This window comes from Actinophytocola sp. (genome assembly GCF_035762905.1).
GTDB lineage: Bacteria > Actinomycetota > Actinomycetes > Mycobacteriales > Pseudonocardiaceae > DASYTH01.
This window is the reverse complement of sequence record NZ_DASUCC010000142.1, coordinates 1-46,234: the sequence shown is the minus strand read 5'-3', so window position 1 is coordinate 46,234 and position 46,234 is coordinate 1. Positions and strand designations below refer to the sequence as shown.

50 protein-coding genes and 2 pseudogenes are annotated in these 46,234 nt (G+C 70.4%); 23 read left to right on the top strand and 29 right to left on the bottom strand.

Annotated elements, in window-relative coordinates:
• The 3 genes and pseudogenes from VFV67_RS30290 to VFV67_RS30280 all read left to right on the top strand — a co-directional run.
• Positions 1 to 319 (top strand): annotated as a pseudogene (locus VFV67_RS30290) (hypothetical protein); the annotation flags it as partial.
• A gap of 250 nt (positions 320 to 569) precedes the next feature.
• Positions 570 to 707, top strand: coding sequence for a hypothetical protein (locus VFV67_RS30285; RefSeq protein ID WP_326474100.1), 138 nt, complete (start codon positions 570 to 572; stop codon positions 705 to 707).
• 160 nt (positions 708 to 867) lie between these two features.
• Positions 868 to 1,059 (top strand): hypothetical protein, encoded by a 192-nt coding sequence (locus tag VFV67_RS30280; RefSeq protein WP_326474099.1) that lies wholly within the window; start codon positions 868 to 870, stop codon positions 1,057 to 1,059.
• 186 nt (positions 1,060 to 1,245) lie between these two features.
• Here VFV67_RS30280 and VFV67_RS30275 read toward each other — a convergent pair whose 3' ends face one another.
• A complete protein-coding gene (locus VFV67_RS30275; RefSeq protein WP_326474098.1) occupies positions 1,246 to 1,446 on the bottom strand; it encodes a hypothetical protein in 201 nt (66 codons plus the stop codon).
• 263 nt (positions 1,447 to 1,709) lie between these two features.
• Between VFV67_RS30275 and VFV67_RS30270 the strand changes: the two genes are divergently transcribed.
• From VFV67_RS30270 to VFV67_RS30260, 3 genes are read left to right on the top strand one after another with little or no spacing between them, the layout of a single operon-like run.
• Positions 1,710 to 2,828, top strand: coding sequence for a 4Fe-4S dicluster domain-containing protein (locus tag VFV67_RS30270; protein ID WP_326474097.1), 1,119 nt, complete (start codon positions 1,710 to 1,712; stop codon positions 2,826 to 2,828).
• On the top strand, positions 2,797 to 3,654 hold the full coding sequence (locus VFV67_RS30265) for an FAD/NAD(P)-binding protein (RefSeq protein ID WP_326474096.1): 858 nt from the start codon (positions 2,797 to 2,799) through the stop codon (positions 3,652 to 3,654). Before VFV67_RS30270 ends, VFV67_RS30265 begins: the two co-directional genes overlap by 32 nt.
• The gene (locus tag VFV67_RS30260; RefSeq protein WP_326474095.1) at positions 3,654 to 4,412 is read left to right on the top strand and encodes an oxidoreductase; all 759 of its coding nucleotides are present in this window, start codon (positions 3,654 to 3,656) and stop codon (positions 4,410 to 4,412) included. Before VFV67_RS30265 ends, VFV67_RS30260 begins: the two co-directional genes overlap by 1 nt.
• On the opposite strand, the gene VFV67_RS30255 is transcribed toward VFV67_RS30260, so the two are convergent.
• Entirely contained in the window at positions 4,393 to 5,769 is a 1,377-nt protein-coding gene (locus VFV67_RS30255) for a DUF4389 domain-containing protein (protein ID WP_326474094.1), read from the bottom strand. The two genes, VFV67_RS30260 and VFV67_RS30255, sit on opposite strands and share 20 nt — an antisense overlap.
• 129 nt (positions 5,770 to 5,898) lie before the next feature.
• Between VFV67_RS30255 and VFV67_RS30250 the strand changes: the two genes are divergently transcribed.
• Both VFV67_RS30250 and VFV67_RS30245 read left to right on the top strand, forming a co-directional pair.
• A complete protein-coding gene (locus VFV67_RS30250; protein WP_326474093.1) occupies positions 5,899 to 6,396 on the top strand; it encodes a flavodoxin domain-containing protein in 498 nt (165 codons plus the stop codon).
• 17 nt (positions 6,397 to 6,413) lie between these two features.
• Positions 6,414 to 7,427 (top strand): Acg family FMN-binding oxidoreductase, encoded by a 1,014-nt coding sequence (locus tag VFV67_RS30245; RefSeq protein ID WP_326474092.1) that lies wholly within the window; start codon positions 6,414 to 6,416, stop codon positions 7,425 to 7,427.
• A 12-nt stretch (positions 7,428 to 7,439) separates the two neighbouring features.
• On the opposite strand, the gene VFV67_RS30240 is transcribed toward VFV67_RS30245, so the two are convergent.
• The 8 genes from VFV67_RS30240 to VFV67_RS30205 form a co-directional block, all read right to left on the bottom strand.
• On the bottom strand, positions 7,440 to 8,105 hold the full coding sequence (locus VFV67_RS30240; RefSeq protein ID WP_326474091.1) for a CBS domain-containing protein: 666 nt from the start codon (positions 8,103 to 8,105) through the stop codon (positions 7,440 to 7,442).
• 15 nt (positions 8,106 to 8,120) lie between these two features.
• The gene (locus tag VFV67_RS30235) at positions 8,121 to 10,787 is read right to left on the bottom strand and encodes a GNAT family N-acetyltransferase (protein ID WP_326474090.1); all 2,667 of its coding nucleotides are present in this window, start codon (positions 10,785 to 10,787) and stop codon (positions 8,121 to 8,123) included.
• 126 nt (positions 10,788 to 10,913) lie between these two features.
• Positions 10,914 to 12,293 carry an MBL fold metallo-hydrolase gene (locus tag VFV67_RS30230; RefSeq protein WP_326474089.1) on the bottom strand — a complete coding sequence of 460 codons (1,380 nt, stop codon included), beginning with the start codon at positions 12,291 to 12,293 and terminating at the stop codon, positions 10,914 to 10,916.
• A 187-nt stretch (positions 12,294 to 12,480) separates the two neighbouring features.
• On the bottom strand, positions 12,481 to 12,807 hold the full coding sequence (locus VFV67_RS30225; protein ID WP_326474088.1) for a phosphoribosyltransferase family protein: 327 nt from the start codon (positions 12,805 to 12,807) through the stop codon (positions 12,481 to 12,483).
• 78 nt (positions 12,808 to 12,885) lie between these two features.
• The gene (locus tag VFV67_RS30220; RefSeq protein WP_326474087.1) at positions 12,886 to 13,494 is read right to left on the bottom strand and encodes a GNAT family N-acetyltransferase; all 609 of its coding nucleotides are present in this window, start codon (positions 13,492 to 13,494) and stop codon (positions 12,886 to 12,888) included.
• Positions 13,495 to 13,621: 127 nt separating this feature from the next.
• Positions 13,622 to 13,765, bottom strand: a complete 144-nt coding sequence (locus VFV67_RS30215; protein WP_326474086.1) for a hypothetical protein — start codon at positions 13,763 to 13,765, stop codon at positions 13,622 to 13,624.
• A 38-nt stretch (positions 13,766 to 13,803) separates the two neighbouring features.
• Positions 13,804 to 14,529 (bottom strand): CBS domain-containing protein, encoded by a 726-nt coding sequence (locus VFV67_RS30210; RefSeq protein ID WP_326474085.1) that lies wholly within the window; start codon positions 14,527 to 14,529, stop codon positions 13,804 to 13,806.
• Positions 14,530 to 14,699: 170 nt separating this feature from the next.
• Positions 14,700 to 15,080, bottom strand: coding sequence for an SPW repeat domain-containing protein (locus VFV67_RS30205; protein WP_326474084.1), 381 nt, complete (start codon positions 15,078 to 15,080; stop codon positions 14,700 to 14,702).
• 206 nt (positions 15,081 to 15,286) lie between these two features.
• Between VFV67_RS30205 and VFV67_RS30200 the strand changes: the two genes are divergently transcribed.
• On the top strand, positions 15,287 to 16,180 hold the full coding sequence (locus VFV67_RS30200) for a fructose-bisphosphate aldolase (RefSeq protein WP_326474083.1): 894 nt from the start codon (positions 15,287 to 15,289) through the stop codon (positions 16,178 to 16,180).
• 213 nt (positions 16,181 to 16,393) lie between these two features.
• On the opposite strand, the gene VFV67_RS30195 is transcribed toward VFV67_RS30200, so the two are convergent.
• Positions 16,394 to 17,167 carry an ATP-binding cassette domain-containing protein gene (locus VFV67_RS30195; protein WP_326474082.1) on the bottom strand — a complete coding sequence of 258 codons (774 nt, stop codon included), beginning with the start codon at positions 17,165 to 17,167 and terminating at the stop codon, positions 16,394 to 16,396.
• Between the two features lie 442 nt (positions 17,168 to 17,609).
• On the opposite strand from VFV67_RS30195, the gene VFV67_RS30190 reads away from it, so the two are divergent.
• Positions 17,610 to 18,215, top strand: coding sequence for a hypothetical protein (locus tag VFV67_RS30190; protein WP_326474081.1), 606 nt, complete (start codon positions 17,610 to 17,612; stop codon positions 18,213 to 18,215).
• On the opposite strand, the gene VFV67_RS30185 is transcribed toward VFV67_RS30190, so the two are convergent.
• The 6 genes from VFV67_RS30185 to VFV67_RS30160 all read right to left on the bottom strand — a co-directional run bounded on the left by VFV67_RS30185 (position 18,157) and on the right by VFV67_RS30160 (position 22,884).
• On the bottom strand, positions 18,157 to 19,287 hold the full coding sequence (locus tag VFV67_RS30185; RefSeq protein WP_326474080.1) for a Gmad2 immunoglobulin-like domain-containing protein: 1,131 nt from the start codon (positions 19,285 to 19,287) through the stop codon (positions 18,157 to 18,159). The genes VFV67_RS30190 and VFV67_RS30185 overlap by 59 nt on opposite strands.
• A gap of 102 nt (positions 19,288 to 19,389) precedes the next feature.
• Complete coding sequence (locus VFV67_RS30180) at positions 19,390 to 19,842, bottom strand: hypothetical protein (RefSeq protein ID WP_326474079.1); 453 nt, start codon at positions 19,840 to 19,842, stop codon at positions 19,390 to 19,392.
• 47 nt (positions 19,843 to 19,889) lie between these two features.
• Complete coding sequence (locus VFV67_RS30175; RefSeq protein ID WP_326474078.1) at positions 19,890 to 20,705, bottom strand: ABC transporter permease; 816 nt, start codon at positions 20,703 to 20,705, stop codon at positions 19,890 to 19,892.
• Positions 20,695 to 21,672, bottom strand: a complete 978-nt coding sequence (locus tag VFV67_RS30170) for an ABC transporter ATP-binding protein (protein ID WP_326474077.1) — start codon at positions 21,670 to 21,672, stop codon at positions 20,695 to 20,697. The genes VFV67_RS30175 and VFV67_RS30170 overlap by 11 nt, the downstream gene beginning before the upstream one ends.
• 93 nt (positions 21,673 to 21,765) lie before the next feature.
• Entirely contained in the window at positions 21,766 to 21,927 is a 162-nt protein-coding gene (locus VFV67_RS30165; RefSeq protein ID WP_326474076.1) for a hypothetical protein, read from the bottom strand.
• A gap of 75 nt (positions 21,928 to 22,002) precedes the next feature.
• Entirely contained in the window at positions 22,003 to 22,884 is an 882-nt protein-coding gene (locus VFV67_RS30160; RefSeq protein ID WP_326474075.1) for an AMIN-like domain-containing (lipo)protein, read from the bottom strand.
• Positions 22,885 to 23,253: 369 nt separating this feature from the next.
• Between VFV67_RS30160 and VFV67_RS30155 the strand changes: the two genes are divergently transcribed.
• From VFV67_RS30155 to VFV67_RS30135, 5 genes are all read left to right on the top strand, one after another.
• Positions 23,254 to 23,523 carry a DUF1876 domain-containing protein gene (locus tag VFV67_RS30155; protein ID WP_326474074.1) on the top strand — a complete coding sequence of 90 codons (270 nt, stop codon included), beginning with the start codon at positions 23,254 to 23,256 and terminating at the stop codon, positions 23,521 to 23,523.
• A 2-nt stretch (positions 23,524 to 23,525) separates the two neighbouring features.
• Entirely contained in the window at positions 23,526 to 23,681 is a 156-nt protein-coding gene (locus VFV67_RS30150; RefSeq protein WP_326474073.1) for a hypothetical protein, read from the top strand.
• A 296-nt stretch (positions 23,682 to 23,977) separates the two neighbouring features.
• A complete protein-coding gene (locus VFV67_RS30145) occupies positions 23,978 to 25,189 on the top strand; it encodes a glutamate--cysteine ligase (protein WP_326474072.1) in 1,212 nt (403 codons plus the stop codon).
• Positions 25,190 to 25,555: 366 nt separating this feature from the next.
• Positions 25,556 to 26,938 carry an MBL fold metallo-hydrolase gene (locus VFV67_RS30140; RefSeq protein WP_326474071.1) on the top strand — a complete coding sequence of 461 codons (1,383 nt, stop codon included), beginning with the start codon at positions 25,556 to 25,558 and terminating at the stop codon, positions 26,936 to 26,938.
• Positions 26,939 to 26,942: 4 nt separating this feature from the next.
• Positions 26,943 to 27,734 (top strand): sulfite exporter TauE/SafE family protein, encoded by a 792-nt coding sequence (locus VFV67_RS30135; RefSeq protein WP_326474070.1) that lies wholly within the window; start codon positions 26,943 to 26,945, stop codon positions 27,732 to 27,734.
• A gap of 9 nt (positions 27,735 to 27,743) precedes the next feature.
• Here VFV67_RS30135 and VFV67_RS30130 read toward each other — a convergent pair whose 3' ends face one another.
• Together VFV67_RS30130 and VFV67_RS30125 are read right to left on the bottom strand one after the other, a co-directional pair.
• The gene (locus VFV67_RS30130) at positions 27,744 to 29,093 is read right to left on the bottom strand and encodes a HAMP domain-containing sensor histidine kinase (protein WP_326474069.1); all 1,350 of its coding nucleotides are present in this window, start codon (positions 29,091 to 29,093) and stop codon (positions 27,744 to 27,746) included.
• Positions 29,083 to 29,772, bottom strand: coding sequence for a response regulator transcription factor (locus VFV67_RS30125; protein ID WP_326474068.1), 690 nt, complete (start codon positions 29,770 to 29,772; stop codon positions 29,083 to 29,085). Before VFV67_RS30125 ends, VFV67_RS30130 begins: the two co-directional genes overlap by 11 nt.
• A 156-nt stretch (positions 29,773 to 29,928) precedes the next feature.
• Here VFV67_RS30125 and VFV67_RS30120 point away from each other — a divergent pair, with 156 nt between their 5' ends.
• Positions 29,929 to 30,561, top strand: a complete 633-nt coding sequence (locus VFV67_RS30120) for a DUF2202 domain-containing protein (RefSeq protein ID WP_326474067.1) — start codon at positions 29,929 to 29,931, stop codon at positions 30,559 to 30,561.
• 143 nt (positions 30,562 to 30,704) lie between these two features.
• Here the strand turns inward: VFV67_RS30120 and VFV67_RS30115 are convergent, their stop codons facing one another.
• The 3 genes from VFV67_RS30115 to VFV67_RS30105 all read right to left on the bottom strand — a co-directional run bounded on the left by VFV67_RS30115 (position 30,705) and on the right by VFV67_RS30105 (position 32,958).
• Entirely contained in the window at positions 30,705 to 31,661 is a 957-nt protein-coding gene (locus tag VFV67_RS30115) for a hypothetical protein (RefSeq protein WP_326474066.1), read from the bottom strand.
• 42 nt (positions 31,662 to 31,703) lie between these two features.
• Positions 31,704 to 32,540 (bottom strand): universal stress protein, encoded by an 837-nt coding sequence (locus tag VFV67_RS30110; protein WP_326474065.1) that lies wholly within the window; start codon positions 32,538 to 32,540, stop codon positions 31,704 to 31,706.
• 124 nt (positions 32,541 to 32,664) lie between these two features.
• Positions 32,665 to 32,958: a DUF4342 domain-containing protein gene (locus VFV67_RS30105; protein ID WP_326474064.1), complete on the bottom strand. Its 294-nt coding sequence runs from the start codon at positions 32,956 to 32,958 to the stop codon at positions 32,665 to 32,667.
• Positions 32,959 to 33,315: 357 nt separating this feature from the next.
• Between VFV67_RS30105 and VFV67_RS30100 the strand changes: the two genes are divergently transcribed.
• Both VFV67_RS30100 and VFV67_RS30095 read left to right on the top strand, forming a co-directional pair.
• On the top strand, positions 33,316 to 33,843 hold the full coding sequence (locus tag VFV67_RS30100; protein WP_326474063.1) for a PIG-L deacetylase family protein: 528 nt from the start codon (positions 33,316 to 33,318) through the stop codon (positions 33,841 to 33,843).
• A 48-nt stretch (positions 33,844 to 33,891) separates the two neighbouring features.
• Positions 33,892 to 35,619 carry an aminotransferase class V-fold PLP-dependent enzyme gene (locus VFV67_RS30095; protein ID WP_326474062.1) on the top strand — a complete coding sequence of 576 codons (1,728 nt, stop codon included), beginning with the start codon at positions 33,892 to 33,894 and terminating at the stop codon, positions 35,617 to 35,619.
• Here the strand turns inward: VFV67_RS30095 and VFV67_RS30090 are convergent.
• Positions 35,606 to 35,869, bottom strand: a complete 264-nt coding sequence (locus tag VFV67_RS30090; protein ID WP_414636376.1) for a metal-sensitive transcriptional regulator — start codon at positions 35,867 to 35,869, stop codon at positions 35,606 to 35,608. The genes VFV67_RS30095 and VFV67_RS30090 overlap by 14 nt on opposite strands.
• 40 nt (positions 35,870 to 35,909) lie before the next feature.
• Entirely contained in the window at positions 35,910 to 36,293 is a 384-nt protein-coding gene (gene trxA / locus VFV67_RS30085; RefSeq protein WP_326474061.1) for a thioredoxin, read from the bottom strand.
• A gap of 109 nt (positions 36,294 to 36,402) precedes the next feature.
• On the opposite strand from trxA, the gene VFV67_RS30080 reads away from it, so the two are divergent.
• On the top strand, positions 36,403 to 36,813 hold the full coding sequence (locus VFV67_RS30080; RefSeq protein ID WP_326474060.1) for a DUF302 domain-containing protein: 411 nt from the start codon (positions 36,403 to 36,405) through the stop codon (positions 36,811 to 36,813).
• Positions 36,814 to 36,815: 2 nt separating this feature from the next.
• Here VFV67_RS30080 and VFV67_RS36925 read toward each other — a convergent pair whose 3' ends face one another.
• The gene (locus tag VFV67_RS36925; RefSeq protein WP_414636377.1) at positions 36,816 to 36,983 is read right to left on the bottom strand and encodes a hypothetical protein; all 168 of its coding nucleotides are present in this window, start codon (positions 36,981 to 36,983) and stop codon (positions 36,816 to 36,818) included.
• A gap of 134 nt (positions 36,984 to 37,117) precedes the next feature.
• Between VFV67_RS36925 and VFV67_RS30075 the strand changes: the two genes are divergently transcribed.
• Positions 37,118 to 38,395, top strand: a complete 1,278-nt coding sequence (locus VFV67_RS30075; protein ID WP_326474059.1) for a glycosyltransferase — start codon at positions 37,118 to 37,120, stop codon at positions 38,393 to 38,395.
• Positions 38,396 to 39,247: 852 nt separating this feature from the next.
• Here VFV67_RS30075 and VFV67_RS30070 read toward each other — a convergent pair.
• The gene (locus VFV67_RS30070; protein ID WP_326474058.1) at positions 39,248 to 39,646 is read right to left on the bottom strand and encodes a MerR family transcriptional regulator; all 399 of its coding nucleotides are present in this window, start codon (positions 39,644 to 39,646) and stop codon (positions 39,248 to 39,250) included.
• 176 nt (positions 39,647 to 39,822) lie between these two features.
• Between VFV67_RS30070 and VFV67_RS30065 the strand changes: the two genes are divergently transcribed.
• On the top strand, positions 39,823 to 41,175 hold the full coding sequence (locus VFV67_RS30065) for a hemolysin family protein (protein WP_326474057.1): 1,353 nt from the start codon (positions 39,823 to 39,825) through the stop codon (positions 41,173 to 41,175).
• Positions 41,172 to 42,212 carry a hemolysin family protein gene (locus tag VFV67_RS30060; RefSeq protein WP_326474056.1) on the top strand — a complete coding sequence of 347 codons (1,041 nt, stop codon included), beginning with the start codon at positions 41,172 to 41,174 and terminating at the stop codon, positions 42,210 to 42,212. Before VFV67_RS30065 ends, VFV67_RS30060 begins: the two co-directional genes overlap by 4 nt.
• 18 nt (positions 42,213 to 42,230) lie before the next feature.
• On the opposite strand, the gene nhaA is transcribed toward VFV67_RS30060, so the two are convergent.
• From nhaA to VFV67_RS30045, 3 genes and pseudogenes are all read right to left on the bottom strand, one after another.
• Positions 42,231 to 43,481, bottom strand: a complete 1,251-nt coding sequence (nhaA, locus tag VFV67_RS30055) for a Na+/H+ antiporter NhaA (RefSeq protein WP_326474055.1) — start codon at positions 43,479 to 43,481, stop codon at positions 42,231 to 42,233.
• The gene (locus tag VFV67_RS30050) at positions 43,450 to 44,034 is read right to left on the bottom strand and encodes a hypothetical protein (RefSeq protein WP_326474101.1); all 585 of its coding nucleotides are present in this window, start codon (positions 44,032 to 44,034) and stop codon (positions 43,450 to 43,452) included. The genes nhaA and VFV67_RS30050 overlap by 32 nt, the downstream gene beginning before the upstream one ends.
• Before the next feature lie 347 nt (positions 44,035 to 44,381).
• A pseudogene (locus VFV67_RS30045) lies at positions 44,382 to 44,738 on the bottom strand (CNNM domain-containing protein); the annotation flags it as partial.
• A gap of 1,181 nt (positions 44,739 to 45,919) precedes the next feature.
• Here VFV67_RS30045 and VFV67_RS30040 point away from each other — a divergent pair.
• A partial coding sequence (locus VFV67_RS30040) for an SLC13 family permease (RefSeq protein ID WP_326474054.1) occupies positions 45,920 to 46,234 on the top strand: 315 nt, incomplete at its 3' end.

The following is a 46,234-nucleotide window of genomic DNA, read 5'->3' as shown; positions in this document are numbered from 1 at the left end:
CGGCGACCCCTGGGCCAACTGGCTGTTCATGCTCGGCCTGGCCGGCATCGGCATCGCCCTACTGACCGGCGTCGCAATGCGCATCGCCGCGGTCAGCGGCTCGCTGATGCTGCTGCTGATGTGGGCCGCCGAATGGCCACTTGCCCAACACACCGCCACCGGCGAACTGACCCGCTCGACCAACCCGATCCTCGACGACCACATCATCTACGCCCTGGTCCTGCTCACCCTCGCCGCCCTCTACGCCGGCCGCTACTACGGCCTGGGCCGCCGCTGGGAACGGCTCGACATCGTGCGCCGCAACCGCTGGCTGATCTGACCCACCCCCGACACGCCCGGCCGGGGCCCCGCCCGGCCGGGCCTTCCCATCAGGACGACAGGAGGTTCGTGATGAAGCACCGAAAGATCCGCAACGTCATGACCACCGACGTGGCCACCGTCGCGGAATCGGCCCCGTTCAAGGACATCGTCTTCGAACGCAACCTCGACACCGTGGTCGACCCGGCCACCGTCACCATCCAGGTGCACGACGGCATGGTTTCCCTGCACGCCAACTCCAACGCCGCAGCATGGTTCCCATCGCCGAAGCCCTCACCCGCCGCGTCGACGGCGTCATCGACGTCCACTCCGAACTCACCTACGCCTACGACGACACCCACCTGCACATCCCCGACGCCATAGCCGTCGACATCACCCACGAAAACTGAACGCGACCAAAGACCCCACCGGTGTGGGACCTCAGACCGGCGCGGCACCGCCAGCCCTCCTGTTGTGCTGAACCTGTCGCGAGCTTGCGAGCGAACCGTGAACACCGCCCTGCCGCCGAGCCTGCGAGGCGGCAGGATTCAGCGGACGGAGGTGAGGACGATGAGCGAGTGGGAGAACTTCGCCGCCAGCGAGGAGGCCCGGAGGGACGTGCTGTCCCGGGCCGGCCACACACCGACATCCGGCGACCCGGTCCGGCGGCTGGTCGACGCCGCCATCTACCGGGAGACCCACCACAGCACGCCGCCGCCCGGCCGGGACGGCGGGACGGCGCCGGACGAGACCCAGGTCTGATCGGCTGGCCTCAACGGGGGCGCCCGTCGAACGCGGCGACCAGCCGGTCGCTGATGCTGAGCACGCGGGAACGGCGGCTACCCAGGTGAAGGCGGAGTCGATGTCGGCCCGCCAGGGCAGCCAGCCGGTCAGCGCGACGACCCCCGTGGTCGACGCTCACCCGCACTGTGATCGCCGGCGAGCTCATCAGCTCCCCGGCGGTGAGCCGTCCCACATCCCGGCCGTGCCGCCGCCGGGACTTCCGGCCGCTGCGCAACAGGTCCGCTCGGACACCACGCCGAGCACCCGACCGGTCGCGGTGACTACCTCGACCGCGCCGATCCCCCGTCGGGTGAGCAACTCCAGCACGGCCTTGTACGGCGTGCACGGCGACCGCACCTGGATCACGGGTCATCACCGTGGCCACGGTCGTCGCGGTGACCTGAGTGATCATCGTGTGTCCTCTCGTCGAGGCGCCCGACGACCCACTCTGATCGACCCGCGCCGCCGTGGACACCGACCGCGGACCTCCATCGGCGGACCTTCGACCTCGATCGCCGCGCCCGGCCGCCGGTGGGGCCCTTGGTCCCGCCGCGGGTAAGCCGTCGGTCTCTGGGGCCCGAACCGGCGACGCGGGACGATCGAGCCAGCGACAACCGATGGAGGCGACGATGGCCTGGCTGACCCGGGACGGTCTCGACCGGTTGGTCGAGGTGCTGCGGGAGCGTGGCTACCGGGTGGTCGGTCCGACCGTGCGGGACGGGGCGATCGTGCTGGACGAGCTGTCCTCGGCGCGGGAGTTGCCGGCCGGGTGGGGTGTCGAGGTCGGACCCGGGCACTACCGCCTGCGGCGCCGTGCGGATGACGCGGTGTTCGCGCACAGTGCTGGATCTCAGTCGTGGAAACGGTTTCTGCATCCGTCCCGGGCGAAGTTGTGGTCGGCCGAACGGGATGAGGCCGGGTTCCGGGTGAGCACCGAGGAGCCCGAGCCGGTTCGGTATGCCTTCCTGGGGGTGCGGGGCTGTGATCTGGCCGCGATCGGGGTGCTGGACCGGGTGCTGGATCACGGCGGCCGCTACCACGACCGGCGCGCGGGGATCTTCATCGTCGCGGTGAACTGCACCGAGCCGGGTGGGGTGTGTTTCTGCGCGTCCATGGGCTGCGGGCCCGGTGTGGGCGCGGGGCATGATCTGGCGCTGACCGAACGTGCGGACGGGTTCGTGGTCGAGATCGGCAGCGAGCGGGGCGCCGAGGTGCTCGCGGCGGTGCCGACGCGGCCGGCCGCACCGGACCAGGTCGAGGCGGCGCGTGCCGCGGTCGACGCGGCCGCGGACCGGATGGGCCGGGCCATGCCGGCCGCCGACCTGCCGGACGTGCTGACCGCCAGCCGGGAGTCCGACCACTGGACCGACGTGGCGAGCCGGTGCCTGATGTGCGCCAACTGCACCATGGTCTGCCCGACCTGCTTCTGCACCACCACCGAGGATGTCACCGATCTGACCGGTGACCACGCACAGCGGTGGGAGCGCTGGGCGTCCTGCTTCGAGCTGGACTACTCCTACATCCACGGCGGCGAGGTGCGCACCTCGGGAGCCAGCCGCTACCGGCAGTGGCTGACCCACAAGCTGGGCACCTGGCACGACCAGTTCGGCACCTCCGGATGTGTCGGATGCGGACGGTGCATCGCCTGGTGCCCGGCCGGTATCGACCTGACCGCCGAGATGGCCGCCCTCGTCGAGCAACGGAAGGGAGCAGGCGATGACCACCGCGACGACACCGCGCCGGGCTGAGGCCGACCCCTGGCTGCCGCTTCCCTACTATGTCGCCGCCAACCACACCGAGACGCCGGACACCGCGACCCTGGTCCTGCGCCCGGAAAGCGAGCCAATTCGGCCGTTTCTGCCGGGCCAGTTCACCATGCTCTACGTCTTCGGCGTCGGTGAGATACCGATCTCGGTCAGCGGCGACCCGGAGGCGGATGACGGTGCGCTGGTGCACACCATTCGCGGGGTCGGCGCGGTCAGCCGGGCACTGCGGCACGCGGAGCCGGGCACGGCGGTCGGGGTGCGCGGCCCGTTCGGTACCGCGTGGGATCTCGACGGGCCGGCCGGCTCGGACCTGGTGCTGGTCGCCGGAGGCATCGGACTGGCGCCGCTGCGGCCGGCCCTGCTGCACGCCCTGCGGCATCGTCGCCGCTACGGCCGGATCGTGCTGATTGCCGGCGCGAGAGCGCCGGCCGAACTGCTGTTCACCGACGAGCTCGCGGCGCTGTCCGCCCGCGACGACATCGAGCTGGCGGTGACGGTCGATCGCCCTGGCGCCGGTTGGATCGGCGGTGTTGGCCTGGTCACCGAACCGCTGGCCGCGCTGCGGCTGACTCCCGAGCGCACCACCGCCCTGCTGTGCGGACCGGAACCGATGATGCGGTTCTGCGCCAGCACCCTGCTGGACAAGCGGGTCCCGCCGGCACGGATCCAGGTGTCCCTGGAGCGCAACATGAAATGCGGGATCGGGCTGTGCGGCCACTGCCAACTCGGCCCACTGCTGACCTGCCGGGACGGCCCGGTGGTGCCCTACCCCGTCGCCGCACCGCTACTCGAGGTCCGGGAGCTGTGATGAACCAACCAACACTGGCCGTGTGGAAGTTCACCTCGTGCGACGGCTGCCAACTCACCCTGCTGGACTGCGAAGACGAACTGCTCACCCTCGCCGGCACCATCCACATCAGCCACTTCCTCGAAGCCACCAGCGTCTCCGAACCCGGCCCGTACGACGTGTCCATCGTGGAAGGCTCGGTCAGCACCCCGGAGGAAGCCGAACGCATCCGCTGGATCCGGGACCAGTCCCGCGTGCTGATCGTCATCGGCGCCTGCGCCACCGCGGGCGGCATCCAGGCCCTACGCAACTTCGCCGACGTCAACGAGTTCACCACACTCGTCTACGCAGCACCCCAACACATCCACACCCTCGCCACCAGCACCCCGATCTCCGCACACGTCCCGGTGGACTACGAACTGCGCGGCTGCCCCATCGACAAACGCCAACTCCTCGAAGTGCTCACCGCCTACCTCGCCGGCCGCAAGCCCGACCTGCCCGACACCAGCGTGTGCACCGAATGCAAACGCGCGGGCATCACCTGCGTCATGGTCGCCCACCACACACCCTGCCTCGGCCCGGTCACCCACGCCGGCTGCGGCGCCATCTGCCCCGCCTACCGACGCGGCTGCTACGGCTGCTTCGGACCCATGCGCGACCCCAAGGTGCCCGCACTCCTGCCCCTGTTGCGCCGGTGCGGCATGAGCGAGGACGACCTGCGCCGGGTGTTCCACACCTTCAACACCGCCGCCCCCGCCTTCACCGACCAACCGCAGTAACCTCCCGGCGCGGCCGGACGGTCACCGCGACCAGCACCGAACCACCGACCAGGAAAGCAACACCGACACCCAGCAGCGACCACGCGACCGGACCCAGGAACGGCGCGGTCGCGCCGATGTCGAGATCCGCGCGCACGCCGGAACCCGCGTCGGCGTTCATCACCACCAGCGACCAGTTTCCCGGTTGCGGATTCCAGGTCAGCGACAGCGGAGTCGCACCGGAGGTCGACGCCACCCAGAAATCCTGCCGGGTCGGCGCGGCCGGTGGACGGATGCCGGCCATCGTCCGGAAGGCCTGCATCATCCCCGGATGCCGCTCGTCAAACCGGCCGTGCGGCACCGCGGCCAGGTACCGGTTCACGTCCTCGGTCCTGCCGATGCCCACGAACAGCGGACCGGTACCGGACCCCGTGGCCTGGACCCGAACCTGGCCAAGCCAGGTGACCTCGGCCGGGGCGCCGGTCCCCCGTTGGACCACGTCGGCGGCGTCGAACCGCAGCGCGTATCCCGGATCAGTGAACCGCTCGATGCCCGTGGTGACGTAGCCGGCCGCATCGCGCTGGGTGCTGTCGAACCACAGCAGCGTGCCACCGCCCGCGGCCGCGCCCAGACCGGTGACCAGCAGCAGCGCTCCGACCACCACGCCGGTGACCCGGCCGGCGGTCCACCCGGCCGGCGTCGATGCCGGCTCGTGTCGCGGCTGCTCGTCGCGCGGGCCGGCCGGGTCGGTGCCGCCGGTGTCCAACCGGAACGGTGGGTACTCGTCGGTCATCAGCGCGGTGTAGGCGCCGACCCGGAACACCCAGCGGTCCATACCCAGCACGAGGTCGTAGACCTCGCGCGGGTAACGGCCGGTGAACAGCAGCACCACCCCGGCGATGACCGCCAGCAGGGTGATCAGTCCACCGCCGAAGCGCCACAGCACGAACCCGCTGCCGATAAAGAAGGCCAGCACCAGATAGTGCGGCAAAGCCAGCAGCCACCACTTGACCAGAACCAGACCGCGGGAAAGCCGCTCCGGATAGGCCACGTCCAGCGTGGCCGGATAGTCCGGCTCGGCGCCGAGCGAGAACGGCGGATACCGGTCGGTGGCCAGCGCACCGTAGCCGTAGTACCACACCCGCCAGGTCCACCGCAGCACCCCGACGTTGAACTCGAAGATCGACCTCGGGTAGCGCCCGGAGAACAGGATGGCGAAGAACACGACCACCGTGAGCACCGTGAAGGCCAACCACAAGAAGGAAAGCACGATGAAGTGCGGGATCAGCAGCAGCCACTTGACCAGCCACAGACCACGACTGGGCTGCTCGTCCAGCCGCGCGTCCAAGCGGATCGCGGAAGAAGTCGTCGTTGTCATACCCCCACGCTCATCCCGCCGCACCGGGCGCCCCAGAGAACGACGGTCCGTCCGGTACGGACGGAGGTCCCGGGCCACATGGGGCCTGCGGCACTGCCGCCAGCCCGGCCGGCGGCGCACGGTGACGGTATGACACGAGTACTAGTGGCCTTCGCCAGCAAGATGGGATCGACCAAGGACATCGCCGAGGCGATCGGCGCGGAACTCCAGAAGCACGGCCTGCGGGCCGAGGTGCGCAACGTCCGCGAGGCCGACTCCCCCGACTACTACGACGCGGTGGTGCTGGGCAGTGCGGTCTACGCCGGCCGGTGGCGGTCCGAAGCCACCCACTGGGTCAACCGGCACAGCGCGGAGCTGGCCCGGCATCCGGTGTGGCTGTTCGAAAGCGGCTGGATCGACAACCGACCCGAGAAGCTCACCGCCTCGCCCGGCGGCCGCAAACGCGCCGCCCGCATCGGCGCCGAAGCACCGACCGTCTTCGGCGGCCGACTCGACCCCGGCCTCGCCACCGGGTTCTTCGACCGCCAACTCGCCAAGCGGATGCCCGGCGACTCCCGCGACTTCACCGAGATCCGTACCTGGGCCGGCCAGATCGCCGACACGCTGGCCACCGCGGCGAAGGGATAACCGACAAGGAGCCCGTCATGTCCGCCACCCGACCCGATCACCTGGCCGTCCGCGGTGCCATCGCCCTGGCCACCCGGGCGCCATCGGTGCACAACACCCAGCCCTGGCGGTGGCTGGTCGGCGACGCCAGCGTGCACCTGATGGCCGACTGGAGCCGCCACCTGCCGGCCACCGACCCGGACGGCCGCGACCTGCTGATCAGCTGCGGCGCCGCGTTGCACCACCTGACCGTCGCACTGGCGTCCTACGGCTGGGCCGGCGCTGTCCAACGCCTCCCCAACCCGGCCGACCGCGCCTACCTGGCCGCCCTGGAGCCCGGGCCATACCTCCCGTCCGAACAGGACATCGCGCTCGCGGCGGCGATCCCGAAGCGCCGGACCGACCGGCGGCGATTCTCCTCGTGGCCGGTACCCACCGGACACCTGAACCTGTTGCTGCGCCGGGCCAGCCGGGCCGGGGCCCTGCTGGTTCCGGTTACCGAACCGCCCATCCGCCGCCACCTCGTCCGCGCGCTCGCCGAAGCCGCCGGTCGCCAGGCCAACAGCCCCGGCTACGACGCCGAGCTGGCGCACTGGACCGGCCGCCGCACCCGCACCCAGGACGGCGTCCTGGCCGCCAGCACACCAGCCGGGCCGAGGTGGCATGGCGACACACCGATGCGGCAGTTCACCAGCGGAACACTCAATGAGTCCACAGTGGAGGATGACGACGCCGGCGCGCTGCTCGTGCTCGCCACACCCGACGACGATCCCCGATCCCGGCTGCGCGCCGGCGAGGCCGCCAGCATCGTGCTGCTCACCGCGACCGACCTGATGCTGGCCAGTTGCCCACTCTCCCAGGCACTGGAAGTCGCCGGCACCCGGGCCGCGATCCAGGAACACGTACTCGACGGCGCGGCCGTGCCCCAACTGATCCTGCGGATCGGCTGGGCCCCGACCGCCGCCGAACCACTCCCGGAAAGCCCGCGCCGACCGGTGCACCACGTGATCGGCTACCTGCCTGGTATGGCACCGAGAAGACGGCAACAATGACCCGACAGCGCCTTACAAGGCGTCGAGTTCGGAGACGGTCTCCGCGCGGTAGGTCAGGTCGTCCACGACGCCGACCACGCCCGGGACGGCCCAGGACAATCCCCGCGCCACCAATGCTTCGCTGTGCAGGTCCAGGCTTCCGTCCAGGATGACCACGCCATCGCGGACCCGCACGGTCACCCGGCCGGCGACGTGACCCAGACCGGCCCGCAGGGCGGAATCGACATCGGCCCGGATGTCGTGGTCCGGGCGCAGGAAGGTGCGCAGCACGTCGCGCCGGGACACCACGCCCACCAGGTCGCCGTCGGCGTCGAGGACGAACAGCCGCCGCACGCGCCGTTCCGCCATCCGGCGGGCGGCGACCGCGACCGGCTCGCCCGGCCCGATGGTGAACACCGGCGCGGACATCACCTCGGCCGCGCACAGCCCCCGCGCCCGCGACCAGCGCGCCCGGCGGGCCGGGCCCAGCGGCCGGGCGTCGGTACCCGCGTGGAACTCCTGCTTGGCCAGCACGTCCGCCTCGGACACCACGCCGACCAACTCGCCCTGCGCACCCACGACGGGCACGGCGGCGATGCCGTTCCCGGACAGCACCGCGACCACCTCTTTGAACGGCGTCCGCGGTGTCACAGTGATCACCTCGGTGGTCATCACCGAGGACACGGTCGATTCCCGCATCGCGAGCCTCCTCTCTCAGCCGCGCAGGCGGCGCAGGAACGGGTCAGTGGGGTGGCGGGGTTCGATCCGGATCCGGGCATCGACCGCCACACACCCGGTTTCGGTGACCACCAACGGGTTAAGGTCAAGTTCGGCGATCTCGGGGAGGAGTTCGGCCATCCGGCCGACCCGCAGCAGCACGTCGCTGATGTCATCGGTGGGCAGCGGATTCTTCGCGTTCGGGCCGAACAGGGCCGGCGAGCTGCGCAGGCCGTGCACCATGCGTTCGACGTCGGTGTCGGTCAATGGGGCCAGGCGGGCGGTGCGGTCGGCGATCAGGTCGGTGTCGGTGCCGCCGAGACCGAACACGACCAACGGCCCGAACAGCTCATCGGAGCTGACCCCGACGATCAGCTCACGGCCGGCCGGCACCATCGGCTGGACCTGCATCCCACGCAGCGCGGCGCCGAACCGTTGCGCCAGGGTATCCACGGCGGCGCGGACCTCGGTCTCGTCGGCGAGGTCGAGCAGCACCCCGCCGGCCGCGCTCTTGTGCAGTGCCGTGTCGGCGATCGCCTTGATCGCCACCGGGGCGCCGAACCGGCGCCACGCGGCCACGGCCTGCTCGGCGTCCTCGGCGATGATCGGCCGCAGTACCGGGATCCCGAAGGACTCCAGCAGCGCGGTGACCTCCAACGGCTCCAGCCAACCGCCAGACGGTAGGGCGGAGAGGTGGGTACGGACCAGGCCGGTGGCGCCCGGCACGGCCAGTCCGGTCAGATCCGGGACGTGGCCGGCGGGGTGGCGCCGCCAGGCGGCGTAGCGGGCGATCCGGCCCAGAGCCGCGGCGGCCGGGGCCGGGTCGGCATAGCAGGCGATCGTGGACGAGGTCGCGGCCAGGCCGGTGACCGACGCCAGCTGTCCTGGTCGCACCGCCAACACCGGCTTGTCCAGACTCCCGGCCAGGGTGACCACCGCGGTGATTGGATCACCCAGCGCGGTCGGCACACCGGCCGCCATGACCGCGTCGACCTCGTCCGCGGCCAACAGCACGTCCAGGCAGGCGGCGAAGGTGGGCGCATCGACGGTGGCGGTGGTGTCCACCGGGTTGGTGACGCTGGCCTGGGCGGGCAGCAAGGCGCGCAGCGCCTCCGTGGTGGCCGGCGCCAGCTCAGTGACAATGAGTCCGTTGTGGACGCAAGCGTCCGCGGCCAGCACACCGGAGCCGCCGGCGTTGCTCAACACGACCACCCGGTTGCCGGCCGGCAGCGGCTGCCAGGACAGCGCGGCGATCGTATCGACGAGTTCGCCGACTGTGTCCACGGCGATCACCCCAGCCTGCTCGAACAACGCGTCCCGGGTGACCGCGGGTGTGGCCGTGGCGGCGGTGTGCGATGCGGCGGCGCGCTGCGCGACAGTGCTGCCCGCCGGCCGCACCGCCAGCACCGGCTTGGTCCTGGCCAGCGCCCGGGCCACGCGGCTGAACTTGCGCGGGTTGCCGAACGACTCCAGGTACAGCACCGCGATGTCGGTGCGCGTGTCCTGCCGCCACCACAGCAAGAGGTCGTTGCTGCTCACGTCGTACTTGTCCCCCGTGGACACCAAAGTGGACACACCGAGTCCCAACTGGCGCAACGACTCCATCAGCGCGATACCCACCCCGCCGGACTGGGTGACCACGCCGACCCGGCCGGCCGGCGCCGCCCCGCGCGCGAACGTGGCGTCCAGGCGCACTGCCGGATCGGTGTTGACCACCCCGACACAGTTCGGGCCGACCAGCCGCATGCCGTGCCGGCGCACCGCGTCCAGCACCGCCGGGCCTAGCCGGGATCCGCTCAACCCGGCCGAGATCACCACCGCTGCCCGGATCCCCCGGCGCCCGCACTGCTCCACCGCGTCCGGCACGGCGGCCGCCGGGACACACACCACGGCCAAGTCCGGTACCTCGGGTAGGTCGGCCACCGACGGCCAGCAGCGCACCCCGGCGACCTCGTTGGCGTGTGGGTTCACCGCGGACAGCGTTCCCGTGAACCCGGCGGCCCGCAGGTTGCGCAGCACCGCGTTGCCCACCGACCCGGACCGCCGCCCGGCACCTACCACGGCAACGGAACCCGGCCGCAGTACGGCGACGAGGCTGGCGACATCGGCCACCCGCTCCCGCTCCCCGACCGCCTCCAGATACGTCTCGTCCGGCTCGAGCGAGATCACCACCTGCCGCTCCGGGCCACCACCGGTCCACCGGTAGGCCAGACCGGCGTCCACGAACACCTTGATCATGCGGTAGTTCTCGGCCAGCACGTCGGCCACGAACCGCCGCAGCCCCCGCGCCCGGCCCAACGACGCCAGATGCTCCAGCAGCAGCGTGCCCACCCCATGGGCCTGCGCCGCACCGTCCACCACCAAAGCGATCTCCGCCGAACCCGGATCGGCACCAAGCACCTCGTAGTGCGCCACCCCAACCAACCCGCCGTCCAGATAAGCACCCAGCGCACCATGCCCGTCATCCCGCGCCCGCGCGATCCGCCGCGCCACCGACCCCAACGGAGCCAACGGTCCGAAGAACCGCAGATACTGGTCCCGATCGGACAACCGCGCGTGCAGATCCAGCACCTCCGCCTCATCGGCCGGCCCCAGCTCCCGAACGGCCACCACCCGGCCGTCGGCCAGCAGTGCCCGCACCCCAGGCTCATCCGTCACGGTCATGACTTCTCCCGTCATCGCTTACCCCGACCATGCCGCCGGCACAGAGCTCGCAGTAGAGCCCAACGTACGAGTACCGGCGAGCCCTAGGTCCCTGACCCGGGCTACCGCGCGGTGCTGCCAAGCGGTTCAGATCAGCACGCGTTCGCCGTCGCGGGGCACCACGGCGTTCCAGTCGTGCTCGGTGCGCAGGCGGTTGGCCAGGGTGGCGGATCCCTCGGGTTCCCCGTGTACCAGGTAGGCGGTGTCCGGAGCCGGTCCGGCCGTCGCCCAGGCGATCAGCTCGTCGGCGTCGGCATGTGCGCTGAACGCGTCGAGCACGACGATCTCGGCCCGCACCGGCACGTACCGGCCGTGGATTTTGAGTTCGCGTGCGCCGGTGGCCAGTTGGCGGGCCCGGGTCCCGGCGGCCGCGAAACCGACGACGGCCACGGTGTTGCGCCGATCCGGTAGCAGGTGCTCCAGGTGGTAGAGCACCCGGCCGCCGGTGGCCATGCCCGACGCCGAGATGACGATCGAGGGCATCCGGGGCCGGTTGGCGGTCATCGACTCCGCCACCGTGCGAAGCTCGGCCAGGTGCCCGGGGTTGAACGGATCGCCCGCGTCGGTGAGTTCGGGGCGCACCTCGGTCCAGCGTTCGGCCAGGGCCCGCCGGTAGACCCGCAGCGAGGCCAGCGCCATCGGCGAGTCCACCAGAATCGGCAGGTCGGGAATGGCTTCGGCACGCACGAGCTTGGCCAGTTCGATCAGGATCACCTCGGTGCGGTCCACGGCGAAGGCCGGGATCAGCACGCTGCCGCCGCGGGCGGCGGTGCGCCGGATCGTGTCGGCCAACCGGTCCGCCGCATCCTCGTCGTGCCGGTCGCGGTTGCCGTAGGTCGACTCGAGCAGCAACGCGTCACACGACGGCCGGGGTTGCGGCGGGCACAACACCTGGTGGCCCGGGCGGCCCAGGTCACCGCTGACCACGACGGTCCGGTCCCCCTCGAACCGCAGCCGGGCCCGCGCCGAACCGAGGATGTGCCCGGCCCGGCCGAACTCCAACTCGACGCCACCGGCGACGCTCGCGGCGCACCCGAAGTCCAGCGTGGATATCTGGCGCACGGCGCGGTCGGCGTCTCGCTCGTCGTAGAGCGGCAACGCCGGATGGTGCTTGGACCACCCGTACCTGTTGGCGTGCTCGGCCTCCTCCACCATCAGATGAGCGCTGTCGGCCAGCACGATGGACACCAGCTCAGCGGTCCCCGGTGTGGTGTAGACCGGCCCCCGCCAGCCGGCGCGCACCAGCACCGGAAGATAACCACAGTGATCGAGGTGGGCGTGCGTGAGCACCACCGCGTCCAATTCGTTCAGCTCCAGCGGCGGTGGCCGCCAGTTCCGCCGTCGCAAGGGCGCCAGTCCCTGGAACAGTCCGCAGTCGACGAGCAGCCTCGATCGTCCACTCTGGACCAGGAACTTGCTGCCGGTCACCGTGCCGACCCCACCGAGAAACGTGATCGACGTTGACATGGCGTCACACCATTGAATTGGAGAGGCTGTCGCACCGGTAGGTCACCAGGAACAGGCAGGCCATATGATGCTCGGACAGGGTGATCATGGCTGGGCTCCTCTCGATCCGAGACGTAACAGCCCTGTGCCATCAAGACTGTCCGCGATCACCGGTCGCGCCCATGGCATTTCGAACCCGGCCAACCGGTCACTTGGCCCCGGCCGGCCGTGCCGTTGGTCGGCGCTCGACCATTGCGAGCTCCGCCGCCTCGACCGCGGTCGCGCACAGCACCGCGCTGTTGAGGATCCGCACGCCGTCCTCGCCGATCGCGCCCATCGCCAGCTCCGGCTGGAACGGCACACCCAGCTTGCGCACCACGATCATGTCCAGGGGCGCCCGCAACGCCCGGGCCACCGGGGTAGCCACCGGCACGCCGCCACGCGGCAACCCGAGCACCACCACGTCCCGACCGCGCAACCGATCCAGCAAGCCGGCCAGCCGCCGGCCCGCATCCACCCGGTCCACGAACGACATCACACTTCACCTCCACCCCCAGTGCAGCGCGCGGATGCCCGGCGGCACAGGAGGCGAAAGTCCGCGCCCGACCGGGCATTACGGCGGCGGTCGATCGCGGGTGGTGCGGCTGGCCAGATCACGATGGAGGGCGGCGAGGTGTTCGCGGTCGAGGGTGACGGCGAGCTCGGCGGTGCCGTGCTGGATCAGCTGTTTGGCGCCGGGGCCGGCGTGCGCGAGCAGCGCCGTGATTGGACGGTTCCCGGCCAGGTAGGAGGCGCCGAAGGAGTGGATGCCGCGTTCCAGCGCCGCCTCGGCGAGCAGCTCCACCAACGCGGTGGCCAGTCCGATCCGGCGCCACGCCGGGTCGACCGCGACGGCGAACTCGACGACGCCCTCCTCGAGCGGCTCGTAGCGGGCGACCGCGACGCCCCGTTCGGTGGCGGGGTCGAGCGCGACCAGGGCGAAGCGCCGCACATAGTCCATGGTGGTCAGCCGGGCCAGCAGGGTCGGGGTGAGCCGGGGCGGCGCGCCGAGGAACCGGCGGTGCAACGTGTCCGGATCGGCCGTGCGGATCGCCTCGGCCAGTTCCGCAGCGTCGGACGGCAGAATCGGCCGCACCCGCACGGTGCGCCCGTCGCGCAGCCGAAGCGACCGCTCGTAGGCCACCGGGTAACCCGGCGGCAGCTCGTCCCGTTCGGCCGTCACACCCCGATGATCCCGCATGTCACAGCGTCTCGTTGCGGGCAAAAGTCCCTGTCTGATGCCGGCTTTAGCCCCGCGACCCTGCGCGCGGGCGCGCACATCACCGATGATCTGCTGGCGCGAGTGGCGATCACCCCGACCGGGCGGCGTTCGCCCGCCCGGCCGGCGACGGGTGGGCGACCGTGACCCGGGCGCGGTTCACCGGCCAGGTCATCGCGCTGGCCGAGAAGCTGATCGACGACGGGATCCGCACTGGCGACCGCGTCGTGATCATGTCCGACCGTTCCGGACCGCGTGTCTGTCGGGGCTGGGCTATCGGATACCGCGGCGCACGGCGAGAAGCGCCTCGGTGGTGTCCGGCACGCCGGGTCGGCCGTGTCGGTCATCGGTCACCCAGGTCAGGTCCTCGGTGACGTCGATGACGCCGTCCACCCGGTGCGTCAGTGCTACTGCGGCCGGGATCTGACTGCGGTACTCCAACTGGCCGGTCAGGTGCACCACGCCGTCGCGCACCCGCACGGACACGGTCGCGGGCGTTACCGTCATGCCCAGCTCGTGTTCGAAGATCTCGTGCACGACCTCGTCGCGGATGTCCTCGTCCGGACGCAGGAACACCGGTAACAGGTCGCCCCGGCCGAGAATGCCGACCAGCCGGCCGGCACCGTCCACCACCGGCAACCGGGTGATCTGGTGCTGCTCCAACAACTTGGCCGCGTGCACCACCGACTCGTCCTCGCCGACGGTGATCGCCGGAGTGGTCATCAGTTCGCCGGCCACCGTCGCCTGCGCCTTGGCCCGCGCCCGCCGCCGGCTCGGTAACGCCAGCCGCGCGAGCAGGCCGGACGGCTCGTGCTGGCTCTGTTTCGGCAACAGGTCCATGGTGGACACCACGCCCACTACCCGGTGGTCGTCGTCGGCCACCGGCACCCCGTTCACCCGACGATCCTTCAGCAGCTCGGCGACTGCCTTGAACGGCGTGTCCGGCCGGACCCACGCCACCTCGCGCACCATCAGGTCTGTGATCTTGCTGTGCTTCATCGGATCTCCCAACCATCTAATCCCCCAACTTTGACGCTAAGCGGGTGATCCGAACGGCAGCAGAGTCGAACGAACGCCCAACCCGAGGACTTCCGGCCTCGGGATGCTGCCAGAAGTGGCGGTGCGCCGGCCCGGAAATGATGGGGGTCGGCGCACCGAGTTGACCATGATCACGCGGGGGATCCAGCGGCATGCTGGGCGCGGTAGTCCGCCAGGCTGGCGGGGATCGCGGCCAGCGCGAACAACGTGACCACGACCCCGACGACCCACGAGGTCCATGCCGCACCACTCTGGTCGGCGTAGGAGAACAGCCACGGCGCGACGAAAGCGACCACGCCGCCCGCGGCAGTCGCCCACTCGTCGATGACCGCACCGGGCATCGCCAGCGCGACGAGTGCCAGCCCGACGATCGCCACGCCGATGACCACCATCGCCCACGCGCCACCGGTACTGACGTCCACCCAGATCGCCGACAGCGCCAGGAACGCGCCCGCGATCAGGGTGACCCAGTCCTGGACACGGGTCCAGGGCTTCGACGGTGTGTCTGCCATTTGTTTCACCTCCTCGGCTTTTCGACCGGTTGGTTCCAGTCCCTACGTTGCGTCCGTCCCGGTGGCCTCTCAAGGGACTTTGGTCAGCACTCGGCGTTGTCGAGTCGAAGGTCCCGGCCGGAAGGAGCCGTCGTGACCTTGGGAACGGTGTTCCGCCGGTAGAAGCCTGGGCTGGACAGGCCGTCCAACCGGAAGGGTGGTGCGCGATGACGACTCGACTGGATATCCGTCAGCTCGGGCTCGACACGGGAAAGAAGGCGCGGCTGTACCGGCTGCTCCATCAGCACGGACTGCGCAACGGAACCGCCCTGTTCCTGCCCTACGACCAAGGATTCGAACACGGCCCACGGGACTTCTTCGCCAATCCGGCCGCGAGTGACCCGCGCTACATCGTGCGGCTGGCGATCGAGGGCGGATTCAACGGCGTCGTCCTGCAGATCGGGCTGGCCGAGAAGTTCTACTGGGACTATGCCGGCGAGGTTCCCCTGGTCCTCAAGCTCAACGGCAAGACCGACATCCCGCCCGCCGACGAAGCACTCTCGCCGGTGCAGGCGACCGTCGCCGACGCCGTGCGGTTGGGCGCCGACGCCGTCGGCTACACCCTGTACGTCGGGACACCCGTGCAGGAACGGGACTTCGCGCAGTACCGGCAGGTGCGCACCGACGCCGAGCGCTTCGGCATGCCGCTGATCGTCTGGGCCTACCCGCGCGGATCCGCGGTCGCCGGCAAGGGCGGCGCGGACTCGTTCTACGCCGTGGACTACGCCGCGCGGGTGGCCAGTGAGCTGGGCGCCGACGTGGTGAAGGTGAACTTCCCGCACCCGGAGAAGAAGGCCGGCACGCCCGCGCAGTACACGGCCGAGTTCTCCCCGCAGCAGGCCATCGAGCAGGTGGTGTGCTCGGCCAACCGCACCCTGGTCCTGGTCTCCGGCGGCGAGAAGGCCGGCGACGAAGCCATGCTCGAGAAGGCCCGGCAGTCCCTGGAAGCCGGCGCCACCGGACTGATCTTCGGCCGCAACGTCTGGCAGCGTGAGCACGACGAGTCGCTGCGCTTCGTCGCACGCCTCCAGGAGATCCTGGCCAAGTACCCCAGCGCCTGACCATGCTCACCGGGTTCACCCGACGCCTCCCGATCTCGCCGAGACCGGGAGGCGTCGCATCGGCGGTTGACGAGGTTGGGCGAGGACCTCGCAGGCATCGGGCATGTCTTCGAGGGCGAACCGGTGGGTGATGAACCGGGCGGTGTCCAACCGGCCGGCGGCCCAGAGTCACCCGCCGCAACCATCCGTAGCGGGTTCCGGCCATCGCGGCAGTCATGCCGCGGGCGTTGTCGACCGGCTGTCGTACCTGCCAGTGGTCATCAGCTCGACCACCGATCCGCGGTCAATGTCCACAATCGGGCAGGTGGCGACGACCCGGCCGAGATAGAGCACCACAATGCGGTCGGCGACCGCGAAGACGTCGTTCATGTTGTGCGAGATGAGGATCACGGCAAGCCCGCGCTCGGCCAACCGGCGGACCAGGCCGAGAACGACCTTGGTCTGCGCGACCCCCAACGCCGCAGTGGGTTCGTCCATGATCACCAGCTGGGAGTTCCACAGCACGGCCTTCGCGATGGCCACCGACTGCCGCTGTCCACCCGACAGCGACCGCACCTGCTGGTGAACGGAGCGAATGCTGGTCACCGAGAGGCGGCGCAGGGTGTCGACGGCAGCGGCTTCCATATTCCCCTCGTCGAGCACATGGTGCCAAAGCTTTTCCCGGCCCAGGAACATGTTCTGCACGACGTCGAGGTTGTCGCACAGAGCGAGGTCCTGGTATACGGTCTCGATCCCGAGCGCCGCCGCGTCCCGGGGTCCGCGCAGGCGCACCGGTTCACCGCGCCAGAACAATTGCCCGCTGTCTGGGGTGTAGATGCCGGCGATGCACTTGATCAGCACGGACTTGCCGGCGCCGTTGTCGCCGGCCAGCGCGGTCACCTGACCCGCCGGCACATCGAGGTCGACATCGACCAGGGCCCGCACAGGCCCGAAGTTCTTGCAGACTCCCCGCAACCGCAGCAACGGGTCATTCGGCCGGTCAGACATGACCCCTCCCTACTGTCGGCAGTCCGATGACGTGGCACCCACGTTCACAACTCAATCCTGGGCCAACGAGACAGAACTCGGCAGAGACCTTCGCCGCGACCACGTCGGACCAAAGTCCAACCGATCACGGTATGTACCCCACCGTGGTCGAGGAGCGAGTCGCGGTAGCACCGGGCGCCCGGTCGCCTGCACCAGAAGCTCCCTCGCCCCTGCCCAGACTGACCCGGCCCACGTCGGCCAGGCGAGGGACGAACAAATACGACCCATCCTGTCGAATGTCCCCGCGCAAGCCGCGGTCCATCCGGCGTGGGCACCGCGAACCATCGGTTGCACAGCACGGGACCTTGGGCCCTGTCCGAGCGCGGCCGGCCTTCCGACGATCGGAGGAGCAGGAGCACCTGTCGGTTCTCTCCTTTCGTCCTGCTGGCAAGGAGTGCTCACGATGATCACGATCGAGTCCACACTCCACCTGGAACGGGTGACCGGCCTGTCCATCACCGAGTTTCTGCTCAACTGCACCGATGAGCGCTACCAACAGTGGTGGCCGGGCACGCACCGCAGATTCCACGTGCGCACTCAGGGCCGCGAGCACCTCGGCGACACCGTCTTCATGGAAGAGTACATCGGGAACCGGCATGTCCGGATGGCCGGCACGGTCGTAGACGTCGTCCCCGGACGCAGGATCGTGTGGCAACTCAAGCGAGTGGTCCGCCTGCCGGTCTGGCTCACCCTCGAGTTGACCGATCGGGACGGCGCGGTCGCGATCCGCCACACCATCCGCGCCGGATACACCGGTGTCGGCCGGCTTCTCGACCCGCTGCTGCGGCTCTACTTCACCGCGGAGTTCACCCGCGCGATGGATGACCACGTCCACACCGAGTTCCCGTTGCTGCGGGACCGGATCCTTGATCCCGGCCCGGCCACCGCGGCGGCGCCGTCCGGCGGCCGAGGTGAGCGCGTGTTGCCCGATCCGGCGGAGCTGTTCCCGGCTAGGCGGGCGGCAGCGGTGCGGGTGGGAAGGCGATCCGGATCGAGGTTGCCCGGATGACCTCGCCGTTGGCGGCGGACTCCTCGGTGAAGATCAGCCATCCGTTGCCGCCGGCTGGTCGGGTGAAGGTGATCTCGCCGTTGAACGGACGCGGCTGGTCACCACCGCCGGTGACAAATCCCTGCCCGATCAGGACGGTGCCGCCGTCCCGGGCGGCCAGCACGCGCACGGTCACCAGTCCTTCGAAGGCGTGTGCCCGCCCGCTGACCCGCACCGGAGACGTGATCTTGTTCCCTGCGGTCGGTGAGACGACCAGGATGGTCGCCGTCCTCGTGGCGGTCACCGTCCACCCGGCCTCCCTGCGCAACGACACCACGGTGACCAGTCCCGGCACCGGTTTGCCGTCCGGCCCGCGCGCCAGGAATGTGACCTGTGCGGTGGCATCACCCGTCAGCCGCAGCGGTCCGGCCTGCGGATCGTTCATGCCGACCACCGAGGTGAGGAACTGCCGGGCGGCCGCGATCCCCGCCGCCTGCTCGTCGGGCGTGCCGATCGGCGGGGACAGCTGCAGCCACTCATAGAAGGCGTCGATGTCGCCGTCGAACGAGTACACAGTGGACCTCATACTGTCGAACTGCTTGACCGTGGTGTCCAGCTCAGCCAGCAACGCCGCGCTGCCGAAACTGGAGCTCGCGCTCGGGATGATCCGGCTGAAATCGTGGAAATCCACGTACGCCACACCGCCGTCCACTCGCACCCCGCGCAGCAGCCCCGCGGTCGCGGCGCTGAACTGCGACCGGTAACCTGCCGCACGCTCACTGGCGGTCGGGCCGCCGAGCAGTTCCCGCACCGCCGCGGTCGCCACCATCTCCGTCCTGGGCACGGTCCGCACGACCGGCACCACCCGAGTGGGGTCGTCCGCCGCACCCTTGTGGAAGTACACCGTGACCGCCATCGTCGCCGGGGACGGTGCGGTGGTCGTGGTGATCGTCGTCGTGGTGGGCGGTGCCGCGCCGGGGGTGCCCGGCTGGTCCCGGGAGACCAGGAACAGGATCCCGGCCACGATGATGACGACACCGGCGAGTGCTCCGCTGGTCGCCCATGTTCGTCGACGGTTACTGAAGATACTCATGGGAACCTCCTCTCCCCATATCCCGACGCAAGCACGTCGTGTGGGTCGGGACCACGGCCAGAAGGCGCCCGCCGACCGCCGAAGGACCCCGAGGAACTGAGGTCATTGGCCCCGTCGCTGACCGCCGGTGATCAGGCTGTCGGCGTCCGCAGCGGCTTCAGTCCTTCCGTGGCTGGCTTTGCAGGGCGTTGAACAGGTTCCCTCCGTGTCGGTGCACACCCATGCCCCGAGCGAGCCGTCCGCGGGTGGGCCGGTGCGGGCGGCGAGCGCGCCGTTGCTGCCGGGCTCACCCTCGGCTCCGGTGATCAGCAGTCGGTACTCCGGGTTGCCGAACGACTGGGCCTTCCAGGCGAACACGGTGGTGTAGAAGCGTTCGGCCCGACACCCGGCCAACCAGATCAGTGCCACGCCGAAGGTCGGCCCGTAGGCCCAGATGGGTCTAGAGGTGCGTCCGAACGCTCCCAGACGGACGGTCGGACACAGGGAAGAAGCACCAGTAGGCGAGAATCCGCCCTCCGGCCGCGCCGGTCCGACGCGGGCCTGCCGGATCTCCACCGCACCGGGCTTGTGACGTCTGCCCAAGTTTGGTCGGCGCCGCGTGCTCATCGACGTCGGGATCGGATCGGGCCGGGTTCCCATCGAAACGTCAGGCTGATGATCATGATGGCGGCCACGCTCCAGGCGCCGACGGTCAGCATGGCCGTGGTGGTCATCGGCCAGGACTGGGTCGTTGGCAGGAATGCCGACTCCATGGCTCGGGTGACCGGTGCCACCGGCAGTGCCGAGGCGAGGTCGTGCAGCCAGCGCGGGGCGTGGGCGGAGGAGAAGAACACGTCGGAGACGAACGCCAGCGGCAGCATCGTGCCGTAGGCGACCGGCAGCGCGGTCTCGCTCTTGGGCACCAGGGTGGTCACGGCCAGGCCGAGCAGGAAGAAGCTGACCGCGGCGAGGCCGCCGGCGCCGGCCAGGTAGCCGATCGTGCGCCAGGAGACGGTGACGTCGAAGGCGATGACCGCGAGGGTCACGATCAGGGTGACGGCGACCACGGAGGTCACCAGCGCGCTGCCCAGCCGTCCGACCAGGTAGGTCCAGGCCGGCAGCGGCGTGCCCCGCAGGCGTTTGAGCACGCCCTCCTCGCGGGCCAGCACCACTGTGGTGATGGTGTTGACGTAACAGGTGTTGAGCAGGCTGAACGCGGCAACCGCGGGAGCGAGGAACTGGGCGTAGTGCAGACCGGGCGGCATCGCGCTCGCCGCGTCCGGGGTGAGCAGGTCCAGGCAGACCAGCAACAGCAGCGGCATGACGATGGCGAAGAAGAAGCCCAGCGGGCTGCGGACCAGGAGCAGCAGTTGGTACCGGATCTGGCCGAGCGCCAGCAGTAGCGCCGGCTTCGGTTTGGTGTGCTGGTCAGTGCGCATCGCCGGCTCCGGATCGTACGGTCGCATCGTCGGTGAGTTGCAGGTAGACGTCCTCAAGGGACGGTCGGGTGACGGTGAGCGAGCGCAGGTCCCGCCGCTGCCGCAGCGCCCACGAGGTGAGGGCGAACAACGCTTCGGTGGGCTGGACGGTGTGCAGCACCAGCCGGTCGCCGTGCCGTTGCGGCGGGCCCCACGGCCCGTCCGGCAAGGACACCGGCACGGACACCGTGTCCCACGGTTGAAAGCTGATCACCGTTTCGGCGACGTCGCGCCGGCCCAGCGCGCTGGGCGTGGACTCGGCGATCAGCTGCCCGCCGGACAGCACGCCCACCCGATCGGCGAGCCGCTGGACCTCGTCGAGGTAGTGCGAGGTCAGCAGGACCGTGGTGCCGTTCGTGCTCAGCTCGTCGATCATCTCCCACGCGCTGCGCCGGGCCGTGGGGTCGAATCCGGTCGTCGGTTCGTCGAGGAAAACCAATTCCGGATCGCCCACCAGGGCCAGCGCCAGGTCCAGCCGGCGCAGCTGACCACCGGACAGCGTCCGGGCCCGGGCCCGGCACTTGTCGGCCAGCCCGACCCGGTCGATGGTCTGCGCCACATCCCTGGGGTGGGCGTAGAAACCGCCGTACAGCCTGACCAGTTCGCCAACGGTGAGTTCGGCGTCCAATCCACCGGACTGCAGAACGATCCCCACGCGTTGCCGCCACCGGCGACCGCCACGCGCCGGATCGACACCCAGCACCCGCACCCCTCCCGCGGTGCGCCGCCGATGGCCTTCCAGAATTTCCACGGTGGTCGTCTTGCCGGCCCCGTTCGGGCCCAGCAGCGCATAGATCTCCCCGCGCCGTACCTGAAAGCTCAAATCGTTCACGGCACGATGAGAGCCGTAGTCCATGCGCAGATGCTCCACGCTGATCGCAAGATCTGAGTTCACACTGTTAACTGTGGCCTCGGGCGACGCGACCACCCAGAGACCTTCGTCTCCCCCGGCGGGGACGATGGCCCTGGGCCACGTCCCGGTCGATGGTCGACGCGGCGGCGGCTCTGGGTGTCCCGGTAGTCAGCGCCGAAGGGAGTGGCGGCGGACGAAACCGATCGCAGCGGTGCCGGCGAACAGCACGATTCCGATGAGCGCCAACCACATCAGGCCTTCGAACGCGAACCCGATAATCGTGGCGATCAGCCAGGCCAGCAGTAGAACAATGATCAGAACCGTGGTCACTCCGTCGTGGACCACATGCTCACCGAGCCCAGATCGAGCCCTCCGTCCCCGGGCGGGAGCGCGGATCCGAGCGGATCACGGTTCGAGTTGCTCGGGAATCGAGTCGACCGGCCCGTCGGGTTGCCCGGTCTTGCCGTCCTCGTCGTAGATCTTGACCCAGTCCACGGTGGGGAACTGCTTGAGCGTCGGGATGATCTCGGTGGCGATGGTGATCACCGACGAACCGTCGCTACTGATCGGTCCGAGCAGCCGGACGTGCGCGACCTTCCACTGGCTGACCCGCAGGTCGGCGAACCCGGTCGCGTGACTGTCCACGAACACCAGCCCGCGCTCGCGCTCGGCCTCGTTCGGGCCCTTGAACAACTCCTGCAGGGCGGCACCGGCCACGGCAGGCTTGATCAGGCGGCGCTCGACCGCGGTCACCGGCGGATCGATGTTGTTGACGATCTTCTGCTGGTCGCCGAAGAAGACCTCCCCGCAGTACCACGGGCTCTGACCGACGTGCGCCACGTCGATCACCAGTCGGCTGCCCGACAGCGCGTAGGCCCGGAACGGCGCCGGATCGCCGGCCGGGTCGACCGCGATCCCGAAGGTCAGAACCCCCTCGAAGTCTCCCGCCCGCTTCACCTGCTTGATCCGCGCAAGCCCCGGCCGCAGGTCGAGGTCGCCGGGCGGCACGGTGGTGTTGCCGTTCTCGTGTGCCGCGGCCCACCGCATCGAGACGAGCAGCTTCGCGCCAGGCAGCATCGGTAGCGGGTTGCCGCTCGGGTCCTCGATGATCTGGTCCACGTAGCTGACCGAGAATCCCGGCGTCGAGGTGTTGTCGCGGAAGTCGAAGACGACCCGATCGTAGCCCTCGTCCGGGTGGTTGCCCGTCCGGACATCGACGAGGATCGCCGTGGGACTGTTCTGCGGTGGCAGCCCTTCGATAATCGGCGACGTGCATTTCTGTGTCATGATTTCTCCACTCCTTCGTCGTGCCACGAGCCTGTCGCACGACAGCGGGTCACTCACCCCCGCGGATTGGCGTGCACTGATTCCGTGTCTCGCCGAGGGCGTGCAGCGATACCCGCATGGCCGATCCTGTGTCGGACGGGCGGGCTGGAGCAGAGTCGAAAGTCCCCAATCTCGCCAACCCGTCGGACAATTTGGCGACCCTTATGCCGGTCGTCGTATGCCGGCTGGGTGGTGACGCTCCTTGACGATGGGCAGGTCCTTGGTCCTGGCGTGGAAGGGCATCCGCCCGTGTCGCACTGGTGCGCGCGGACGGATCGTGGTCTGGACAGGCCGGAATCAGAAACCCTTCCGACACCGAGGAGGCGCTTCGTGACCGCGGCCAAACAATGGAATGTCGAGATCCTCATCGACGAGCACGACGAGCGGACCCGCGCCAGGGCGCGATTGCACACCCGGGACGACACCGCTGTGGTCGGCGTCGGTCTGGCCCGGTGCAATCCGGCCGATGTGAACGTGCCGGAAATCGGCGACGAACTCGCCGCCGCCCGGGCCCTGTCCGACCTGGCCCACCGGTTGCTCGAGACCACCGCCCAGGACATCGAGGCGTTGACCCACCGCCCACCAGGATTGAGTCCGTAGCCATGACCGCCCGTCGTTCCAACCCGCGGCAGCGGCTCGCCGAGATCGCCGGCTACCTCGGCGGCGGCCTGATGCTCGACGGTGCCACGCTGCTGGTAGCCACCTCGTGGGCGGGCGATGGCGGTGCGGACCCGCCCGGATACCCGGCAGCTGACTGAGATTCCCGTCCCCAACTGCTACATCCGCACGGTGTCCGACCGCGCCGAAACACCGGCAATCGCGACGTCCTAGACACCGCTGGTCGGGATCCATATCCTCGGTTGTCAGCGTTGTGCCCTGGTGCGTGGATGCCGAACGTCTCTTGTGGACTCACATGCCGTGGTCGTTGTGGCGGTGGGGTTCGAGCGCAGCCGGCCGGACCCGACCGTGCCGTGCCGGGGAGTGACCTCCGGTCCCCCGACACGGGCCGAAGGTCTGCATTCCGCACCCGAAGATGCCACCGACACTGGAGAGCATGGGACTCTCCGACCATGAACAACCCGGCGGCGGCTCGCCGCACGGCAGGGAAGCCGAGATGACGAACTCGCCGGACGTGCGGGTGGCTCACCAGCCGCATCGCCACGCCCATACCTCGCAGCGCATGACCACGGCTCCGACGCTCGGCGTGGAGGAGGAGTACCTCCTCGTCGACGAGACCACGAAGCTTCCCGTACCGGTGGGGTCCACGACCGTCGCCGAACTGTCCGATGTGGATTTCCACCGCGAGTTCTCCCAGGCGCAGACCGAGTTTGCCACTCCCGTCTGCACCGGCCTCGACGACCTGCGACAGCAGTTGCTGCGTGGGCGCCGCACACTGGCGAAGGCCGCGCGACACCACGGTGCGATGCTGGTCGCGACCGGCGCCCCGCCCCTCGGCAGGCCAGGACCACCGCCGGTCACCGGCAAGCCGCGGTACCAACGGATGGTCGAGCTCTACGGCGCGCTCACCGACGACCAGGGGATGTGTGGTTGCCACGTGCACATCGGCGTGCCGGACCTCGAGCATGCCGTGCGGGCGAGCAACCACCTGCGGCCGTGGCTGCCCGCGCTGCTTGTCCTCGGTGCGAACTCCCCGTTCTTCGACGGCAGGGACACTGGACACGCCAGCTGGCGCACGAACGTCTGGGCCCGGTGGCCAGTGGCGGCTGTTCCGCCGCACTTCCGCTGCGCGGATGAGTACGACGCACTCGTGTCGCGGCTGGTAGCGGCCGAGGTGATTCTCGACGACAGCATGGTCTATTGGTATATCCGGCCGTCCCGCCACGCACCGACCGTCGAGGTGCGCGTGGCCGACGTGTCGGCGACGGTCGAGGAAGCGGTCCTGCAGGCGGCACTGACCCGAGCCCTCGTCACCACCGCGCTGGAGGAGGAACGGCCGTCGCCGGGCGTCCCGGACGTGGTGCTGCGCGCGGCGTGCTGGCGGGCCGCGCTGGTGGGTCTGGAGGGGCGCTGCCTCGATCCGTTCACCGCCAGCGCCGCGCCGGGCTGGGATCTGGTGGACACGTTGCTGGCCCACGTGCGCCCGGTGCTGAGCGCAAGCGGCGACCTGGACATGGTGATGAGCTGCCTGTCCTGGTTGCGCGCACATGGCGGCGGCGCGACTCGGCAGCGCGCGGCGTTGCGCACGCATGGCGACCTCCGTGCGGTGGTCGACATCCTCGCCGTAGCGCGGGACGGCAGGCCCTGATAGCCGCACGGCAACGCCGAGTATCGGCCGTCGGTTTCCGGCGATGTCGGTGACGGTGAAAGGCATTGCCCCGGCAACCGTGCCAGCCGTGCTCGGCTGCCTGGCTGGCGAACGGACACCCGCGCCGCGGCCTGCCGTCGTGATGACGAATGTCTTAGCCGGTGATTGAGGACATCGCCAGCAGCCTGACCGTTCCCTGCCCTGCTTTCGCACCTCTGTACCGAGGGCAGCTTCCGATCCGGGCCCACGCCCAGCATACCCCCCGGGGTAGTACCGAAGACGAGCTACCATGGAGGCATTGGTACCCCCTGGGGTATGTGGTCGCGCAGTCCGCGCCGGGCGTGCGCTGATCCGAGGAGCAGTCTGATGATCGACATCATTGCCATCGACACGCCGACCCTTGGCGACCGCAGTTATCTGGTCACCGATGGTGACCAGGCTTTCGTGGTCGACCCGCAACGCGATATCGACCGGATGCTCGAGATGGCCGGGCGGAGGGGTGTGCGGATCACCGACGTGTTCGAGACCCATATCCACAACGACTACGTCACCGGCGGCCTGGCCCTGGCGCGGGCCACCGGCGCGGCCTACCACGTCAACGCCGCCGACCCGGTCTCCTTCGAGCGCACCCCGATCTCCGACGGTGAGTTCGTCCACATCGGAGAGTCGATGCGGGTGCGGGCGCTAGCCACTCCCGGGCATACCTTCACCCACCTGTCCTACCTCCTCGAGGCCCCGGACCGGGTGCCGGCGGTGTTCACCGGGGGGTCGCTGCTGTTCGGCTCCACCGGCCGCCCGGACCTGCTCGGCCCGGCCCACACCACCGACCTGGCGCACGCCCAGTACGTCTCGGCGCACCGCCTGGCCGCGATCCTGCCGGAGGAGACCGAGGTGTACCCCACCCACGGGTTCGGCAGCTTCTGCTCGGCCACCCAGTCCCAAGCGAACAGCTCCACCCTCGGCCGGGAGAAGCGGGCCAATCCGGTCCTGACCCGCGACGAGCAGGACTACGTGGCGGAGTTGCTGGCCGGGTTGGACGCCTACCCGGCCTACTACGCCCACATGGGACCGGCCAACAGCGCCGGGCCGGACGCACCCGACCTCACCCCACCGGCCACGGCCGAGCCCGGTGAGCTGCGCGGCCGGATCGAGGCCGGGGAATGGGTGGTGGACCTGCGCTCCCGCACCGCGTTCGCCGCCGGGCACCTGGTGGGCAGCGTGAACTTCGGGCTGGACGGCAGCTTCGCCACCTACCTGGGCTGGCTGATCCCGTGGGGCACTCCGCTGACGCTGCTCGGCGAGACCCGCGAGCAGGTCGCGCAGGCGCAGCGCGAGCTGGTCCGGATCGGCATCGACCGGATCGCCGCGTCGGCCACCGGCACACCCCAGACCTGGTCCGGCGGCGCCCCACTCGGCTCGTATCCCACCGCCACCCTCGCCGACCTGGCCGCGGTGCGACACCACCGGCCGGTGGTGATCCTCGACGTGCGGCGGGATCTCGAATGGGCGCAGGCCCACATCGAGGGTGCCGTGCACATCCCCCTGCACGACCTGTTCCACCGGCTCGACGACGTGCCCGCGGGTGAGGTGTGGGTGCACTGCCGGTCCGGCTACCGCTCGTCCATCGCTGCCTCGCTGCTGGCCGCCGCCGGCCGCCGGGTGGTGTCGGTGGACGACGAGTTCGACCACGCCGCGCGAGCCGGATTGCCGGTGACCGCCACGGGCACGCGCACGGAGCGGGTGGGGTGAGGCTGTGTTGCTGGTCGCGCTGCCCGCCGGTCTGCTGATCGGCCTGACCCTGGGCGTGCTCGGGGCCGGTGGCTCGATCCTGACCATCCCGGTACTGGTCTACCTGCTCGGCCAGGATCCGCACCAGGCCACAACCGCATCACTGATCATCGTCGGTCTCGCGGCGGCCGCCGGCGCCGTGGTGCACGGCAGGGCCGGGCGGGTCCGGTTCGGCACCGGGCTGGTGTTCGGCCTGCTCGGTGCGGCCGGCTCCTATCTGGGCAGCCGGGCCAGCGCCGCGGTCGACCCGGCCGTGTTGCTGCTCGGCTTCGCCGTCCTGCTGCTCGTCGCGGCCATGGCCATGCTGCCGCGGCTGCGGCGGGGCCGGCGGCAGCCGCCGGCCCCGGCCGGCATGTCGGGCACCACGATCACCGTGGTCGACCGGCGGCTTGTGGTCCGCACGGTGGCCGCGGCCACCGTTGTCGGGCTGCTGACCGGGTTCTTCGGCGTCGGCGGCGGCTTCATCGTGGTGCCCGCGCTCGCCCTGGCCCTCGGTCTGGACACCGCGACCGCGGTCGGCACCTCGCTCGTGGTAATCACGGTCAACAGCGCCACCGCGCTGGCGAGCCGGGTCGCCACGCAGCCCCTGACGCTGGACTGGCCACTGCTGGCCGTCTTCGTCGTGGCTGCCGTCGCCGGAGTGCTGGCCGGCAACCGGGTCGCTGGCCGATTGAACAGCCGCCAGCTCACCATCGCCTTCGTCGTCCTGCTGGTGCTGGTCGCCGGCTACACCGCCGCGACCAGCCTCCCGCTGTAGCCGCCCAGGTCAGCGGGTCGGGAGGCGGACGGTGAACGTGGCGCCCCCGCTGGGGCCGGATTCGGCGGTGACGGTGCCGCCGTGGGCGGTGATCAGCTCGCGGACCACGGCCAGCCCGATCCCGGAACCGGAGGTGCCGGTCGTGGCCCGCCCGCGCCACCACCGGTCGAAGATGTGCGGCAGCTCGTCGGCGGGGATGCCGGGGCCGGTGTCGGCGACCTCGATGCCCGCCCAGCCGGCTCCGGCCGGGTGCACGCGCACGGTGACCTGGTCGCCGGGCCGGGCGTAGCGGGCGGTGTTGCCCAGCAGGTTGCCCAGGGCCTGGTGGAGGCGGTCGGGGTCGGCGGGCACGATCACCCTGTCGCCGAGCTCGGCGCGCACGTGCAGGCCGGCCGCGCGCAGCTCGGCCGCATGCGCCCGCAGCACGTCGCCGGCGAGACGGCCCAGGTCGACCTCGGCGGGTCGCAGGGACAGGGCGGCGGACTCGGCGGCGGCCAACTCGGCCAGGTCGTCGACCACCCGGCCCAGCCGCAGGGTCTGGTCGTGCAAGCTGGTCAGCCGGTGCGGATCGGCCGGGACCAGCCCGTCGCGCAGCTCCTCCAGGCCGGCCTGCAACGCGGCCAGCGGGGTGCGCAGCTCGTGGGCGACGTCGGCAGTGAGCGCCCGCCGGTTCTGCTCGGCCCGGGTGACCTCCTCGGCCATGGTGTCGAACGCCGTGGCCAACTCACCCAGCTCGCCGGGTGCCCGGACGTGGGCTCGGGCGCTGCGGTCACCGGCGGAGATCGCCGTCGCGGCGGCGGCCAGGCGACGCAGCGGGCCGGCGATGCGCCGGCTGACGAAGACGCTCGCCGACAACGCCACCGCGAGCGCCACCGCGGCGGCCAGCCCGATCCACGCCCAGGCGATGTCACGGGCCGCCGAGCCCGCGGCGGTCGGAAACACGAGCTGAACCGTGCCGACCGTCGTGCCGCCCACGACGACCGGGGCATCCACCCGGACGCCGGTGGCCATCCCACTCATCCCGTTCATCGGCCCGCGCCCATGACCCGGGCCGGCAACCACCGAGCCGTCCCGGTCCCGGACGATCAGCCGGGCCTGCGCGCCGCTGGCGATCGCGGCGGCATCGTCGAGGTCAACCGCGGACCACCCACCGGTCTGCGAGTACGCCGCCCCGACCGCCTCGGACACCTGCGCGGCGACCTGGTGCCGGTCGGCGCTCTGGCTGGCGGCCAAACCCCGCTCGGTGCCCCACAGCGCCGCGCCGGTCAGCACCACCACCGCGGACAGCGCGACCAGGACGAACGCCGCGAGCAGCCGCCACGCCAGCGGTCCCCAACCTCGGGGGTGGTCACCGGTCACGGGACAGTCCCAACCGGTAGCCCACACCCTGCACGGTCCGCACCACCCGCGGTCCGTCGGCACCCAGCTTGTGGCGCAGGTTCTTCACATGCGAGTCGATGGTGCGCTCGTAGCCGGCGAACTCGTAGCCGCGCACCCGATTGATCAACTCATAGCGCGAGTACACCCGACCCGGCACCGCCGCCAACGCAGCGAGCACGCCCCACTCGGTGGGCGTCAGGTCCAGCAGCGCGCCGTCCCAGCGCGCCTCGTGCCGGGCCTCGTCGATCCGCAGCCGACCATCCCCATAGGACAGGTCGGCCGGCTCGGCCCGGCCGCCGGTGCGCTGCAGCACGGCCTGCACCCGCAGCACCAGCTCGGTCGGGCTGAACGGTTTGGTCACGTAGTCGTCCGCGCCGAGCTCCAACCCCCGGATCCGGTCCTCCACCGCACCGCGGGCGGTCAACACCACCACCGGCACCTGACCGTCCGACCGGGCCGCCCGCAACACCTCCAGACCGTCCACATCGGGCAACCCCAGATCCAGCACCACCAGCGCAGCCACGTGCCGGCCGAGCAGGTCCAGCGCCTGCGCACCCGACGCGGTGCTCACCACCGCGAACCCGGCGCGCTCCAGATAACGGCGCAACAACTCGCGGATCTCCGTGTCGTCCTCCACGACCAGCACGCTGTGACCCACGACTCCGGTCTACGGCCTCCCGCGGGCACCGGCGAGGGTCGAAAGACCCGCACCGACCGGTCTCCATGTCATCTCCACACCGGCCACACCCGCACTCCGCACCCCGCGCAGAAGCTGACAGTGCCAAGAAAATCGTTAAGCGGAGGAGAAAAGGTCATGAAGACCCGCACACTGTTCGCCGCGATCGGGGTGGCCGGCGCGGTGGCCATCGGCGCCGCCGTCGCCATTCCCGCGCTGGCCGCCCCGCCACCCGGCGGGAACGGGCCCGGGTTCGGGCCGGGTCCGGGCACCGGCATGATGACCGGGCCGATGGGCGAGCGCGGCGGCTGCCTGCTCAACAGCCCCAGCGGCACCCTCACCGACACGCAGCGCAGCACCCTGGCGGCCAACGCCGAGGAGGAAAAGCTCGCCCACGACCTCTACACCGAGTTCGCCAACCGCTACGACGCCGTGATCTTCGACCGGATCGCCGCGGCCGAGACCCACCACCTCGACGCCGTCCGCACCCTGCTGACCCGCTACCAGATCACCGACCCCACCGCCGGCCTGGCCCCCGGCCGGTTCGCCACCCCGGCCGTCCAGGCCAGCTACGACCAACTGCTCGCCCGCGGCGCCACCAGCGAGCGCGCCGCGCTCGAGGTCGGCCAAACCGTCGAGACCAACGACATCGCCGCCCTGCAGGCCGCCCTCGACGGCCTCACCGCGCCCGACGTCCAACGCATCTACACCCACCTGATCACCGCATCCCAACACCACCTCACCGCGTTCACCACCTGGCTGTCCCGGTGAACAGCACACCAACCGTCGGCCGCACCACCACGGTGCGGCCGACCCAACACGCGCACCCCGACCTGCGGCCGACAACACACCTCGAGGTGGCCGGCATCGCCGAACCGAGCCGCCGTGGTCGTCGCCGGTGGGACGCAGGTCCGCTACCGAGGCCCGTTGGACCACCAGCCGAGGACCCGCAGCGCGCGCAGGGTGTTCCAGCGGCTGGGCTGTCCGGGCTGCTCCAGGTCGAACCAGACCGCGCCAGGATGCGGCGCGGGCACCGGCCATCGGCCGTCGCGGCCGCGCCTGGACAGGATGACACCGATCGCGTCCTCCAGCCGGGCATCCCGGGATGCGTTGGCGGCACGGAAGTAGTCCAGGCCCCGGAGCACGTCGTAGCGCCAGCGGGGCGGGAAGGTCAGGCGCAGCATCCTGGGATCAACGACGGCACCGGTGCGGTGAGACCGGTAGAGCCGGTGGGCCAGCAGGAACTCCCGGCCGCGCGCCTCCGCCTCGAGGGTCTCCCCGCGGCGCGACCCGTTCGCGTCGGCGTAGTCGCACAACCCGTCCAGCACGTTGGCGGTGGTGTGGAACGAGCCGTGTGCCGCACCGTGATCGCGCTGGCAGTTCCAGCCCCCGTCCGGCATCTGCGCACGGAGCAGGTAGTCGACCAGGCGTTCGCGGCGCGGATCCGTTACCCCGAACCAGGACAGCAGCCCGAGGGCAATCCCGGTCACGCAGGTTTCGCTACGCCGCTGGGTCACGGTGACGTTGATGCCGCCGTCGCGCCACAGTCCCTCGTCGAGGAACAGCCGGCACGACTCCCGGGCCCGCGGGTCGTCGGGAGGCAGGCCGAGTTGGCGCAGCAGCAACAGAGTGTAGGTCGTGGAGATCCACTTCTGGCCGTGCAGCCGGGGTGTCCACCGGCCCGTGCTGTCGCGGTGAGCGAGCAGCCGTGCGCCCCAGCCCTCGGTCGCGACCCGCCGCTGCTCGCGCCGCCACTCTGCCGTCGGGGCTCCTTGCAGGTCACGAAGGGTCTGCCAGCGGATCGCCGGGTCACCCGCAAGCAACCACTCCACAATCTCCACATCCACCGTCAGACCTGAAGCCTCGACCATCACCGCGCACCTCCCCTCGCCCGCGCACCGTTTTCGCTCTCGCTAGCTGGCGATACCGGCGGCGTGCCGGTCGGGCCGGACGACCACGGTCGGGCAGTGGCTGTTCCGAATGAGGGTTCGGCTCACCGAGCCGAAAGCCAGCGAGGCCAACCGGCCCCGTCCGCGGGAGCCGAGCACGAGCAGGCCGGCGCGCCGGGACCGGCGGCCGAGATCTTCGATCGGGTCACTGTCGACGATGAATTCGGTGACCGCCACATCGGGGTATCGCTCAGCGAATCCGGCAAGGGCGATGGCCAGGGCACGCTGCTGCTCGACCCGCTCGGCGCGGCGGTCGACCCTGTCCCGCGCCGCGATCCAGCAGAGCACCGCGTGCAGGTCCCGCCCGGAACGGTCGGCCGCGACGAAGGCGTAGTCGAGCGCGGACCGTGAGGTCTCGGCGGTGTCCACACCCACCAGGACGGGTGCGATGTCCGGTGCCGGCACGGATCCTTTGGGTACCACGACGATCGGACAGGGTGCCGTGCTGAGCAGGGCCGCCGGAATCGAGCCGTTGATCGCCTCGACGAACGGGCTGTGGTCGTCGGCCCCGATCACGAGCAGGTCCGCCCCGGTCGCCTCGACGCGCAGCACGTGCTCTGGCGGGCCTGGCACGGCGCGGGTGACCATGGGCAGGCCGGGTCGCCGGTCGGCGGCCAGCGCCGCCGCCCAGCCCAGCACGGCCTGGGCGAGAGCTTCGTCCTCGGCGCTCGCTCGGGGTGGGTATGCGGCCACCAGCCGCAGGGTGGCGTGGCGAGTGTGGGCTTCCGCCGCCGCCCAGATCACCAGTTCGGGTCTGGGCTCGACCGGAGACACCCCGGCGACGACGTGGTTGGCGTTCATGTTCGGCTCTTCTCCGGGCGCGAAAGTCGAGAAAACCCACGTCGACGGGCCTCTTGTGATTGTGGGCGCGATCGCCGACGAGGAACACCGCGGCGACGTGGGTCTCCCGGACCGAACGGCCGCATTACCCGGCCTCGCCGTCCTGATCGACGGTCTCGACCGGCGGCTCGTGGTGCTCCACCTCGATCGACCACTCGCTGGCCAACGCGGCGATCGCTCCGACAGCGGTCACCACGGGAGCGACCACCGCGGCCACCACGGCCGCGGTGACCGGGATCTCCATGACCGTGTGGCCCTGCTCGGTCTTGATCACCAGCCGGCGCACGTTGCCCTCGTGCAGGAGTTCCTTCACCTTGTCCACAAAAGCCTGACCGCGCAAGCGAATCGTCTTGCGGGCCGCGTCCTGCTCGACAGTCACTTGATTACTCCCTTCGTAGCGCACCTGCAGTATCGGCGCGATCCACGCGGCGCTGGCAGAGCAGAACGTCCCCCGCACATCAGGCCCAACGTCCACCCGCGGACCGGGGTCCTGCCCTGTCAACGCGAGCCAAACAACGCGCCCAACCGCTTGACCAGCCCACCCCGCACCGGCGTGCACGAGCACCGCTTGTCAACGGGCACGTGACCCAGAACCTGCTCCACGTGGTTGCCACAACCGACATAGGTCGGCTTGCCGCAACGACGGCAGACGGTTGGCTGGCACATCGGCACACCTCCGGTGATGGTCGAACTCGATAGCACGACCATACCCCTGGGGGTATCATGGAGATGGAGGGTGCTAGAGGCCGAGTTGGCGACCGCGGCGGTGGTCCTCGGGGTTCGGCACACCAGCCTGCTGTCCTATCCGGACGGAGCGCTCGCCGAGGTGGCACTGGACGAGCTGGTCGCCCACGTCCGCACGGCCGTGACCGACGACAGCCCCTCGCACCTGGTGGTCTTCGACGAGGGAGGGGTGACCGGTCATCCCGATCACGCGCGGGCCACCGAGGCGGCGGTGCAGGCGGCCGGCGAGCTGGCCCTGCCGGTGCTGGCCTGGACGGTCCCGGACGCGGTGGCGACCGCGCTGAACACGGAGTTCGGCACGGCGTTTCGCGGGCGGCCGGCAGCACAGATCGACTGGACGGTCGCGGTGGACCGGACCCGGCAGTGGCGGGCGATCGCCGCACATGCCAGCCAGTCCGCGGACAATCCGGTGCTGCGTCGCCGGCTGGCGTTGCTGGGCGACACCGAGCACGTCGTGCTGTTGTGGCCGGGTGGGGCACAAGGTCCCACCGAGGTGGGCCCATCGGCGGTGTCGGCGTGACCGCTGCCGCCGGATCCTGGGCCGGTGGAGGCGAAGGGAGCGGTTGTGGTGAGCACCACGATCGGCAGTACAGCGACCCAACCCATGTTGGACCGGATCCGGCGGGGTCTGATCGGGGACGGTGAGGTGTTCGACGGGCCGTACGGGCCGCGGCGGATCAGCTACGCCGACTACACCGCCTCGGGACGCTCGCTGGACTTCGTGGAGGACCTGATCCGCCGGTGGGTCCTGCCTCGTTATGCCAACACCCACACCGAAAGTTCCGGCACCGGGTTGTGGACCACCCGGCTGCGTGAGCAGGCCCGCCGGTTGATCCGGGACAGCGTCGGCGGCACGGACACCGATCTGGTGATCTTCACCGGTTCCGGTGCGACCGCCGCGGTGAACAAGCTGGTCGGCATCCTGGAGCTGCGGCTGCCCGCCGGCCTGGCCGCCCGTTACGGCCTCACCGACCGGATCCCGCCCGCCGAGCGGCCGGTGGTGTTCGTCGGCCCCTACGAGCACCACTCCAACGAACTGCCCTGGCGCGAGTCGATCGCCGACGTCGTCGTGATCGACGAAGACGCCGACGGGCACATCGACCTGCAACACCTTGGCCGTGAGCTGCGGCGGTTCGCCGACCGGCCGCTGCGGATCGGCAGCTTCTCGGCCGCCTCCAACGTCACCGGCGTGCTCACCGACACCGACCGGATCGCCGCCCTGCTGCATGAGCACGGCGCACTGTCCTTCTGGGACTACGCGGCCGCAGCGCCGTACGTGCCGATCAGGATGCGGCCGAGCGCCCCCGGCCGGCGCGACCACAAGGACGCGATCTTCCTCTCGCCGCACAAGTTCGTCGGCGGGCCGCAGACCCCGGGTGTGCTCGTGGTGCGCCGGGAACTGGTACGCAACCCGGTGCCCACCGCGCCGGGCGGCGGCACCGTCGCCTTCGTCGACCCGCTCGGCCATCGCTACCTCGACGACCCGGTCGCCCGCGAAGAAGGCGGCACGCCCGCCATCGTCGAGTCCATCCGCGCCGGCCTGGTGTTCGCGGTCAAGGACGCCGTCGGCACCGACCTCATCCAGGCCCGCGAACGGCGCCTGTGGCGCGCGGCGATGACCCGCTGGGCCCGCCACCCCAACATCGAGGTGCTCGGCAACCCCCACGCCGAGCGGCTGTCCATCGTCTCGTTTCGTGTGCACGCCGGCCAGAAGTACCTGCACCACAACTTCGTCGTCGCCGTGCTCAACGACCTGTTCGGAGTCCAAGCTCGCGGCGGCTGCTCCTGCGCCGGCCCCTACGGCCACCGCCTGCTCGCCATCGACACCGCCCACTCCCACGCCTACCAACACGAGATCCAACGCGGCTGCGAAGGCATCAAACCCGGCTGGACCCGGATCAACTTCAACTACTTCATCACCGACACCGTCCGCGACTACCTCATCGCCGCCGTCGAACTCATCGCCGACCAGGGCCACCGACTGCTGCCCGACTACCGGTTCGACCCGCACACCGGACTCTGGCAGCACCGCGCCACGGCGACGATTCCGGCCGGGCTGCCGGACCTACGGCAGGCCGTCACCACCGCCCCGACGCCCACCGAGACCGGCGCACCGGCCACCGAAGACGTACTCCCGGGCCAACTCGACACCGCCCGGCGCATCCTCGCCGACCGCCGCGACCACGTACCCGACGGACCAACCGGACTCGACGAACGGTTCGAAGCCCTGCGCTGGTTCCTCCTGCCACCCGCCTGCCTCACCCCCGACGGCCAGCAACCCCTCACGCGAGACTGAGGAACAACTTCTCCAACTGCTCACGGTCGGCCCTGCCCTGCGCCGAGCCGTCGGACACGCACTGCTCCAGGCCACTGGCGATCAGCTTGAACCCGGCCCGGTCCAGCGCCCGGGACACCGCCGCCAGCTGGGTGAGCACGTCGCGGCAGTCCCGCCCGGACTCGATCATCTGGATCAGCCCACCCACCTGGCCCTGCGCCCGGCGCAGCCGCTTCACCACGTCCGTCAGGACGTCCTCGCTCAGCTCCACGATGCCTCCCTCAATTACCCCCCAGGGTATCGTGTCGCTATCACACCGGCTTCGACGGTGCAGCCGATGCCGACGCGGACAGCGCGGCCCGCACCTCGTCCATGTCCACGGCCGCCGCCTTCTCGATCAACTCCTCCAGCGCCGCCGCGGCCAGCGCGCCCGGCTGGGCGTAGATCACCACGCCGTCGCGGACCACCATCAGCGTGGGAATCGACGAGATCCCGAACCTGCGCGCCAACGCGGTCTGCGCCTCGGTGTCGACCTTGCCGAACACGACATCCGGGTGCCGCTGCGCGGACCGCTCGTACACCGGCGCGAACATCCGGCACGGCCCGCACCACGACGCCCAGAAGTCGACCAGCACCATGCCCGGCCCACCCACGACGTCGTCGAAGTTCTCCTCGGTCAGCTCAACGGTCGCCATCACACAGCCTCCTCGTACCCATACCCCCTCCCGTATTCACAACACGCATCCGTCCGGCAGTGTTCCCGGCATTCGGATACCATGGGGGGTATATCGAGGAGGTATTGGGATGGACATCGGATTGACCGCACGGCTGCGGCTACCGTTCACCGAGGCGGTGACCCGAACCAAGGAAGCCCTGCGGGAACAGGGGTTCGGCGTGCTCACCGAGATCGACGTGCGGCAAACGCTACGCGAGAAGCTCGACGAGAACATGGAGGACTACCTCATCCTCGGCGCCTGCAACCCGCGGCTGGCCCACCGCGCGTTGGGCGTCGACCGGCAGGTCGGCCTGCTCCTGCCGTGCAACGTGGTCGTCCGGGCCGACGTCACCGCCGAGGGTGCGCAGACCGTGGTCGAGGCGATCGATCCGGCCACGATGATCACGGCGACCGACGAACCGGCCCTCACCCCGGTCGCGGACGAGGCCGGCCGGCTGCTCCGCGCCGCACTGGACACCCTCATCCGCTCCGAGCTGTGATCTCACGCGTGCGTAGTAGCGTGCCTGTGCCCTGATTGGTCGGTGTCGTTCGGCTGCGCGGCGATGTCGCTCTCGAACAGCCGGTGGCGATGTTGGTCGCCAGAGGATGCGTCGATGGGTGCGGTGCCGTTCCAGGAGGCGAATCGCCCTTGTCGGCAAAGCTGGCTGATGTCACCGACATCAGCCAGCCGTCGGACGGCGGTTGGACGGTCCGATTCCGTGCAGCTGCAGCAGGGTGCTGCCGGTTGCGGTGATCAGCTCACGGAGCTCCCTCGCGATCTGACCTCACGAAGGAGGCACGCCGATGAAGGTCTTGATCATGACGCTGGGGACGCGGGGTGATGTCCAGCCGTTCGTCGCGCTGGGGCGGGGACTGCTGGTCGCGGGCCATGAGGTGGTGCTGACCGCACCGCATCGGTTCGCCGGGTTCGTCGCGGGTCACGGCGTGCCGTTCGCTGGGGTGGACGACGGCCCACTGCGGCTGATGGATGACGTGGCCAACGCGGATGTGCTCGAGGGCGGGATGCGCGCCCGGCTCCGGCAGGCGCGCAGCATGCCGGCGATGTTCACCACCGTGCTGGAGGACTGCTGGGCCATCGCCTCGCAGGGCGCGGGTGCCGGTGCGGACGTGGTGGTGCACAACGGTCAGATCCTCGCCGGGCAGCATGTCGCCGAGGCCCTGGATGTTCCGACTGTTCTGGCGTCGTTGATCCCGATGTACGTGCCGACCAAGCAATTCCCGTGGCCGGGGGTGGATTTTCCGGGCTGGCTGCCCGCGATGGCCCATCGCGCCACCTTCCTCGGGATGAAAGCCCCCGCTGCGATGTTCGGCCGGGTCGTCGATCGATGGCGCGAACACACGCTCGGCCTACCGCGTCGTCGCGGACGGCACGATCCCGTGCGCCGCCCCGACAATGGCCCCACGCCTGTCCTGCACGCGTTCAGTCCCGCCGTGCTGCCCCCGCCGCCGGACTGGCCGGACTCGGTGATCACCACCGGATACTGGGTCCTGCCGCCGGGCGACGCGCTGCCAGAACGGGTCGAGGATTTCCTGAATGCCGGTGACCCGCCGGTGTTCATCGGGTTCGGCTCGATGGTGGGCCGTGACCCGCAACGCAGCACCGCTGCGGCCCTGCAGGCCGCCCGGACAGCGAAGACACGTCTGGTCATCGGTACCGGATGGGGTGGGCTGGCCGACGATCCGCCAGGTGAGGACGTTCTGGTCGTGGACGAGGTCGACTACCAGGGGTTGTTCCCCCGCGTTGCCGCCGTGGTCCACCACGGGGGGGCCGGTACCTCCGGCGCCGCGTTCGCCGCAGGGCGTCCGCAAGTGGTGTGCCCGTTCGTCGCTGACCAGCCATTCTGGGCCCGGCTGGCCCAGCAGCATGGCGTCGCGCCCGCACCAGTGCCGCAATCCCACCTCACCGCGTCCCGGCTCGCCACCGCCATCACAACCGCGACCGCGGATCCGGACATGGCGCGAAGGGCGGCGCAACTCGGCCACCGTGTTCAGGCCGAAAACGGAGTAGCCGTCGCGGTAACCGCACTGGAACGCATCAAGTTGGCGCATCACCAGAACTGACTAACTGACCACCAACCTGACGACCGAGCACAGCCAGTGGCTGCACAACTCCCCAGCACAGCGGCGGCCCGCCTCGCGCCCGCCCGGGGTGTCAGGGTATCCGCGCTACGCTCGGCCCGCGATGCCGAGGTGCGGGTGTCATGCTCACCAACGCGGCTCGACCACCTCCATCCCAAGCTGTGCAACGCCCTGCGCGAGGTGCTGGGCAGCGCGCCGGTTGCCCCGGCTCCGCTCTACAGTGGACATCGACCGAGTTGCTGAACCGCTGGCGCTGCTGGCCTACGGGGTCAACCGCGATCCCGGGCCGGCACGTCCACCGCGGAGCTCGGACCGACGGTCATCACATCCGCACCGCACTCGAGGGCGGCGTGCCGTCACCGGTCCGTAAGGTCTGGTTTGTCCCGGACAGGGCAGGATCCGGTCGTCGACGCGGCGGCCCGGGTCCAGGGCGTGTTGTCGGACTGGCTGCAGGCCATCGGCCCGATCCCGATCCTTGACCGGTGCAGCGGTGTTGCACCGTCGTCGCCGGGCCGCCCAGCAGCCAGGTGGTGTGCTCGACCTGCCCGATGCGGAGCTCGTTGCTGATGGGCCGGCGGGTAACGAGAAGGCCTGGCGTCCAGCGGTGTGAGATGTCATTCGGGTCGCGGCGACGGGTCGATGTCGGCGGCGGCTTCGCCGTTGGTGAGCGGCGGATGATCCCGCGGTGCGGTCGAAACGGTAGGCGGGTGGCCTCGGTGCGGAGGTGTGTCTACTGCCCCCGGCCGCTTCATTGAGGCCGTGCGATCAACTCGGTGGCAGCGAAATTGGCCGCTTCCCGCCACCTCACTCGCCTTGTTCGGCAGTGTCGCTTGGTTAGAGGGGTGGCATTGCGGTGGTGATCTCCAGGGCGGTGGTGATCAGGGATTGGGCGCGGGTGGTGAGCGCGGCGAGCAGGCCGTGCGCTTCGGTTCCGGTGGTCTGCGCCGCTGTCTGTAGGGAGTGCAGATCGTCGTGGAGTTGGCGCAGCAGCGCGGGAAGGTCGGCTTGTTTGGTGCGCAGCGCGGTGGCGATCTCGTCGAGGCTGACGCCGTGGGTTTCTAACTGGCGGATGGTGGCGATGCGGTCGACGGCGGCGGGGTCGTAGAGGCGGTAGCTGCCGGGGGTGCGCTCGGCGGGAGTGAGCAGGCCGAGGTTGGTGTAGTAGTCGACGGTGCGGGTGCTGACCCCGGCCCGGGAGGCGAGCTCGCCGATGCGCAGTAGTTGGTCACCCACGTGTCCGCTCCCCGCTGTCGCCCGCCCGATCACCCTTAACCGTACAGTTGCACGTGATAGTGTAGCTGCATGGTGGCCTCGGGCAACGACAGCGACGGATGTAGTACCCGGCCGGGCCTGGGCCCGGCTGCCCCTCCGGCCGACAACGGCCGCAGCGCCTCGGGTGTGACGGCGCCATGTTGATCCTGGTCGGCCTGGCCACCATCGTGCTGTTGACCGCCGTCACGGGCTATTTCGTGGCCCAGGAGTTCGCCTACGTCGCCGCCGATCGCGGCCGGTTGCAACGGCTGGCCGAGCAGGGCGACCAGGCGGCGCAGCGGGCGCTCCGGGTGACGTCGCGGTTGTCGTTCACGCTGTCCGGCGCCCAGCTTGGGATCACGGTGACCGCCCTGCTGGTCGGCTATGTCTCGGAGCCGTTGCTGGGTGAAGGGCTGGCCGCGGTGCTGGGGTTGACCGGGCTGTCGCACACGGCGAGTCTGTCGATCTCGATCGTGGTGGCGTTGGTGTTGTCCACCGTGGTGCAGATGGTGCTCGGTGAGCTGGCGCCCAAGAACCTGGCGATCGCCCGCACCGAGGCGCTGGCCAAGGCGTTGAGCCGGTCCACCCTGGCCTACCTGGCGGTCGCCGGGCCGCTGATTCGGTTGTTCGATGTCACGTCGAACCGGCTGCTGCGGGCGGTAGGCATCGAACCGGTGCAGGAGTTGCCGCACGGCGCCACCCCGGAGGACCTGCACCGCATCATCGACGAGTCCCGCGACGGCGGGCACCTGGACGCGGAGTTGTCCGCGCTGTTGGACCGCGGGTTGGAATTTCGCACGCTGAGCGCCGAGCAGGCCATGACCCCACGCGTGGATGTGCACACCATCGGCGCCGAAGACCCGGCGGTGCGGGTGGTCGAGTTGGCGGACACGGGCCACTCCCGGTTCCCGGTGGTGGGCGAGAGTGTGGACGACATCGTCGGCGTGGTCGGCATCCCCGATGTGCTGACCGTCGCGCCGGCCGAGCGAAGCATTGTCCCGGTGCGCCTGATCGCCGCGCCGCCGCTGCTGATCCCGGCCAGCCTGCCGCTGCCCGCGGTGCTGGAACGGTTGCGGGCCGAGCACCGGCAACTGGCCTGCGTGGTCGACGAGTACGGCGGGTTCGCCGGCGTGCTCACCTTCGAAGACATCGCCGAGGAAGTGGTCGGTCCGATCCTGGACGAGGACGACCTGCCGGAGGCCACCGTGCACACCCGGCCGGACGGGTCGTGGCTGGTTCCCGCCCGGTGGCGGATGGACGAGATCGAGCAGGCGACCGGCATCGCGCTGCCCGAAGGCGAGGACTACGACACGATCGGCGGGCTGGTCATGCACCGGCTCGGCCGCACCCCGCAACCCGGCGACCAGGTCGTGGTCCCCGAGGTGACCGCACCCGCGGTGGACGACCCCGCACCGGCGCGCGGCGTGCGGGTGGAGGTCGTGTCGGTGAAACGGCGCGTCCCCGACACCGTCGCGATCGGCATCCTCGACGAAGCGCAGGCCACCCGATGAGCACCGCGTGGGCGTTGCTGGTTTCGCTGGGGTTGTTGATCGCCAGCGCCTTTTTCGTCGCCGCGGAGTTCGCGCTGGTGGCCAGCCGGCGCCACCGGCTCGAAGAACTGGCCGCGGCCGGCAGCCGCGCCGCCCGCGCGGCTGTGCGCGGCAGCCGGGAACTGTCGCTGATGCTGGCCGGCGCCCAACTGGGCATCACCCTGTGCGCCCTCGGATTGGGTGCGCTGGCCAAACCCGCCCTGGCCGACCTGCTCGGCCCGCTGCTCACCGGCATCGGGTTGCCGGCCGGGCTCAGCACGGTGATCGCCGTCGTGCTGGCCGTGGCGGTGGTGGTGTTCCTGCACATGGTGGTCGGGGAGATGGCCCCCAAGTCGTGGGCGATCTCCCACCCGGAACGCTCCGCGCTGCTGCTGGCGCTGCCGTTCCGCGCCTTCGCCCGGGTGGCCCGCCCGGCGCTGAGCGTGCTCAACGGCATGGCCAATGCCACGCTGCGCGCGGTCAAGGTCACCCCGCAGGACACCCTGGCCCAGGCCCACGGCCCGGACGATCTGCGGATCCTGCTGCGCCAGTCCCGCGAGCACGGCCTGCTCCCCGAGCAGCAGCACCGCATCCTCGCCGGCGTCCTGCAACTGCGGCACACCACCGTGGCCCAGGTCATGCAATCCCGCAACGCCGCGGTCACCATCCCGGCCGACGCCGACGCCACCGAGGTCGAACGAGTCAGCCGCGAGAGCGGACGCTCCCGACTGATCGTCCTCGACGAGCACGATCATCCGGTCGGCATCGTGCACGTCCGCGACGCCGTCCGCGCCACGACCGCGGCCCGGACCGCCACCGCGCGGGACCTGATGAGCGCCCCGCTGGCCCTGCCGGCCGCGACGACCGTGGCCGAGGCGGCCACAACGATGCGCCAGCACCGAGCCCAACTCGCGTTGATCACCGACGACAGTGCCGTCGTCGGGCTGGTCGCGTTGGAGGATCTCATCGAAGAGATCCTCGGCGAGTTCGACGACGAGACCGACCGCCCCGCCGCCTGACCAGCCGGCACCAGCCTCCTACGACTCACTCGGTGTCGTCTCCACGCCGGAGTCGTCGTCCGGAGCCACCGCGCGGGATCTGCCGTGGATCCGGCTGCGCCGCACCAGCAGGGCCGCGGCCAGCACAGCCGCGGCGATCGAGGACAGCAGCACCGCGGCCTTCGCGGACTCGACCGCCCGGGGGCCCACCGAGGCGAGGCTCAGTTCGGTGATGAGCAGGCTGACGGTGAACCCGACCCCGCCGAGCATGGACACCGCGGCCAGGTCCCGCCAGCCCAGCCCCCGCGGGCGCACCGCCGGGGTCAACCAGACGACCAGGGACGCGGCACCGAAGATCCCGACCACCTTGCCCACCAGCAGGCCCGCGATGACCGCCAATGCCACCCGGTCGGTGATCATCGTCTGCAGCGCGGGAAGGCCGAGGGGAACCCCGGCGGCGACGAACGCGAACAGCGGCGCGCACAGCGCCGCCGACCACGGTTGCAGGCGGTGCTCCAGCCGCAGCGCCGGCCCCTCCTGCTCCCCCGGGTCGGGCCGCACCCGGGTCAACAGGGCCAGCGCGACCCCCGCGACGGTGGCATGGATCCCGGCCTCGTGGACCGCCACCCAGGTGCCGACCGCGATCGGCACGTACACCAGCGGCGAGGTGACCCGCTTGCGCTGCAACACCCAGTACACCCCGCACAGCAGCGCCGCGGCCAGCAGCGCGAGCACGTGCAGGTTGCCGGCGAACAGCACAGCGATCAGCAGCACCGCGCCCAGGTCGTCGACCACGGCCAGGCTCAGCAGGAACACCCGGGCGCTGGACGGCAACCCGGCCCCGGCGACGGCCAGGACCGCCAGCGCGAAGGCGATGTCGGTGGCCGCCGGGATGGACCAGGCCGCCTCCATGCCCGGCAGATCGCCGCCGACCAGCAGGGCGACCAGCACCGGCACGGCCATCCCGCCGACGGCGGCGGCCACCGGCAGTACCGCCCGTCGCGCCCCGGCCAGCTCACCGATCACCAACTCCCGCTTGAGCTCCAGCCCGGCGACGAAGAAGAACACTGCCAGCAGCCCATCAGTGGCCCATTGCTGCAGGGTCAGATTCAGGTGCAGCGCGCTCGGGCCGACCGTGACCTCGCGCAGCGCCTCATAACCGGCGCGCAGCGGAGTGTTGGCCCACACCAACGCCACCCCGGCCGCGGCCAGCAGGAAGAAACCGCCCACCGTCTCGGTACGCAGGAAGCGGGCGAACTCAGCGACAGGGGCACGGGCGGGCGCGGTCACGGGCGACTCCGGGGTAGGTAGGTACTCCGATTGCCGACCAGACTTCCCGGCGCGCCACCGTCCATCCTACCCGTGACCGCCTGACCGAACGCCACGACAGCTCAAAATCCACAGTGGACCATCGAAGGGGCCATAGTGGACAGATTTCCCTGTTTTGCGCCGCCGCTCGCCGCCAAGTACGCCGGTGCTGGGTGTGCTGCTGTGCTAGCCGACCCCGAGGTCGGGATCGCCGGCTTCGGTGGTCGCAGTGCGCTGGTGGCGCAGCCGCACCGCGGTGATGGCGTTGCCGTCGATGCCGGTGACCTCGATGGTCCAGTCCGCCAACTCGACGCAGGTCGTGGATGGGAAAGGTGCCGGGCAGCAACAGGGCGCCGTCGGGTTCGGTACGCACGGCCATGATGTCGCGGTCCGTCTCGTCGTAGATCTCGCCGACGATCTCTTCCAGCAAATCTTCCAGGGTGACGATGCCGTCGATAGCACCGTGCTCGTTGGCCACCAGCGCGAACTGTTGGCGTTCGTCTTTGAACCGGCGCAGCGCGTCGGAGACCCGCACGGTGTCGGGGAACACCAGGGGTGGGCGGGCCAGGTCGGCCAAAGTCTTGGTGTCGTCGAGCAGTTCGCGCAGGTTGACCACCCCACCGCGTCATCGAGATGGCCGTTGCGGACTACCGGGGCGCGGGAATGCCCCGAGGCGGCCAATGCCGCGCGGGCCTGCGAAGTGGGTGTGGTGACCGGCAGGGTGAACACCGCGCGGTGAGGGACCAGGACCTCGCGCAGGAGGCGTTCGTGGATCTCCAAGGCGCCGGTGATGATCGTGCGCTGCTCAGGGTTGAGCCCGCGGTGCCCGGCCACCAGATTTCGCAACTCCTCCGGCGACAGCTGCTCCTTAGCGGCCAGCGGATTGCCGCCGAAGACCCGCACGGTCAGGTCCGTGGCCTTGCCCAGCGACCACACCGCCGGGCGCGCAACCCGGGACGCCAGGTCCAGTGGGCGGGCCACCAGCAGCGCCCAGCGCAGGGCGTACTGCATCGCCAGCCGCTTCGGCGCGAGCTCACCGAACACCAGGGTCACGAAGGTGAGCCCCAAGGTGACCAGAGCGACGGCCACTGGCTCGGCCGCGCCACCAAGAAATCCGAACCCCGGCGCCAATGGTTCGGCCAGCGCGACCGCTGTCGTCGCGGAGGCCAGGAACCCGGCCAGCGTGATGCCGATCTGGATGGTGGCCAGGAACCGGTTCGGATCCCGGGCCGGCCGCACCAGCGTCCGAGCACCGGCCCCGCCGCGCCCTCCAACTGCTTCAACTGCCCCTCACGCAGGGAGATCAACGCGATTTCACTGCCCGCGAACATCGCGTTGAGCACCACCAAAACGCCGACCAACCCGATGTTGACCCAATAGCCGCTCATGGCGCGTGTTCACCCGACCCGTCCGCGGAAGGCGGCCAGGCTAACAAGCGCGACTCCCGACCACGATGCATCCGGCATGCTCAGGTGCGCGGCCCGGCGACACGCGTGGATACCCAGCACGATGCGTGCCAGCAGCGTGGCGGCGACGGTGGTGAGGGCGAGGCCAAGCGTGATGTTCGCAACGCAAAGGTGGCCGACGGACGGTCACCGCGCCCACCCCGGTAATCGCCCACAACCGCGCCATCGCCCTCGGCGAGATCCACGGCCCGGCCGCCGCGCTCGCCCTGGTCGACCAACTCGACCTGGACGGCTACTACGCCTACCACGCCACCCGAGCCGACCTACTGCACCGCCTCGGTCGCGCCAGCGAAGCCACCGATGCCTGTCAACGCGCCGCCGCCCTGGCCCCCACCCAAGCCGAACGCGACTTCCTCAGACACGGCGGCCGAGCAGGCCAGTCCCGAAGGGACAATGATCCATGATGGCCGTTGATATCCGGCCCAGCGGGCTGGTGCGCGACGGCAGCATGGCTCGTTGCTCTCTTCGTCGCCAGGGGATCACCATCAGCACCAGGCGATCCTGGAGAGCCGACGACGTTGATCGTCTGTGAACGGCGCATACGCCGCCGCACCGCGGATCGGTCTGCGTACGCGGCGTTTGGCGATGCCGGCACGCCGACAGTGGCGCTGACGCTGAGCTGTTCGGCGATCTCCCGGCGGGGATCGACTCTTGCTCGGTCGACAGCAGCGCCGGCCGGAGTGTCGAGCCTGGCGGGGAGGGTGAAGCTGCTGGGCGGGCCGTGCCGAACACGGTGGCTCGCTCGGAACATCTGGGTTTGCCCTGGGCGGGTTTTTGCGGCATGTTGTGGGCTGGCGTGCCGGGAAGTCTGGTCGGCGTCCGCCCCTGGCCGGGGGCGGGGGGATTTGTCGACCGGTAGGGGATCTTGGTGGCGCAGATTGTCGCCCGCATCGTCAGACACGCCCGCCCGCTCTGGGCCATGCACCCGTGCTCGCCGCTGGAGTGGTGGTCGGCGTGAGCGTGGGGATCGCGGTCGTCGTGTTCGTGGTGGCCTACGTGCTGATCGCCACCGAGCGGATCCCGAAGACGGTCGCCGCGCTGGCCGGCGCCGGGCTGGTGCTCGGGCTGGGGGTGGTCGGCTCGCAGGAGGCGTTCTACTCCCACGACACCGGCGTGGACTGGGACGTCATCTTCCTGCTGCTCGGCATGATGATCATCGTCGGGGTGCTGCGCCGCACCGGGGTGTTCGAGTACACCGCGATCTGGGCGGCCAAACGCGCCAAGGGCTCGCCGCTGCGGGTGATGATCCTGCTGGTGCTGATCACCGCG

Bases quoted from the DNA above. Each gene is read 5' to 3' on its own strand.
- VFV67_RS30245 (WP_326474092.1), top strand. From the start codon at position 6,414: ATGTCCGCCACCCGACCCGATCACCTGGCCGTCCGCGGTGCCATCGCC.
- VFV67_RS30235 (WP_326474090.1), bottom strand. From the start codon at position 10,787: ATGACCGTGACGGATGAGCCTGGGGTGCGGGCACTGCTGGCCGACGGC.
- VFV67_RS30115 (WP_326474066.1), bottom strand. From the start codon at position 31,661: ATGGTCGAGGCTTCAGGTCTGACGGTGGATGTGGAGATTGTGGAGTGG.
- VFV67_RS30250 (WP_326474093.1), top strand. From the start codon at position 5,899: ATGACACGAGTACTAGTGGCCTTCGCCAGCAAGATGGGATCGACCAAG.
- VFV67_RS30120 (WP_326474067.1), top strand. From the start codon at position 29,929: ATGAAGACCCGCACACTGTTCGCCGCGATCGGGGTGGCCGGCGCGGTG.
- VFV67_RS30195 (WP_326474082.1), bottom strand. From the start codon at position 17,167: ATGTCTGACCGGCCGAATGACCCGTTGCTGCGGTTGCGGGGAGTCTGC.
- VFV67_RS30255 (WP_326474094.1), bottom strand. From the start codon at position 5,769: ATGACAACGACGACTTCTTCCGCGATCCGCTTGGACGCGCGGCTGGAC.
- VFV67_RS30280 (WP_326474099.1), top strand. From the start codon at position 868: ATGAGCGAGTGGGAGAACTTCGCCGCCAGCGAGGAGGCCCGGAGGGAC.
- VFV67_RS30225 (WP_326474088.1), bottom strand. From the start codon at position 12,807: ATGTCGTTCGTGGACCGGGTGGATGCGGGCCGGCGGCTGGCCGGCTTG.
- VFV67_RS30270 (WP_326474097.1), top strand. From the start codon at position 1,710: ATGGCCTGGCTGACCCGGGACGGTCTCGACCGGTTGGTCGAGGTGCTG.
- VFV67_RS30185 (WP_326474080.1), bottom strand. From the start codon at position 19,287: ATGAGTATCTTCAGTAACCGTCGACGAACATGGGCGACCAGCGGAGCA.
- VFV67_RS30265 (WP_326474096.1), top strand. From the start codon at position 2,797: ATGACCACCGCGACGACACCGCGCCGGGCTGAGGCCGACCCCTGGCTG.
- VFV67_RS30285 (WP_326474100.1), top strand. From the start codon at position 570: ATGGTTCCCATCGCCGAAGCCCTCACCCGCCGCGTCGACGGCGTCATC.
- VFV67_RS30140 (WP_326474071.1), top strand. From the start codon at position 25,556: ATGATCGACATCATTGCCATCGACACGCCGACCCTTGGCGACCGCAGT.
- VFV67_RS30145 (WP_326474072.1), top strand. From the start codon at position 23,978: ATGGGACTCTCCGACCATGAACAACCCGGCGGCGGCTCGCCGCACGGC.
- VFV67_RS30260 (WP_326474095.1), top strand. From the start codon at position 3,654: ATGAACCAACCAACACTGGCCGTGTGGAAGTTCACCTCGTGCGACGGC.
- VFV67_RS30215 (WP_326474086.1), bottom strand. From the start codon at position 13,765: ATGATCACGACGCGGTCGCCAGTGCGGATCCCGTCGTCGATCAGCTTC.
- VFV67_RS30175 (WP_326474078.1), bottom strand. From the start codon at position 20,705: ATGCGCACTGACCAGCACACCAAACCGAAGCCGGCGCTACTGCTGGCG.
- VFV67_RS30210 (WP_326474085.1), bottom strand. From the start codon at position 14,529: ATGAAGCACAGCAAGATCACAGACCTGATGGTGCGCGAGGTGGCGTGG.
- VFV67_RS30205 (WP_326474084.1), bottom strand. From the start codon at position 15,080: ATGGCAGACACACCGTCGAAGCCCTGGACCCGTGTCCAGGACTGGGTC.
- VFV67_RS30075 (WP_326474059.1), top strand. From the start codon at position 37,118: ATGAAGGTCTTGATCATGACGCTGGGGACGCGGGGTGATGTCCAGCCG.
- VFV67_RS30110 (WP_326474065.1), bottom strand. From the start codon at position 32,540: ATGAACGCCAACCACGTCGTCGCCGGGGTGTCTCCGGTCGAGCCCAGA.
- VFV67_RS30080 (WP_326474060.1), top strand. From the start codon at position 36,403: ATGGACATCGGATTGACCGCACGGCTGCGGCTACCGTTCACCGAGGCG.
- trxA (WP_326474061.1), bottom strand. From the start codon at position 36,293: ATGGCGACCGTTGAGCTGACCGAGGAGAACTTCGACGACGTCGTGGGT.
- VFV67_RS30150 (WP_326474073.1), top strand. From the start codon at position 23,526: ATGACCGCCCGTCGTTCCAACCCGCGGCAGCGGCTCGCCGAGATCGCC.
- VFV67_RS30060 (WP_326474056.1), top strand. From the start codon at position 41,172: ATGAGCACCGCGTGGGCGTTGCTGGTTTCGCTGGGGTTGTTGATCGCC.
- VFV67_RS30065 (WP_326474057.1), top strand. From the start codon at position 39,823: ATGTTGATCCTGGTCGGCCTGGCCACCATCGTGCTGTTGACCGCCGTC.
- VFV67_RS30200 (WP_326474083.1), top strand. From the start codon at position 15,287: ATGACGACTCGACTGGATATCCGTCAGCTCGGGCTCGACACGGGAAAG.
- VFV67_RS30190 (WP_326474081.1), top strand. From the start codon at position 17,610: ATGATCACGATCGAGTCCACACTCCACCTGGAACGGGTGACCGGCCTG.
- VFV67_RS30160 (WP_326474075.1), bottom strand. From the start codon at position 22,884: ATGACACAGAAATGCACGTCGCCGATTATCGAAGGGCTGCCACCGCAG.
- VFV67_RS30240 (WP_326474091.1), bottom strand. From the start codon at position 8,105: ATGCGGGAATCGACCGTGTCCTCGGTGATGACCACCGAGGTGATCACT.
- VFV67_RS30230 (WP_326474089.1), bottom strand. From the start codon at position 12,293: ATGTCAACGTCGATCACGTTTCTCGGTGGGGTCGGCACGGTGACCGGC.